Source organism: Streptomyces sp. Act143 (assembly GCF_003143935.1).
Taxonomy (GTDB): Bacteria; Actinomycetota; Actinomycetes; order Streptomycetales; family Streptomycetaceae; genus Streptomyces.
In genome coordinates, this window is sequence record NZ_QFRX01000009.1 from 1 (window position 1) to 56,259 (window position 56,259).

49 protein-coding genes and 3 pseudogenes (1 of these 52 only partly in view) are annotated in these 56,259 nt (G+C 73.0%); 22 read left to right on the forward strand and 30 right to left on the reverse strand.

The features are described from left to right. Positions 1-252: 252 nt before the first annotated feature. The 3 genes and pseudogenes from DI272_RS44840 to DI272_RS43380 form a co-directional block, all read right to left on the reverse strand. Positions 253-468 (reverse strand): hypothetical protein, encoded by a 216-nt coding sequence (locus DI272_RS44840; RefSeq protein ID WP_181387596.1) that lies wholly within the window; start codon positions 466-468, stop codon positions 253-255. A 178-nt stretch (positions 469-646) separates the two neighbouring features. Beyond that, a pseudogene (locus DI272_RS46110) lies at positions 647-712 on the reverse strand (hypothetical protein); the annotation flags it as partial. A gap of 169 nt (positions 713-881) precedes the next feature. Further along, positions 882-1,688 (reverse strand): SDR family NAD(P)-dependent oxidoreductase, encoded by an 807-nt coding sequence (locus DI272_RS43380; RefSeq protein ID WP_109501364.1) that lies wholly within the window; start codon positions 1,686-1,688, stop codon positions 882-884. A 144-nt stretch (positions 1,689-1,832) separates the two neighbouring features. Here DI272_RS43380 and DI272_RS43385 point away from each other — a divergent pair, with 144 nt between their 5' ends. Continuing rightward, positions 1,833-2,438: a TetR/AcrR family transcriptional regulator gene (locus DI272_RS43385; RefSeq protein WP_109501365.1), complete on the forward strand. Its 606-nt coding sequence runs from the start codon at positions 1,833-1,835 to the stop codon at positions 2,436-2,438. Positions 2,439-2,484: 46 nt separating this feature from the next. After that, positions 2,485-3,072 (forward strand): 3'-5' exonuclease, encoded by a 588-nt coding sequence (locus DI272_RS43390; protein WP_109501366.1) that lies wholly within the window; start codon positions 2,485-2,487, stop codon positions 3,070-3,072. 156 nt (positions 3,073-3,228) lie between these two features. On the opposite strand, the gene DI272_RS43395 is transcribed toward DI272_RS43390, so the two are convergent. Next, complete coding sequence (locus DI272_RS43395; protein ID WP_109501367.1) at positions 3,229-3,432, reverse strand: cold-shock protein; 204 nt, start codon at positions 3,430-3,432, stop codon at positions 3,229-3,231. 442 nt (positions 3,433-3,874) lie between these two features. Between DI272_RS43395 and DI272_RS43400 the strand changes: the two genes are divergently transcribed. Then, the gene (locus DI272_RS43400) at positions 3,875-4,414 is read left to right on the forward strand and encodes an ATP-binding protein (protein ID WP_109501368.1); all 540 of its coding nucleotides are present in this window, start codon (positions 3,875-3,877) and stop codon (positions 4,412-4,414) included. A gap of 52 nt (positions 4,415-4,466) precedes the next feature. Here DI272_RS43400 and DI272_RS43405 read toward each other — a convergent pair whose 3' ends face one another. After that, positions 4,467-5,129: a TetR/AcrR family transcriptional regulator gene (locus tag DI272_RS43405; protein ID WP_109501369.1), complete on the reverse strand. Its 663-nt coding sequence runs from the start codon at positions 5,127-5,129 to the stop codon at positions 4,467-4,469. A 74-nt stretch (positions 5,130-5,203) separates the two neighbouring features. Here DI272_RS43405 and DI272_RS43410 point away from each other — a divergent pair, with 74 nt between their 5' ends. Beyond that, on the forward strand, positions 5,204-5,713 hold the full coding sequence (locus DI272_RS43410; protein ID WP_109501370.1) for a quercetin 2,3-dioxygenase: 510 nt from the start codon (positions 5,204-5,206) through the stop codon (positions 5,711-5,713). A gap of 51 nt (positions 5,714-5,764) precedes the next feature. Here the strand turns inward: DI272_RS43410 and DI272_RS43415 are convergent, their stop codons facing one another. Continuing rightward, positions 5,765-7,699 carry an ABC transporter ATP-binding protein gene (locus DI272_RS43415; protein WP_109501371.1) on the reverse strand — a complete coding sequence of 645 codons (1,935 nt, stop codon included), beginning with the start codon at positions 7,697-7,699 and terminating at the stop codon, positions 5,765-5,767. Positions 7,700-7,829: 130 nt separating this feature from the next. Here DI272_RS43415 and DI272_RS43420 point away from each other — a divergent pair, with 130 nt between their 5' ends. Continuing rightward, positions 7,830-8,303 carry a hypothetical protein gene (locus DI272_RS43420; protein WP_109501372.1) on the forward strand — a complete coding sequence of 158 codons (474 nt, stop codon included), beginning with the start codon at positions 7,830-7,832 and terminating at the stop codon, positions 8,301-8,303. A gap of 92 nt (positions 8,304-8,395) precedes the next feature. Here DI272_RS43420 and DI272_RS43425 read toward each other — a convergent pair whose 3' ends face one another. The 5 genes and pseudogenes from DI272_RS43425 to DI272_RS43445 all read right to left on the reverse strand — a co-directional run. Then, positions 8,396-9,085, reverse strand: a complete 690-nt coding sequence (locus tag DI272_RS43425) for an NADPH-dependent F420 reductase (protein ID WP_109501373.1) — start codon at positions 9,083-9,085, stop codon at positions 8,396-8,398. Positions 9,086-9,249: 164 nt separating this feature from the next. Then, positions 9,250-9,495: a DUF5133 domain-containing protein gene (locus DI272_RS43430; RefSeq protein WP_109501374.1), complete on the reverse strand. Its 246-nt coding sequence runs from the start codon at positions 9,493-9,495 to the stop codon at positions 9,250-9,252. 131 nt (positions 9,496-9,626) lie between these two features. Next, positions 9,627-10,328, reverse strand: a complete 702-nt coding sequence (locus DI272_RS43435; protein ID WP_109501375.1) for a hypothetical protein — start codon at positions 10,326-10,328, stop codon at positions 9,627-9,629. 88 nt (positions 10,329-10,416) lie between these two features. Further along, positions 10,417-11,052 carry a response regulator transcription factor gene (locus tag DI272_RS43440; protein ID WP_109501376.1) on the reverse strand — a complete coding sequence of 212 codons (636 nt, stop codon included), beginning with the start codon at positions 11,050-11,052 and terminating at the stop codon, positions 10,417-10,419. 464 nt (positions 11,053-11,516) lie between these two features. Then, a pseudogene (locus tag DI272_RS43445) lies at positions 11,517-12,743 on the reverse strand (sensor histidine kinase); the annotation flags it as partial. 172 nt (positions 12,744-12,915) lie between these two features. Between DI272_RS43445 and DI272_RS43450 the strand changes: the two are divergent. From DI272_RS43450 to DI272_RS43460, 3 genes are all read left to right on the forward strand, one after another. Beyond that, positions 12,916-14,004 (forward strand): ABC transporter permease, encoded by a 1,089-nt coding sequence (locus tag DI272_RS43450; RefSeq protein ID WP_109501422.1) that lies wholly within the window; start codon positions 12,916-12,918, stop codon positions 14,002-14,004. Next, positions 14,001-14,708: an ABC transporter ATP-binding protein gene (locus DI272_RS43455; RefSeq protein WP_109501377.1), complete on the forward strand. Its 708-nt coding sequence runs from the start codon at positions 14,001-14,003 to the stop codon at positions 14,706-14,708. The genes DI272_RS43450 and DI272_RS43455 overlap by 4 nt, the downstream gene beginning before the upstream one ends. A gap of 178 nt (positions 14,709-14,886) precedes the next feature. Next, positions 14,887-15,261 (forward strand): VOC family protein, encoded by a 375-nt coding sequence (locus tag DI272_RS43460; protein ID WP_109501378.1) that lies wholly within the window; start codon positions 14,887-14,889, stop codon positions 15,259-15,261. A 79-nt stretch (positions 15,262-15,340) separates the two neighbouring features. Here the strand turns inward: DI272_RS43460 and DI272_RS44845 are convergent, their stop codons facing one another. Then, positions 15,341-15,487 carry a hypothetical protein gene (locus DI272_RS44845; protein WP_181387594.1) on the reverse strand — a complete coding sequence of 49 codons (147 nt, stop codon included), beginning with the start codon at positions 15,485-15,487 and terminating at the stop codon, positions 15,341-15,343. A gap of 279 nt (positions 15,488-15,766) precedes the next feature. Between DI272_RS44845 and DI272_RS43465 the strand changes: the two genes are divergently transcribed. Beyond that, positions 15,767-17,086 (forward strand): alpha/beta fold hydrolase, encoded by a 1,320-nt coding sequence (locus DI272_RS43465; RefSeq protein WP_109501379.1) that lies wholly within the window; start codon positions 15,767-15,769, stop codon positions 17,084-17,086. A gap of 174 nt (positions 17,087-17,260) precedes the next feature. Here DI272_RS43465 and DI272_RS43470 read toward each other — a convergent pair whose 3' ends face one another. Next, entirely contained in the window at positions 17,261-18,190 is a 930-nt protein-coding gene (locus DI272_RS43470) for an ornithine cyclodeaminase family protein (RefSeq protein ID WP_109501380.1), read from the reverse strand. Beyond that, positions 18,187-18,924 (reverse strand): IclR family transcriptional regulator, encoded by a 738-nt coding sequence (locus DI272_RS43475; protein ID WP_109501381.1) that lies wholly within the window; start codon positions 18,922-18,924, stop codon positions 18,187-18,189. Before DI272_RS43475 ends, DI272_RS43470 begins: the two co-directional genes overlap by 4 nt. Before the next feature lie 210 nt (positions 18,925-19,134). Between DI272_RS43475 and DI272_RS43480 the strand changes: the two genes are divergently transcribed. Together DI272_RS43480 and DI272_RS43485 are read left to right on the forward strand one after the other, a co-directional pair. Then, entirely contained in the window at positions 19,135-20,454 is a 1,320-nt protein-coding gene (locus tag DI272_RS43480) for an amidohydrolase family protein (RefSeq protein ID WP_375138128.1), read from the forward strand. Then, entirely contained in the window at positions 20,451-21,518 is a 1,068-nt protein-coding gene (locus DI272_RS43485) for a dipeptidase (protein WP_109501383.1), read from the forward strand. The genes DI272_RS43480 and DI272_RS43485 overlap by 4 nt, the downstream gene beginning before the upstream one ends. Positions 21,519-21,620: 102 nt before the next feature. On the opposite strand, the gene DI272_RS43490 is transcribed toward DI272_RS43485, so the two are convergent. From DI272_RS43490 to DI272_RS43500, 3 genes are all read right to left on the reverse strand, one after another. After that, complete coding sequence (locus DI272_RS43490) at positions 21,621-22,547, reverse strand: dienelactone hydrolase family protein (RefSeq protein WP_109501384.1); 927 nt, start codon at positions 22,545-22,547, stop codon at positions 21,621-21,623. A 307-nt stretch (positions 22,548-22,854) separates the two neighbouring features. Beyond that, complete coding sequence (locus DI272_RS43495) at positions 22,855-24,354, reverse strand: helix-turn-helix transcriptional regulator (protein ID WP_258314940.1); 1,500 nt, start codon at positions 24,352-24,354, stop codon at positions 22,855-22,857. 186 nt (positions 24,355-24,540) lie between these two features. Beyond that, positions 24,541-25,980, reverse strand: a complete 1,440-nt coding sequence (locus tag DI272_RS43500) for a GH1 family beta-glucosidase (protein WP_109501386.1) — start codon at positions 25,978-25,980, stop codon at positions 24,541-24,543. Positions 25,981-26,111: 131 nt separating this feature from the next. Here DI272_RS43500 and DI272_RS43505 point away from each other — a divergent pair, with 131 nt between their 5' ends. Further along, the gene (locus tag DI272_RS43505; protein WP_109501387.1) at positions 26,112-27,647 is read left to right on the forward strand and encodes a glycoside hydrolase family 43 protein; all 1,536 of its coding nucleotides are present in this window, start codon (positions 26,112-26,114) and stop codon (positions 27,645-27,647) included. 75 nt (positions 27,648-27,722) lie between these two features. On the opposite strand, the gene DI272_RS43510 is transcribed toward DI272_RS43505, so the two are convergent. The 4 genes from DI272_RS43510 to DI272_RS43525 all read right to left on the reverse strand — a co-directional run bounded on the left by DI272_RS43510 (position 27,723) and on the right by DI272_RS43525 (position 31,013). Beyond that, the gene (locus tag DI272_RS43510; protein WP_109501388.1) at positions 27,723-28,739 is read right to left on the reverse strand and encodes a LacI family DNA-binding transcriptional regulator; all 1,017 of its coding nucleotides are present in this window, start codon (positions 28,737-28,739) and stop codon (positions 27,723-27,725) included. A gap of 257 nt (positions 28,740-28,996) precedes the next feature. Beyond that, positions 28,997-29,323 (reverse strand): hypothetical protein, encoded by a 327-nt coding sequence (locus DI272_RS43515; RefSeq protein ID WP_109501389.1) that lies wholly within the window; start codon positions 29,321-29,323, stop codon positions 28,997-28,999. A 132-nt stretch (positions 29,324-29,455) separates the two neighbouring features. Then, the gene (locus tag DI272_RS43520) at positions 29,456-30,481 is read right to left on the reverse strand and encodes a YihY/virulence factor BrkB family protein (RefSeq protein ID WP_109501390.1); all 1,026 of its coding nucleotides are present in this window, start codon (positions 30,479-30,481) and stop codon (positions 29,456-29,458) included. 64 nt (positions 30,482-30,545) lie between these two features. Further along, a complete protein-coding gene (locus DI272_RS43525; protein WP_109501391.1) occupies positions 30,546-31,013 on the reverse strand; it encodes a helix-turn-helix domain-containing protein in 468 nt (155 codons plus the stop codon). Positions 31,014-31,106: 93 nt separating this feature from the next. On the opposite strand from DI272_RS43525, the gene DI272_RS43530 reads away from it, so the two are divergent. Beyond that, on the forward strand, positions 31,107-31,607 hold the full coding sequence (locus DI272_RS43530; RefSeq protein WP_109501392.1) for a PaaI family thioesterase: 501 nt from the start codon (positions 31,107-31,109) through the stop codon (positions 31,605-31,607). Positions 31,608-31,705: 98 nt separating this feature from the next. Then, positions 31,706-32,173 (forward strand): hypothetical protein, encoded by a 468-nt coding sequence (locus DI272_RS43535; RefSeq protein WP_109501393.1) that lies wholly within the window; start codon positions 31,706-31,708, stop codon positions 32,171-32,173. Here the strand turns inward: DI272_RS43535 and DI272_RS43540 are convergent. Next, entirely contained in the window at positions 32,155-33,363 is a 1,209-nt protein-coding gene (locus DI272_RS43540) for an MFS transporter (protein WP_109501394.1), read from the reverse strand. The two genes, DI272_RS43535 and DI272_RS43540, sit on opposite strands and share 19 nt — an antisense overlap. A gap of 442 nt (positions 33,364-33,805) precedes the next feature. Here DI272_RS43540 and DI272_RS43545 point away from each other — a divergent pair, with 442 nt between their 5' ends. After that, on the forward strand, positions 33,806-34,480 hold the full coding sequence (locus DI272_RS43545; protein ID WP_109501395.1) for a hypothetical protein: 675 nt from the start codon (positions 33,806-33,808) through the stop codon (positions 34,478-34,480). A 21-nt stretch (positions 34,481-34,501) separates the two neighbouring features. On the opposite strand, the gene DI272_RS43550 is transcribed toward DI272_RS43545, so the two are convergent. The 6 genes and pseudogenes from DI272_RS43550 to DI272_RS43580 form a co-directional block, all read right to left on the reverse strand. Then, positions 34,502-36,235 (reverse strand): hypothetical protein, encoded by a 1,734-nt coding sequence (locus tag DI272_RS43550; RefSeq protein WP_109501396.1) that lies wholly within the window; start codon positions 36,233-36,235, stop codon positions 34,502-34,504. A 261-nt stretch (positions 36,236-36,496) separates the two neighbouring features. After that, positions 36,497-37,234, reverse strand: coding sequence for a VOC family protein (locus DI272_RS43560; RefSeq protein ID WP_109501397.1), 738 nt, complete (start codon positions 37,232-37,234; stop codon positions 36,497-36,499). Positions 37,235-37,331: 97 nt separating this feature from the next. Beyond that, complete coding sequence (locus DI272_RS43565) at positions 37,332-38,114, reverse strand: DUF899 family protein (protein WP_109501423.1); 783 nt, start codon at positions 38,112-38,114, stop codon at positions 37,332-37,334. A 201-nt stretch (positions 38,115-38,315) separates the two neighbouring features. Further along, positions 38,316-38,586 (reverse strand): annotated as a pseudogene (locus DI272_RS45865) (carbonyl reductase); the annotation flags it as partial. 68 nt (positions 38,587-38,654) lie between these two features. After that, the gene (locus DI272_RS43575; protein WP_109501398.1) at positions 38,655-39,089 is read right to left on the reverse strand and encodes a VOC family protein; all 435 of its coding nucleotides are present in this window, start codon (positions 39,087-39,089) and stop codon (positions 38,655-38,657) included. A gap of 32 nt (positions 39,090-39,121) precedes the next feature. After that, positions 39,122-40,279 carry an aromatic acid exporter family protein gene (locus DI272_RS43580; RefSeq protein WP_109501399.1) on the reverse strand — a complete coding sequence of 386 codons (1,158 nt, stop codon included), beginning with the start codon at positions 40,277-40,279 and terminating at the stop codon, positions 39,122-39,124. Positions 40,280-40,592: 313 nt separating this feature from the next. Here DI272_RS43580 and DI272_RS43585 point away from each other — a divergent pair, with 313 nt between their 5' ends. Further along, complete coding sequence (locus tag DI272_RS43585) at positions 40,593-41,510, forward strand: glycoside hydrolase family 16 protein (RefSeq protein ID WP_109501400.1); 918 nt, start codon at positions 40,593-40,595, stop codon at positions 41,508-41,510. Here DI272_RS43585 and DI272_RS43590 read toward each other — a convergent pair. Beyond that, positions 41,473-42,438, reverse strand: coding sequence for a YafY family protein (locus tag DI272_RS43590; RefSeq protein WP_109501424.1), 966 nt, complete (start codon positions 42,436-42,438; stop codon positions 41,473-41,475). The genes DI272_RS43585 and DI272_RS43590 overlap by 38 nt on opposite strands. 110 nt (positions 42,439-42,548) lie before the next feature. Here DI272_RS43590 and DI272_RS43595 point away from each other — a divergent pair, with 110 nt between their 5' ends. Continuing rightward, positions 42,549-42,980, forward strand: coding sequence for a VOC family protein (locus DI272_RS43595; RefSeq protein ID WP_109501401.1), 432 nt, complete (start codon positions 42,549-42,551; stop codon positions 42,978-42,980). 31 nt (positions 42,981-43,011) lie between these two features. On the opposite strand, the gene DI272_RS43600 is transcribed toward DI272_RS43595, so the two are convergent. Beyond that, on the reverse strand, positions 43,012-43,509 hold the full coding sequence (locus DI272_RS43600) for a DUF5709 domain-containing protein (protein ID WP_109501402.1): 498 nt from the start codon (positions 43,507-43,509) through the stop codon (positions 43,012-43,014). A gap of 357 nt (positions 43,510-43,866) precedes the next feature. On the opposite strand from DI272_RS43600, the gene DI272_RS43605 reads away from it, so the two are divergent. The 5 genes from DI272_RS43605 to DI272_RS43625 form a co-directional block, all read left to right on the forward strand. Then, entirely contained in the window at positions 43,867-45,897 is a 2,031-nt protein-coding gene (locus tag DI272_RS43605; RefSeq protein WP_258314942.1) for a DUF1996 domain-containing protein, read from the forward strand. A gap of 336 nt (positions 45,898-46,233) precedes the next feature. After that, positions 46,234-47,100: a DUF4132 domain-containing protein gene (locus DI272_RS43610; RefSeq protein WP_109501404.1), complete on the forward strand. Its 867-nt coding sequence runs from the start codon at positions 46,234-46,236 to the stop codon at positions 47,098-47,100. Continuing rightward, complete coding sequence (locus tag DI272_RS43615; RefSeq protein WP_181387595.1) at positions 47,097-52,007, forward strand: DNA-binding protein; 4,911 nt, start codon at positions 47,097-47,099, stop codon at positions 52,005-52,007. Before DI272_RS43610 ends, DI272_RS43615 begins: the two co-directional genes overlap by 4 nt. 173 nt (positions 52,008-52,180) lie before the next feature. Beyond that, positions 52,181-53,341 (forward strand): AAA family ATPase, encoded by a 1,161-nt coding sequence (locus DI272_RS43620; RefSeq protein WP_109501406.1) that lies wholly within the window; start codon positions 52,181-52,183, stop codon positions 53,339-53,341. Then, positions 53,338-56,259, forward strand: partial view of a DUF5682 family protein gene (locus tag DI272_RS43625; protein ID WP_109501407.1) — the 5' portion only. The gene runs 1,299 nt beyond the window's last position; 2,922 of the gene's 4,221 nt are visible here — the first part of the coding sequence; its start codon is at positions 53,338-53,340; its stop codon lies off the right edge, out of view. Before DI272_RS43620 ends, DI272_RS43625 begins: the two co-directional genes overlap by 4 nt.

Consider the following 56,259-nt stretch of genomic DNA (forward strand, 5'->3'; position numbering starts at 1 on the left):
GTTGGTCAGCAGATACGCCGTCCGCAGCAGCCGCGGCCAGCGAACAGCCGCGTACGTCTCGAAGTCGCCGGTCGCGTCGCTTCGCAAACCGACGGGTGGAGGGTTGGTGGTCACACGCACCCCGGTTTACCCCGTTTCATTGCACTGCGCGCCGGTCGATGCGCGCGGGAGATCCACCCAGTAACACTCCGCACGCACGGATCGGGTTGCACGCGCGCTGTCCGGGGCGGCCTCAGTCGGCGCCGGAGTCAGTCAGCCGCAGGCACGGGCGGGCGTGTCGTCCGGGGACGTCCGCGCGCGGCGGTGTTTGAGCTTGCAGTGGATCAGGGTCGCCCCGTCGGTGTCGACCTCGATGCCCGGCCCCGTGACCGAGGTGAGGCTCTTTCCCGCCATGGTCACCTCGATGCGCACGGTGTCCTGGGTGATCACGGCCTCGGTGCAGTCGACCGTCACGTCGCACCAGGTCACCGCGGGCTCCGGGCACCACAGCAGTACCCGGCGTCCCGTCCGTTCGACCGCGCCGCTGAGACCTGCTCGATGCCGACGACTTCTTTCGGTGCGGCGGCCTGTGCCGCGGTACGCCCCCGGGTTGCGCGGGTGGCAAGTCGGCGGTGAGGAAGGCTAGTTCAGCGAGAGTGCGGGCCGACAGTGCGGCCTCCACACGCTCGTCCAACTCGTCGGCCGTCAGCAGACCGTCCCCCGGCAGCGACACGCGGGACGTCCACCACGCGGTCCCGGTCCGCGTGTGCGGCTCACGGTTCGGGCGACGAGCCGGAACCGGCGCCCTTTTCCCCGTGGACGAGGAGTGCAGTGGCGTGGCCGAGCCGCGGGCCCCCGCTCGGCCACCGCCAAGGGCCCGACGGCAACGCCATGCACCTCACCTATGCGGCGTGGGGCGGGCTCGACGTGGCGGGTGGCTGTGTCCTGATGACGGCGACCCCTGCGCGGCCCCCGTCGACGTCCACCACGGTGCCGTGCACGAAGGCCGCTTCGTCGCTCGCCAGCCAGACCACGGCCTGCGCGACAGCGTGCGGCGTGCCGACCCGCCCGGCCGGGGTGCCCTCCATCATCACCTCGCCCGCGTGGGGGTCGGAGCCTTCCGGGGCCGGGGGCAGGACGACACCCGGGGACACGGCGTTCACACGGACGCCCTGCGGGCCGAACTCCGCGGCCCAGGCCCGGGTGAGCGTCTCCATCGCGCCCTTGGTGGAGCTGTAGAGCGCGCCGAGCGGAACGCCCAGTCGGGCGATCCACGAGCCCAGGTTGATGATCGCCCCACCGCCCGACTCCGCCATCGCCGGCGCCACGGCGGCCGTGAGGAAGAACGGGGCCTTCACATTCACGCCGTAGACCTGGTCGAAGGTCTTCTCGTCGGTGTCCGTCGTGGCGGGGGCCGGATAGATGCCGGCGTTGTTCACGAGGATGTCGATCCGCCCGCCCAGCGTCTGCCGGGCCCTTTCGGCCAGGCTCCGGGAGCCTCCCGGGCTGCCGTCGAGGTCCGCCGCCAGGAAGTCGGCCCGGCCACCGGACGCGCGGATTCCCTCGACGACCTGTGCTCCGCGTTCCTGGTTGCGTCCGGAAACGACGACATGGGCCCCTTCGGCGGCGAACGCTTCGGCGATCGCCTGCCCGATGTTGCTGGTGGACCCCGTGACCAACGCCGTCCTGTCCCGCAGTCGTCCACTCATGACATGTCCTCCCTCTGCTGCCTGTGCACGCACGCCTGCTGCCCCGCACGACCGCGCGCACCCCCTGTCGTGCGCGGCCCACTGTGCTCCGTGGAAAATGGACCAGCAAGTCCAGAAACTTGGTTCTCGCACACAGGAGGCGACATGCCGGAGGCACTGACCGCCAAGGGGCGCGCCACCCGCGCCCGCATCGTCGAGGGGGCTGCCGAGGTACTCCGTGAGCAGGGTGTCGCCGTCGCGACACTCGACGACATCCGTGGCCGCACCAGTACAAGTAAGAGCCAGCTCTTCCACTACTTCCCCGGCGGAAAGGACCAACTGCTGCTGGCGGTCGCCCAGTTCGAGGCGGACCGGGTGCTGGAGGACCAACAGCCGCACCTGGGACGGCTGGACTCGTGGGAGGCCTGGCTGCGGTGGCGGGACGTGGTGGTGGAGCGTTACGAACTCCAGGGCGACCACTGCCCGTTGGGGGCGCTGTTCCTCCAGGTGGGGCGGTCCCGCCCCGGTGCGCGGGCGATCGTGACGGAGCTGATGCGGCAGTGGCAGGAGCAGCTCGCCCGCGGCATCCGCGCCCTTCAGGCCGAGCGTCTGGTGTCGTCGTCCCTCGATGCGGACCGGACGGCCGCCGCGCTGCTGGCGGGCGTTCAGGGAGGGGTGGCCATCATGATGTCCACGGGCGACTCCACCCACCTCAAGGCCGCGCTCGACACCGGGATCGCGTATCTGCGGGCCGCTTCGACGGCTGTCTGAGGAAATCGAGGTGCCGGAACCGGACGCACGTCCTTACCCTCGGCCCATGCCGCACACATCCGCCCTGCTGAATGTCATCGACGTGGAGGCCACCTGCTGGGACGGACAACCGCCGCCCGGTTCGGTGAGCGAGATCATCGAGATCGGCCTCACCGTCGTGGACGTGTCGGCCCGCCGCCGGATCTCCCGGCACCGTCTTCTGGTCCGCCCCGTCCGGTCGGCGGTCAGCGCCTTCTGCACCGAACTGACCGGCCTGACACAGGCCGAGGTGGAACGGGGCGTCGCCTTCGCCGAGGCATGCCGCATCCTCGTCGAGGAACACCAGGCCCCGGAGCGCCCCTGGGCGAGCTGGGGTGCATACGACCGTCGGCAGTTCGCCCGGCAGAGCCAGGCCGACGGGGTGGCCTACCCGTTCGGCTACCCGACGGAACGCACCCACACCAATGCCAAGGCTGTGTTTTCCGCGGCGTACGGACTGTCCAGGAAGCCCGGCATGGCGCACGCTCTGCAGATCGCCGGGCTGCCGCTCGAGGGGCGTCATCATCGCGGCGAGGACGACGCCTGGAACATCGCGGCACTCGTCCTCGACCTGCTGGGCCGCGGGGCGTGGCCGACCACGGCCACGGCCGGCTAGGGAGGAGGGGGGCGGCGGGCCCGCGCGCCTTCTGCGTACGCCGGAGCGGCAGGGCCACGAGGGCCGGAACCGCACCACCCTGCGCCGCCGCGAGTGCACAACTCGGCGGCGGCGCAGGCGATGACGCGCGGTCCCCCGCGCCCGACCCGGCCCGGATCAGGCGACGGTGATGTTCTCCGCCTGCGGGCCCTTCTGGCCCTGGGTGATGTCGAAGGTGACCGCCTGGCCCTCCTGCAACTCACGGAAGCCGGAGGCGTTGATGTTGGAGTAGTGGGCGAAGACGTCCGGCCCGCCGCCGTCCTGGGCGATGAAGCCGAAACCCTTCTCCGCGTTGAACCACTTCACAGTTCCGCTGGCCATGCTGATGCCCTTCCGTAGACGTCAGGAACCGCACCGCGCGGCCCTGGAGGTGATCGTCCTGGTCCAGCACTGCACAGCAAAACGCCCACGCCAAAGCGCGGGCAGGTACTGCGAACCACGACAGCCGGGACTGACGCTACACGGCGAAACGGATCATCACCAGAGAGCAACAACAGTAAGACTCCACAGCGAGACCCCGTCGAACCGGTCGCCAGAAGGCGTACGACACCGTCGCGGCCCGTACGGTCGGAGTCAGCGAAGCGCGCGGAGCCCTGCGGGAAATCCCGTCCGGCGCAGGTCATTCGGCAGATGTCTCACGTCGCCGCCGGGTGGACGACGAGTGCATGCCGTGAGGCCGCCCGGCGGAAATCCGTTGCGTGCGCGTGGGGAGGTTGCGAGAGCATGCCCGGATGACCTTGCTCTGCCGCTGGGGAGAGGACTGATGGACGCGAGTCACCACCCCAGACTGATCTTGCTGTGCGGGCTTCCCGGTTCAGGGAAGACGACCCTGGCCGGACGACTGGCCGCAGAGATTCCAGCGGTGCGTCTGTGCCCGGACGAATGGCTGGCCGACCTGGGTATCGACCTCTTCGACGAGCCGACGCGCGACCGGCTCGAGAGACGGTTCTGGCAGCACGCCCAGGACCTGCTGAGGCTCGGGCAGACGGTGATCCTGGAGTTCGGGTTCTGGGGGCGCTCCGAGCGGGACGAGAAGCGGGTGGCGGCGCGCGCACTCGGCGTGCCCGTCGAACTGCACTACCTCGCCGTGCCGATGGAGGAACTGCATCGCCGTCTCGAAGTCCGCGCACGGAAGGGTGAGTTCGGGACCGTGCCGGTCGGCCACGAGTTGCTGGAGGGGTACGCGAAGGTCTTCCAGGCACCTGACACCGACGAGGTCCGCCTCTTCGACACCCCCCCTCTGGAACGGCGAGGACGAACGACGGCAAGGATGACCGACGGCAAGGACGACCGGGCCAGTTGACGCGGATCCGGTCCCGGACCGAAGCGCGATGCCGGGGTGCTGTCCGGGGCACTCAGCCAGCACCGAGGGCGTGGTGCATCTGGTCGGTGAGCCAGGTGGTGTACTCCTGCTCGGTCCAGCCGCATCCCCGGACCAGGGACCGATAGTGGGCAGGGTCGTTGAACACCCATACGACGTCCACGGCGCGCTCATGATCGAGGCCGTGTGCCTCGGGTTCGAGTGCCTCGATGAGGTCGACCACCATGGTGGCTCCGGCCCGCCGGTTGCGCTGCATCGTCTCCCACAGGTCGGCCGGCTCCGGACCCTCGTCGGCGGCCCGGCGGACCATCTCGAAGACCTCCGCGGCGCGCCCGCCGATGATGCGGCAGACCTCGGCGTAGGCCGTGAGCACCGCCCGTGGGGTCCGTCCTTCCCGCACCGGCCGGAACCAGGGCCGGTCGGCCACCGGTACGGGCTCGTCGTCGCCCGCCAGCGCCTGGTCCACCACCTCGCGGAGCAACGCGGCCTTGGAGCCGAAGGCGGCGAAGACGGTCGGCCGCGCCACCCCGGCGTCCTTGGCGATGTCGGCGAAGGAGGTGGCCGCGTAGCCGCGGAGGACGAAGAGCCGGTTCGCCGCCGCGACGATCGCCTGCCGGGTCTGCCTGGCCCGTTGGTCGCGCAGCGGCGAGTCGTACCGGCGCCGCCCGCCGTCGGCCGCACTCCTGTTGACGCCCATGAACGGACATACTAGCGTGATATTCACTAGACGTTGGTCTATCCAACTGTGGTCCATCCAACTGGGAGGCCGCCATGCCCTCCGTCAACCGGCCCTACGTCCTCGCCGGCGCCGAGGGACAGGCGCTGTGGTTCCTCGGCAACCTCGTCACCGTCAAGGCCACGGGCGCGCAGACCCGCGGCCGACTGACCGTGGCGGAGTTCCTCAACCCGGCCGGCTTCGCCCCGCCCCTGCACCGGCACCTGGAAGAGGACGAGATGTTCTACGTCCTGTCGGGCAGCGCCCGCTTCCTGTGCGACGGGCAGGAACTCACCGCCGAACCGGGCGACTTCGTGCTGCTGCCGGTGGGACTGCCGCACACCTTCGTGGTCGGCTCCGAGGAACCCCTGCGCTGCCTGCAGATCACCACACCGTCCGGTTTCGAGGACTTCGCCGCGGAGGTCGGCGCCCCGGCCGGTGAGCGCCGGCTCCCCGACCCGGACCCGGGCCCGTTCGATCCCGCGGCCCTCGGCCACGCCGCCGCACGCCACCACATCGAGATCCTCGGCCCACCACCCGGCGCGTCCGGATACGCCCGGCCATGATCAGCAGCTGACGAATCGGCGCCTGCCCCGGGCGGTGCCGGGGCGGGGCGGTCATGCGAAGTGGGTGCCTGTCCGAGCGTGTGGCGGGGTCCCGCGGTCCTCGTCCGGGGGCGGGCCGGCCGGTCCGGGCAGCCCGCTGAGGCCGGCTTCGGAGGCCGGGAGTACGGCGTCCGACGCTCCGGAGTCCGGCTCGGCGCTCTCGCCGAGGAAACCGCCCGACTGGTGCTGCCACAGCTTGGCGTAGGCACCGTTCGTCGCGAGCAGTTCCTCGTGGGTGCCCTGCTCGACCACGGTTCCCCGGTCGAGGACGACGAGGCGGTCCATGCCGGCGACCGTGCTCAGACGGTGGGCGACCACGAGGGCCGTACGTCCCTCCATCAACCGCCACAGGGCGTCCTGGACGAGGATCTCGCTCTCCGAGTCCAGTGCGCTGGTCGCCTCGTCGAGCAGCAGGATCGGGGCGTCACGCAGGATGGCCCGGGCGAGGGCGACACGCTGGCGCTGGCCACCCGAGAGTTTCACGCCCCGCTCCCCCACCAAGGTGCCGAAGCCGTCGGGGAGTTGCTCGGCGAACTCGGTGACGTGCGCCGCCGCGGCCGCGGCGTGGATCTCCTCGTCGGTGGCGCCGGGCCGGGCGAAGGCGATGTTGTCCCGCAGGCTGCGGTGGAACATGGCGGGTTCCTGCGGGACGTAGGCGATCAGTGAGCGCAGGTCGGTCTGACGCAGCCGGCTGATGTCCTGGCCGCCGATCAGGATGCGTCCGTCGTCGATGTCCGACATCCGCAGCAGGAGCCGGGTGAGGGTGGTCTTGCCGCCGCCGGACCTGCCGACCAGACCGATCCGGGCACCTGCGGGCACGTCCAGTTCCAGCCCCCGGAAGATCGGCTGCGCGCCCGCGTGGGCGAAGGTCACCGCCTCGAAGCGGATGCCGGTGCCCCGGGGTGCGAGCGGTTCGGGCTCCGCCGGGTCGAGCACCGTGGGCGGGTCCAACAGCAGCTCCGTGAACTGCGCCGCCTCGGTCATCGAGCTTTCCAGGCGGCGGTAGATCTGGTTGAACTCGAACATGATCTGGGTGGCGTTGGAGTAGTAGGTGAACGCGACGACGACCTCCTCCACTCCCTGGCCCGGACCACCGAAGGCGATCGCGACCAGCAGGCCCAGCACGTTGGTCAGCACGGACATGGGGGCGATCAGGGTGTCGACGCGCAGATTGCCGTAGTCCCACGACCTGAGCGTCAGGCGCCGGGAGTCGGCGACCCGGGTGCGGTGTTCCGCGGCCTCCCGCCGCTCGGCCGCGAACGCCCGGATGGTCTCCATGTTCATGAGGCTGTCGGAGACGTGGCCGGAGACCCGGGCGAGCGCCGCCTCACGGTCGTTCACGAGCCTTTGCCGACGGCGGATCAGCGGGGTCGCGGCCAGGACCGTCAGTCCGATCATCACCAACAGGCCGACGACGAGCATCGGTTCGTAGGTCCACAGCACCACGGCGCCGAAGCCCAGGGGCACGAGACTGCCCACGATCCGGTACGTCATCGTGTCGACGAAGTCCTCGAAGCGCTTGCCGAAGCTCAGCACCCGTTTGGTGAGGGAACCGGCGAAGTTGTCGTGGAAGAACGCCGCGTCCTTGGCGAGCAGTTCGTCCATGCCGCTGACATACAGGTGCTCCATGCCGAGGGCGTCGACGCGGTTCAGGCAGTGCTGCCCGACCCGCCACACGGCCTCGGCGAGCAGCAGGGTCCCGCCGAACCCGACCACGTACGGCAGCGCCGAACCCAGGGTGAGACCGCCCTCGTCGGAGGCCTGTCCTGCCAGTTTGGCGATCAGCAGCGGGGCGATGTAGCGGGTGCCGATGTTGCCCAGGGCCGGTAGCAGCATCGCGGGCAGGGCCAGGCGTCGTAGTCGCAGCAGTTCCCGGCCGTAGCGGCGCAGTGCCAGAACGACCGCGCTCCTGCCCGGAGTCGGTGCTCGCGTGTCTGTTGTCCCCATCACACTCCCGGAGGTTCGGAAGTCGGAAGTTTCCCGTCAGGGGACGTTCCCAGTCCAGGCATTTACCGCGGACCGGCGAGAACCGGACACGGCCGTGCCATGTCGGTGGCGGCCAGTAGCCTCGCGCAGCATGAGCATTCGGATCGATGTGGTGGTGGGTCATCCGGTCGACGACGAGATGGAGAGGGTGCTCGGGCTGGCCGAGGCGGTCGGCGAGCCCGTTGATGTCACCCTTCTGCGGGAGGGGCGCGAGGAGGCCGATCGCGCGGTGCTGGTGCCCGCGGCCGTGCTGGCGCTCTGGGAGCACTGGGCGCCCACGGCGTACCCGAGGGGTGACGTCGAGGCGGTGGGCCAAGCCGTCGGGCGGGAGCCGGAGTTGGCCCACCCCGCGCGGTTCGGCGCGTTCACGCTGTTCCGGCGGCGCGCGGGAGGGCGTACGGCGGTGGCCCGGGGCGGCGTGGTGGTGGCCGAACTCCTGGACCCCGACGAGGCGTACTGGCTCCAGGAGAAGGCCCGCGATGCCCGCCAGGGGTTCATGGACCCCCGGCAGAAGGCCGCGTTCGAGGAGTTCCTCGCCCGGCAGGCGGACATCGACGATCAGTGATGCCGCGTGAGGACGCCGCGGCCCCCGACGCGGAAGGCGATCGGGGGCTGCCCGGTGCGGTGGCGGAAGGGCGAACCTAGCCCTGACGGGTTCTAGCGGGCGCCTTGGATATGGAAGTTGAAGTCGGCATGGCCGAGCGCGCCCATCAGGCGCAGCCACATCGGGAGCAGCATCTCGGTGCCCCGGGCGGTCTCGATGCCGCCGAGGTCGATGACACTGGACTCGGGCCAGCCGAAGGAGGTCAGCATCTCGGTGACCTGCTTCTTGGCGCCGGTGTCCGCACCGGAGACGAACACATTGTGCGCTCCGGCGACGCGCGCGGGTTCGACCATGACCAGGCAGTTCATGGTGTTGAGGGTCTTGACGACCCGCGCGTCGGGGAAGGCCCGCTGGATCTGCTCGCCAAGACTGTCGGTGTTGACGGGGTCGAGCGTGGGCGGCATGCCGGCGGAGAAGTCCAGCGGGTTGGCCACGTCGATGACCACCTTGCCCGCCAGGTTCGCACTGCCCGCCGCGTCCAGGGCCGTGAGGGCGGCGCCACCGGCGGTGGTGTTGATGACTGTCTCCCCGAATGCGGCGGCCTCGGCGAACGGCTTCAGCTGCACGTCCGCGTGGTCGGTGTGCCACGCGGCGAACGGCGGGGTGCCCATGGCGTCGGGCTCGGTGCGGGCGAGGGTGGCCTGCGGGTCACGGGTGCCGATGACCACCTCATGGCCGAGCGACGCGAGCTTGGCGGCGATCGTCCGGCCGACGATGCCGGTGCCGAGAACGGCGTAGCGCATGAGGACGGGTCCTTCCCGAACGTGGCAGGACGACGACGATGCGCCCGCCTTCAGGGGATGAACCTAGACCGAGTCGCCCGGTATTCCAATGTGTTGGACAAATCGCTCGCGACGGACACGCCGCCGACGTCCACTACGGTCACGTCGGCGGCGGCCCGTACCCCTCACGCCGCCAGTGTCTTGTCCTCGTGCGTGGTGCTCCGGCTGTCAGTGCTGTACCGCTGGAGCAGCGCGTCCGCTGCGGCCAGCGCGTTCTCCACGGTACGGGCCCCCGTCAGTACACAGAGCGTGTACGTGGCGTCCTCCAGCGCGCGGCTGCAGGAGCGGCCGGCCGACGCGTCGTGCTCGATACGCGCATCGGCGAACCGCGCCAGCGCGGTACGCAGTTCTCTCTCAGCCGGAAGAATCATCACGAGTCCCTTCAGCCATCACCGGAACACAACCCGCCGCTCGGCCCCGAGTGCCGCCCGGCAGACCCCAAGTGCCCCGCCTGGAAGGATCTACGCCTCGCGCCTCGGCGTCGGCCGTGGTGGAGGCCTGCTTACGCCGGGACCATGACCGTCAGCCATTGCGCGTCGCGGGGGCGGTAGCCGTAACGGTCCATCAGGCCCGAGACGATCGCCGGAACGTGACCGGCCCCGTAGACGACGGCCACTCGGATCGGCTCGTCGGCACGCTCCGCGTAGATCTCTCCGAGCGCGCCGAGCAGTCGTTCGTCGCGCCGGTCCGACATGGCGTGCCCGATCGGGTCGTCGGCCAGCATCTCCGCCCTCGGTGTCGTCGGCAGATCGTCGACCGCCACGTCCTCGTCCAGGAAGGCGCGCGGGCCGCGCACCGCGAACACCAGGCCCATCACGGGAGCCGCGACCATGAGGAGCAGGTACGTCCACCGCGGCAGCGTCTTCAGATCCGCGATCGCCTCCGCCGCGGTCACGTCCGGATTGACGACCGGCACGGAGTCGGGAATCAGCAGGTCATGACGTTGCTCCTGCAAGCCGTTGCGCCGTCGCCGCGGGGCGAACCGGTAGGCGAGGGTGAGGGCGCTCACCCCTGCCGCACGCCCTCTGATGCCCTCCAGCACGATGAGGTCGCACTCTCCGAGTCTGCTGCGCACCTGGGAGTAGAAGGTCGGCGAGGCGACGTGCAGCATCGGGAAGATCACGAATTCGAGCGGCTTGTCCTTCCGCCGCATGGTGATCACGGCGGATCGGACGGCATACCCGGTCACCTCGATGATCTGCATCTCTGCCCCCGTACACCTCGGCCGTTCCCCTGGCACCCGTACCAGGACACGTGGCCGCCCCGGGCCGCGGTTCCCACCGGGAAGCCGGTCAGCGGCGGATGAGGCCGAGGCCGGCGGCGGCCGCGACGGCGGCCGTGCGGGAGTCGACGCCGAGCTTGGCGTAGGCGCGGGCCAGGTGGGACTTCACCGTGCCCTCGGTGAGGTGCAGTCGTCGGCCGATGGCCTGGTTGGACAGCCCCTCGGCGACCAGGGCCAGGACTTCCGTCTCGCGCCGGGTCAGCGTGGTGCCGGGGGTGCGCAACCGGTTCATGAGCCGCTCCGCGACCGCCGGGGCCAGGGTGGTGCGCCCGGCCGCGGCGGTGCGCACGGCGGCGGCCAGGTCCTCGGGCGGGGCGTCCTTCAGGAGGTACCCGGTCGCGCCCGCCTCGATGGCGGGCAGCGTGTCCGCGTCGGAGTCGTAGGTGGTGACGATCAGCACGCGCGGAGCATCCGGCCGCGCGGTGATCCGCGCGGTCGCCTCGGCCCCGTTCATGCCCTTGCCGAACTGCAGGTCCATGAGGACGACGTCGATGTCACCGACGCCGGCCCGCTCTACGGCGTCCTCGGCGGTGGCCGCCTCGGCAGCCACCACCAGGCCGGGTTCGGTCTCCAGCACAGCGCGCAGCCCGGCCCGGACCACGGGGTGGTCGTCGGCCAGCAGGAGGCGGATGGGGGCGTCGGTCATGGGCGGGCGCCGGTCTTGAGTCCGGGCGTGGGTGAGGGCGGGGGCGGGGGTGAGGTCGGGGGCTGAGGGCCGGGCGGGGGCGGGGGCTGAGGGCCGGGCGGGGGTTGAGGTGCGGGCGGGGGTTGAGGTGCGGGCGGGGGTTGAGGCGTCGGCTCAGGCGCGGGCGCGGGCTCAAGAGCCGTCGCGGGCTTGGACACAGACTCGGCAGCGGGCTCAACCTCAGCCGTGGTCTCTGCCTCCGCCTCGGGATCGGGCTCGGGCTCGGGCTGGACCTCGGGCTGAGTCGGCGGAACCACCACGGGCTCCCGCTCGACCACACCCTCCCGCTCAGCCTCAGTCTCTGCCTCTGCCTCTGCCTCTGCCTCTGCCTCTGCCTCTGCCTCTGCCTCTGCCTCTGCCTCTGCCACGGTCCCCGGCGCAACCAGGGACTCCCCCTCGACGCCCTCCCGCTCGACCGCGTTCTCGGGCTCGGCTTCCGGCTGTGACGCCTCGGGCGCGATGGGTGGTGCGAGCGGGAGCCGGGCGGTCAGTGTCGTGCCCTGGTCGGGGGTCGAGTCGATGGTCAGGGTGCCGCCCAGCGCGTGCATGCGGGTGCGCATCGCGGCCAGTCCGAAGCCGCCGCCCTCGGAGTTCGGGCCGGTGAGGCGGCCGGGGTCGAAGCCGGTGCCGTCGTCGACGACGGCGAGGGTGACGTCGCCTGCGCCGTAGGCGAGGGTGATCGAGCTCGTCGTGGCGCGGGCATGACGGACGGTGTTCCCGAGCGCCGACTGGGCGATGCGCAGCAGGGCGACCTCGTGCTCGGTGGGCAGGGGGGCCGGGTCGCCGGTGAGGTGGAAGCGGGTGGTGAGCGGGTGGCGGGCGTCGGTGGTGGCGCACAGCCGTTCCAGGGCCCCGGCCAACGTCGTGCCGTCCAGCGCGGGCGGGGTGAGGGCGGCGACGAAGCGACGGGCCTCGGCGAGGTCGTCCAGGGCCGCCTGGCGGGCCGCCACCACATGGCGGACGGCCAGTTCGGGCCGGTCGGGCAGGGCGCGCTCGGCGGCGTGCAGCAGCAGTTGGATGCTGGACAGTCCCTGGGCGAGGGTGTCGTGGATCTCGCGCGCCAGGCGTTCGCGTTCCGCCAGAACGCCGGCGGTGTGCTGGGCCCGGGCCAGATCGGCACGGGTCGTGGTGAGCTCCTCGATCAGGCGCCTGCGCCGTTCGCTCTCCTGGTACAGGGCCTCGTACCCCCACACCACGGCCACCGCGACGGCGGCCCCGAGAGCCGGTCCGATGGCCATGGCCGGGCTGAAGGAGCCCTGATGCGCCGCGAAGGCGGTGATCGCGGCCAGCGCGGTCGCCGTCACGGCGAGCAGCGCGGGACGTCGCGGCAGCAGGTGGAGCTGGAGGAAGTAGAGCGGGAAGGCGACCCATACGGCGTCGCCGGTCAGGGCCAGCAGCACCAGCCACGCCCCGCCCACCGCGGCCAGCCAGCAGCCTGCCGCCCGCCGCGAGACGCGCACCCGGGGCAGCATCGGCCCCACCGCGTACAGCAGTGCGCACAGCGCCGCCACGGCGACGATCGGTACGGCGCGCGTGCTGCTGTCGGCCACGGCCCGGGCGGCGGCCAGGGCGAGCAGCCCGACGGTCAGCAGGTGCAGGCACCAGGTCAGGGCGCGGGTGGTCGGCGTGGGAGCGGGGGCGGCGGAGTTCACAGTGCTTCCAGGTTAAGGAAGCCGAGGCCGGGTCGGCCTCCATCGAAAGTTACAACCCGGGTGTCGCCTTCCGATCCGCGGAGTGCTCTCCCACGCCAGAGGCGCGCGCTGGGTGCCCTCGGCGACGGTGGAGCTCGTCCGTTTCCACCACCGCAAAGGACAGGCCGGGACCGTGTTCGTCGCCTGGAGAGACCTGAAGTTCGCCAAGGGGCGGTTCGCCCTGATGGGGACCGTCGTCGTGCTCGTCACCCTGCTGGTCGGGCTGTTGTCCGGACTGACCGCCGGGCTGAGCCGGCAGAACATCTCCGCGATCACCGGCCTGCCCGCCGACAGGATCGCCTTCGGCGCCTCCGGGGCCGGGAGCGACCTGTCGTACGCGGGCTCCACGGTGACGGAGCAGCAGTGGCGGCGGTGGGCCGGGACGCCCGGTGTCAGCAGCGCCGAACCCCTCGGCATCACCACCACGCGGGCCACCACCGGTGACCGCAGCGCCGGTGTCAGTGTCTTCGGTGTCACTCCCGGCTCCCGTCTGGCCCCGGACGGCGACAAGCTCGGGAACCGGTCCGCAGTGCTGTCCGTGCCGGCCGCCGACGCCCTCGGGGTACGGCCCGGGGACGAGTTCGTCCTGGCAGGGCAGCGGGTGACGGTGGCCGCCGTACGCGGTGACGCCTCCTTCAGCCATGTCCCGGTCGTGTGGACCGGCCTCGGCCTGTGGCGGAAGGCGGCACCGCCGGCCGGGGCGGGCGGTGGTCCGACGGCGACCGTGATCGCGCTGACCACCGGCTCCGGCACCGACGTGTCGGCCACCGACCGGGCCGTCGGCACCACCACGGTCACCAAGGACGACTCCCTGTCGGCGATCGGCTCCTACACCTCGGAGAACGGCTCGCTCCAGCTCATGCGCGGGTTCCTGTTCGCCATCTCCACCCTGGTCGTCGGAGCGTTCTTCACCGTCTGGACCATTCAGCGCAGTGCCGATGTCGCCGTGCTCAAGGCTCTCGGCGCCTCCACCGGCCATCTGCTGAAGGACGCTCTCGGTCAGGCCGTCGTCCTCCTCGTCGGGGGCACCCTGGCCGGCACCGGCATCGCCGCCGGCGTCGGCGCCCTCGTCGCCGGCTCGACGGTGCCCTTCGTCCTGACCCCAGCCACCGTCCTCGTACCGGCCGCGGTGATGGTCCTGCTCGGCGCGCTCGGGTCGGCCCTGTCCATCCGCCGGATCACCTCCGTCGACCCGCTGACCGCCCTGGGGAGCGCCCGATGAGCCTGCGTCTGACCGACATCACCCTCACCTACCCGGACGGCGACGGCCGTCTGACCGCTCTCGACCGCGTCACCCTGGACGTGCCCAGGGCGAGCCTGACCGCTGTGGTCGGCCCCTCCGGGTCCGGCAAGTCCAGCCTGCTGGCCGTCGCCGCCACGCTCGTCACCCCCGACTCCGGGACGGTCACGATCGACGGGACCACCACCACCGGCATGACCCGCGGCCAACTCACCGACCTGCGCCGCCACAAGATCGGCATCGTGTTCCAGCAGCCCAATCTCCTCCCCTCCCTGACCGCCGCGGAACAGCTCCAGGTCATGGCGCACATCGACGGCCGCTCCCCCAGGAAGGCCCGGGACCGGGCGGAGCGGCTGCTCGACGCGGTGGGCCTCGGCGGCCATGCGCATCGCCGGCCGCACCAGCTCTCGGGCGGTCAGCGGCAGCGCGTCAACATCGCCCGTGCGCTGATGAACGACCCGACCGTCCTTCTGGTCGACGAGCCCACGAGCGCGCTGGACCACGAGAGCGGCGCCGCCGTCGTCGACCTGCTGACCCGCCTCACCCGGCGGGGCGGCACGTCGACGGTCGTGGTCACCCATGACCGCACCCACCTCGGTACCGCCGACCGGGTCGTCGAGGTCCACGACGGGCGCATCACGGGGCAGCACGGGGCACAGGTGGTCCCGGTCGGCCGGATCGACTAAAGTCCTTCGCCGTGAACACCGGAACGGCCTTGCGCCACACACGGATTGGCCACCCGGTGGTGGACTGATCGCACGGCGGGTGCGCAGCAGGCACCCCCTCGGTTCGGCTCGTGGACCTCCCGGCGCTCGTGCGCCGCGAGTCCGCTCTCCATGCCGAACACAGAATGAGGTCGACCGAGTGACAGTCTCCTTCAACCACACCATCATCGCCGCCAAGGACCGCCATGCCTCGGCGCGCTTCTTCCGCGAACTGCTGGAAGTACCCGAAGCGCCGTCCTGGGGTCCGTTCGTCAACATCCAGCTCCCCGACGGCGTGCTGCTGCAGTTCGCCGAGCCGCCGGTGGAGATCCAGATGCAGCATTACGCGTTCCTGATCGACGACGAGCTGTTCGATCGGGCGTACCGGCGGCTCTGCGACCAGGGCGTCGAGCACTGGGCCGATCCGCAGATGCGGCACCCGGGCGAGATCAATCACGAGCACGGCGGTCGCGGGGTGTACTTCAAGGACCCCGCCGGTCACGCGATCGAGTTGCTCACCCGCCCGTACCTGTAGCCGGGGCGGAGCCTGGTCGGGCCCGCGTGCTGCGCTGCCCGGCCGGGCGACCGGCTGAACCCGGTCATGGGTGAGCCCGTCAGCCGTCAGGGATGCCGTGTCCGCCGAGGGCGGGCACGGTCTTCTTCGGGGTGCTTCTTCGGGGTGCTTCTTCGGCGTGCTTCTTCGGCGTGCTTCTTCGGCGTGCTTCTTCGGCGTGCTTCTTCGCCATGCTGATGCAGTTCATGGCCGTTTCCGGGCTCTCCTTCGCCGGTTTGCAGTACCTGCGACCCATCCTGGACCACGGCCCGTCGGCGACCACGGCCGCCATATTACTGAACCGTAACCTTCCGGCGGCTACCCCCGGTAACCCACCCGACGCTACCGTCCTGACACTTCGTCTAAGAGTGGCAGCCGGAACAGCGGTGGGACGACCGCCTCCGCATGCCCGCGCCCCGCCCGACCGGCCCGTCAAGTGACCGAGCCGCACCAGGAGCTCGGCCTCCCCCTTCTCCGGAGGTCCCGCATGCCCGCACCCGTACGCCTCGCCGCCGTGGCCGTCACGGCCGCCGCCTGCCTCAGCGCCTCCACCGTCCCGGCCCTGGCCGCCGACGGCACCGTGGTCTCCCGCGGCGTCACCGTCCCCGCGTTCTACGACCCGCCCGCGACCCTGCCGGCCGCCGACGGCGCACTCGTGCGCAGCGAGCCGCTGCCGCTCGCGCTGAGCCTGCCCGGCCTCGACGGCCCGCTGCCCGGCAGAGCCACCCGCCTGATGTACAAGTCCACCGACTCCAACGGGCGGCCGGTAGCGGTGACGGGCGCGTACATCGAGCCGTCCGCCGACTGGCGGGGCACCGGGCCCCGGCCGCTGGTGGCGCTCGCTCCCGGGACCATGGGACAGGGCGACCAGTGCGCCGCCTCGCTCGGTCTCGAACACCCCCTCCGGCTCAACGGGCAGACCGTCTCGGTCGGTTACGAGGACCTGGCGGTCTACCGGCTGCTCGCGCGGGGCATCGCCGTCGTGGTCACCGACTACGCCGGCCTCGGCACGACGGACCGGCTGCACACCTACGTCAACCGGGTGGACGAGGCCCACGCCGTCCTCGACGCGGTGCGTGCCGCCCGCGCGCTCCCCGGGACCTCGCTCACCGCGGCCTCCCGCGTGGCCCTGTTCGGCTACAGCCAGGGCGGCGGGGCCACCGCGGCGGCCGCCGAGCTCCAGTCCTCCTACGCCCCCGACGTCGTCGTCGCCGGCACCTACTCGGGAGCGCCGCCCGCCGACCTGACCGAGGTCACCAAGGCCATCGACGGCAGCGACCTCGCCGGAGCGCTGGGCTGGTCCGTCAACGGCTTCCTGCAGTCCGACCCCGCGCTGCGGCCGATCGCCGACGCCCATCTCAACGCGGCCGGACATGCGGCGCTCGACGACCTGTCCACCATGTGCGTGGGGGACGCACTGTTGGCGTACAACTCGGCGCGCAGCACCGCCTGGACGACCGACGGAAAGAGCATCAGCGACGTCATCGCGGCCGAGCCCGCGCTCCAGGCCTTCCTCGACGACCAGCGCATCGGCACCACGCGGCCGAGCGGACCCGTCCGCCTGGCCACGGGCACCAGCGACAACCTGGTGCCCCACGCACAGGCACGCAGGCTCGCCGCCGACTGGTGCCGGCTGGGCGGCAACGTCACCTACAAGCCCGTGATCCTGCCCGACGCGGGCCGCTCGCTGATCAACCACTTCGCGCCCCTGCTCACCGACCAGGGCGATGCGATCTCCTGGCTCACCGACCGCCTCAACGGCAAGCCCGTCGCCTCCGCCTGCGGCCTGCTGCCGTGGCAGCCCTGACAGCAGGCCCGCGCCTTCTTCCAGGACGGCCGCCTCGGCTACCCGAACAGCCGGGGCGGTCCGCCGTCTCGGCTATCCGGGCAACCGCGGCCGTCAACCGTCCCGGCTACCCGAACAGCCAAGGCCCTCAACCGTCCCGGCTACCCGAACAGCCAAGGCCGTCAACCGTCCCGGCTATCCGGGCACCCGCCCCGTCACCGCGCTGTGCACGACGTACGCGGCCGCCACGTCCAGCGCGGCATGTCCGGTGGACTTGAACACGGTGAGCTCGTCCGGTGTCCGTCGGCCGGGGGCCGAGCCGTCGAGGACCGCGCCCAGGAGGGTGACGGTGCGGTCCGGCGGCAGCCCTTGCAGCTCGTGGGCGCCGGAAGGCGGCGCGGTGGTGGCCGCGCCGGGCCACTCGGCGAAGAGCGCCGCGTCCTGGACGGTGGTGGCGTCCAGCTCGTGCCCCTGGGAGCCGCCGACCGAGCTCACGTGCGTGCCCGGGGCCAGCCAGGCGCGCCGCAGGACGGGGCTGGTGGCGCCGGTGCAGCAGTAGACGGTGGCTGCCCGGCGGACGGCTTCCTCGATGCCGTCGGCCGCGCGGCCCGCGGGATGCAGGGCGGCGGTCGCGCGCGCCGCCTCCGGGTCGCGTCCCGCCACGGTGACGGGCTCGTCGGGCCGGAGCACGGCGAGCAGGCCGACCTGGGCCCGGGCCTGCGCACCGGTGCCGACGACCACGACGGGACCGGGGCGGCCAAGGGCCAGGGCGCTGTGGGTGGCGGAGGCCGCGGTGCGCCAGGCCGTGATCGGCTCGGCGTCCAGCACCGCCAGCGGGCGGCCGTCCTCCGGGTCGAAGAGGGCGACGATCCCGCGATGGGTGCTGCGCCCGGGGTGTCCGGGCTCGGCGAACACCGTCACCAGTTTCGCGGCGAGGCCCTGTCCAGGAACGTATCCCGGCATGGCGCCCAGCAGCCCGTGCGGGGTGAAGGCGGCCGTGCGCGGTGGCGCCGACGCCCGGTCCTGCGCCACGGCGACGAGCGCGTCGGCCACGGCGGACATCAGGCGGTGCGGGTCGAGGACCGCCAGCGTGGCGGCCTCGTCGAGGACGATCAGCTCGCTCATGCGGGGCCCTCCCCGCCGGCCCGGGACAGCAGGCCGGTCAACGTGTCGACGGCTGAGGCGAGGGCGTCGCGCGAGGCCGGCAGATGCTCGTCGTCGAGCTCGGCGGCGGGCCCGACCAGGGTGAGCGCGCAGACGGGCGCTCCCGGGACGGGCACGACCGCCCGGCTGACGGAAGCGACGAACCGGTCGGCGCGACCGTGCTCGACGGCGTGGCCCGCGGCCTCGGCCCGTGCGATGTCGGCGAGGAGCCCGGCGTCCCCGTCGAGGGGGTGGCCCTGGGCGCGGGCCGCGTCGAGATAGGGGCCGCGTGCCTCGGGTGCGAGGGCGGCGACCAGGGCGAGCGGTCCGGCGAAGCGGTGGGCGGGCAGCCGGTCGCCGAGCAGGGTGCTGATCATCGCGAGGCGGTCCGGTCGGACCACGTCCACCACCCGCGATGCGTCGTGCTCCAGGACCTGGAGGTTGACCATCAGGCCGGTGTGCGCGGAGAGCTTCTCCAGCACCGGACGGGCCAGCGAGGTCAGCGAGTTGTGCGCGGCCCGCGCCGACAGCAGCAGTACGGCCGTGCCGGGCAGGTAGCGGTCGTCGGCGCGCAGGACCCAGCCGCGGCGGACCAGGTCGACGAGGATCCGGTAGGCGGTGGCGCGGTGCAGCCCGACCTCGTCGGCGAGTTCGGTGAGCCGGGGCGGCCGGGGCGCCCGGCCGACCGCCTCGATCAGATCCAGCGCTTTGTCCACGGCCGTACGCGGCGCCCGTGACGCCTCTGCCGCATCCGGTCCTACGGGCGCTTCTGGCATCGAAACCCTTCCGGCAGCTGCGGGTGGAAGTCTCCCGGCGGGGCGTGTCGCCCGCCCGGGCCGGAAGGTAGGGTACCGCTTGTTTCGCTGTACGAGAGAGTTGTTACCTACAGCGCAACAGTCAATCCGTGATCCGAGGGAGTGGTGAGCTTGCCGAGCGACAGAGCCGGAGCACCGACGCCGTACGCGCCGCCCGAGCCGGGAGCGGTCGTCGTCTACCGGGGCGCCACCCTGTTCGACGGGACCGGCAGCCCGGCCCGGCCGGGCACGTCGATCGTCGTCGACGGCTCCCTGATCCGGGCCGTCGTGGACGACTCGGCCGCCGAGGCCGCCGAGGCCGCCGCCGAGGGGGCTGAAGTCGTCGACCTGACGGGGCAGTTCGTCACTCCCGGACTCGTCGACTCGCACCAGCACCTCGCCACCCCGCCGGACCGCCCGGCGGCCGAGGCCGTCCTGCGCCGTCTCGTGCACAGCGGGGTCACCGCCGTACGGGACATGGCCGACGACCTGCGGCAGATCGGCGACCTCGCCCGGGCGGCGCGGGTCGGGGAGATCCCCGCGCCAGACCTCCACTACGCGGCGCTCATGGCGGGCCCCGGCTTCTTCGACGACCCGCGCACCCACCAGGTCACCCAGGGCGCGGTGGCGGGCGAGGTCCCCTGGATGCAGGCCGTCACGGAGGCGAGCGACCTGCCCCTGGCCGTCGCCCTCGCCCGCGGGACCTCCGCGGCCGCCATCAAGGTGTACGCCGACCTGGACGCCTCCCTCGTCGCCGCCATCACCGCCGAAGCGCACCGCCAGGGCGTCCCGGTGTGGGCGCACGCCGCCGTGTTCCCCGCGTCCCCGGGCGATGTCGTCGCGGCCGGCGTCGACAGCGTCTCCCATGTGACCCTGCTCGCCCACGAGGCGGCGACCGGGCCGCTGACGTCGTACCGGGACAAGCCGCCCGTCGACCACCCGAGCCTGGTCACCGGACAGGACGAGCGGCTGGAGAAGCTCTTCGCCCGGATGCGGGAGCAGGGTGTCGTGCTCGACGCGACCGCGGGGCTGTACGCCTCCCGCGAGTTCGCCACCGACGACCCTGAGGCGGCCGAACACGCCGCCCGCAACACCGAGTTGGCGATCGCCTTGACGGCCCAGGCGCACCGCGCGGGCGTGCAGCTGGCGACCGGGACCGACTACGAGACCCCGCCGGACGAGCCCTTCCCGGCCCTGTACGAGGAACTCGCCTTCCTGGTCGGGCGGTGCGGCATCCCGGCGGCGGACGTCCTGCGCTCGGCGACCCTCGTGGGAGCCCGCAGCGCCGGCGTCGGACATCTCACCGGCACGGTGGAACCGGGCAAACTGGCCGACCTCGCGGTGTTCGCGCGCGATCCGCTGGCCGACATCGACCACCTGCGCACCATCACCCTGACCGTGAAGCGGGGGCACCGCTTCCCCCGCGCCGCCCGCACGACGGAGAACCGATGACCGGCACGCCGATGATCATCAACGCGCTCGGCCAGCTCGACAACCCCAACGCCCCGCAGTCGCTGGCCGCGGCGACCGACCTCAACGCCGACGCCGACCACCTCACCGTCGACGCCCGCACGCTGGCCGAGGCACGCGCTTCCGGTCTGACCGCCGTCAACATCACCCTCGGCTATGTGATGGGCGACCTGCCGCCGTACGAACACACCCTGCACGAGATCGACGTGTGGGACCGCGTCGTCGCCCGGCACCCCGAGGACCTGTTGAAGGTGACCTCCGTCGCCGACATACGCACCGCGCACCGCGACGGACGGGTCGGTGTCATCTACGGATTCCAGAACGCCGAGGCCGTCGGGGACGACACCGGCCGCGTCGCCGTCTTCGCCGAACGCGGCGTGCGCGTCGTGCAGTTGACGTACAACCAGGCCAACCGGCTGGGCGGCGGGTCGATGGCGCCCGCCGGCACCCCGCTGACCGGCTTCGGGCGCGAGGTGATCGACGCCCTCAACGACCAGCACCTGATGGTCGACCTCTCGCACAGCGGCGAGCGGACCTGTCTGGACGCCGCCGAGTACTCCTCCGTGCCGGTGTCGATCAACCACACCGGGTGCCGGGCGCTGACCGACCTGCCGCGCAACAAGACGGACGACGAACTGCGCCTGGTCGCCTCCCGGGGCGGATTCGTCGGCATCTACTTCATGCCGTTCCTCGCCCCCACCGGCCACGCGCGCGCCGCCGACGTGGTCGAGCACCTGGTGCACGCCGTGAACGTGTGCGGGGAGGACCATGTCGGTATCGGCACCGACGGGCCGGTCACCGCCATCGACGACCTCGACGGCTACCGGGCCCGGCTCGCCGAGCACGTGGCACGGCGGCAGGAAGCAGGTGTGTCGGCGGCCGGGGAGCGGGCGGACACCTTCCCCTTCGTGGTCGACCTGCGGGGGGTGGAGCAGTTCCGTGAGCTGATCCGTCTGCTGGAGCGGCGCGGCTGGTCCGCGACACGTGTCGAGAAGGTCATGGGCCGCAACTTCCTGGCGTACGCGGAACGTGTGTGGCGGGCCTGAGGCCCGGTCGACGCCCCCGGCGGTCAACACCCCCGGCGGACGGCGGTGCGCCGCACGGCGGAGAAGAGCCGTGCGGCGCACCCACGGGTGAGCGGGCGAAGGTCAGGAGGTGTGCGGGCAGTTGCCGCGGGACTCCGCGATCGTGAGGCTCACCGCGGGCAGCGGGCACAGGAACTGCTCGTAGCGGGTGTCGTTGTCGATGAACCGCTTCAGCCAGGAAATGCTGTACTTCGCGATCGTCGTGTTGGACGTGTTCGGGGTGAAGTGGGTCGCGCCGCGCAGTTCGAGGTAGGCGCGGTCGGTGGTGGCCGGAAGGGTCTGGTAGAAGGGCTCGGAGTGCGTCGCCACGGGCGCGATGGTGTCGCCGTCGGCGCCGAAGACGAGGGTGGGCGTGGTGATCTCCGGCCAGGTCTTGTCCAGGTTCCAGCCGGTCAGCGGGATGGCGGCCTGGAGCGACGGGCGGGACTTGGCCGCTTCGAGGGTTCCGCCGCCGCCCATGGAGTGGCCCATCACACCGAGGCGGCCGGCGTCGATGCGGTCCCGGACGGAGCTGCGCTGCACCAGGTAGTCGAGCGCGGCGAGCAACTGGTCACCCCGGCTGTCCGGTTGGTCGAGGGTGGTGAGGGTGTCGATGGTGAAGACGACGAAGCCCTGCGACGCGAGGCGGGGGCCGAGCCAGGCGATCGAGGACTGGTAGGCGGTGTACCCGGGCGACACCGCGACCGCTCCGAACGTGCCGTCGGCGGTGCTCGTCGGGTAGTAGACGGTGCCGCCGCCGAAACCGCTCACCGCCAGCCGCGACACGCTGATCTCCGAGACGGCGTAGGGGCCGCGGGCGGCTTCGATGCTCGCGGTGGTGGGCGCCGGCCCCCGCTCGTACGGGTTGTCGGCGGCCTGGGCCGCGCCGGTCTGCGAGGTCAGCAGGCCGGCCAGGGCGGCGGCCGTGGCGATGCAGGAGGCGAGACGCCCGAGGCGTCCGCGCCGGTGGCGTGGGCGAGGGGAACGGGATGTGCGCGGCTCGACATTCATGGGGGGCTCCTTCGAGGAAGAGGTGTCCGGCGCGTCACGCCGTCCGGCGACCTCCGCGGGAGGGGAACTGCGGCCCGCCGTACGACACGGGTCGTCCGGCGGTCAACAACGTAGGAGCCGACGGGCAGTCAGCCACCGGTGGAATCACCAGTCACGCCCCGGGACCCGCCGCACACCCCCCCGGCAGCGCACGCTTCGCCCGATACCGCAGACCTCGTCCGACATCGCACCCAGCACCCGACACCGCACGCAGAACCCGACACCGCACGCAGCCCCCGACACCGCGCGCTTCGGCCGACGCAGCGCGTCAGCGGTCCGCGTTCGCGAGCAGATGCGCGAGCCCGGTGCGCGACCTGACGCCCAGCTGCGCGAACACATTGCGCAGGTGGTACTCGACGGTGCGGATGCTGATCGACAGCTCCGCGGCGATCTCCCTGTTCGTCGCCCCGCTCGCCACATCCCGCGCGATGCGCACCTGTTGCGGTGTGAGCGACGACAACACCCCTGACTCACCGGCCCCGGTCGTCTCGCCGGCGGCCCGCAGTTCGGCGCCGGCGCGCGCCGCCCACATGGCGGCGCCGCAGCGCTCGAAGCCCATGAACGCGTCGCGCAGTTGGGTGCGCGCCTCGGTGGGGCGCCGCCGTCGGCGCAGCCACATGCCGAAGGCCAGGTGGGTGCGGGCGTGTTCGAACGGCCCCGGCGCCCCCTCGTGGTGGGCGAGCGCGGCACGGTACAGGCCCTCGCTGCGCTCGGCGGGCGCGACGAGCGCGCGGCACCGCGCCAACTGGGCCGGCGCCTGCGGGTCGGCGCCGAGTTCCGCCCAGACGGCGAACAGGTCGATCATCTCCGTCGCGTCGACGGCCCGGTCGGAGAGCACGCAGGCCTCCACGAAACACGGCACGGCGAGGAACCACAGCCCGAAATGGCCCTGCCGGGCGCCGGGTTGGACCAGCGGAGCCAGCCGGGCGGCCGCCCGCGCCACCTGCCCCGAGCCGAGCTCCGCACGCGCCTGGGCCCACTGGGCGAGAAACGCGGCCTGAGCCAGCCCGTGCGCCTGCGCCACGGCCATGACCTCGTCGGCCTGTTCCCGTACGGCGGACAGATCACCCGCGATCGACACGACGAGCGCGCGTACGGCCGACAGTTCGGCGACGGCGTTGCGCTGGCCCAGCCTCCGGGCGAGCGCGATCCCTTCCTCGGCGTGGGCACGGGCCTGGTGGTGGCGGCCTTCCCGCAGTTCCGCGTAGGCGAGGTGCGCGAGGATGTCCGGCAGCTCGACCTGCGTTCGCGTGGAACGCGCCGAGGCGAGGGCGAGGCCCAGCACCCGGCGCGCGGTGGGGAGTCGGCCGAGGAGCAGGGCGACACCGCCGGCGTCGCGGAGTTCGTGCGCCTGCGCCCGGGGCGTGATCCGGTGCAGCCGGGGTCCGAGCAGTGCCGCGGCGCGCCGGAAGTCCGCGTCCATCACCGCTTGCATGCCGATGCAGCGCGCCCGCCAGTCGGCGTCGGGGCATCCGCCGGCACCGCACGTCCGCCCGGAGGCGGCCCCGCAGACCGGGCACGGGCCGGGCTCGAGGATGCGGCGGTAGCCCTCACGGTCCCCGGCCGCCCAGGCCGCCGAGGCCGCTGCCACGAGGGCGCCGCGCGCCGACGGCGGATCGCTGTCGCGCAGCTCGGCGGCGGCCGTGAGCAAGGCGGCACAGGCATCGGCGACCGGGCCGTCGCGCAGCAGTTCACTGCCGTGCGTGAGGGCGGTACGGGCGGGGTCGGCGGTGCGGGCCGAGGAGGCGCCACGAGGCTCGTCGTTCACACGCATCACCACTTCCTGGTCGTCAGCCGGAAGTGCCCCGGGGCGGGCGGCGGGCCGGACGGGAACATCCGCCCCCGGAGGCACTTGAGGCGCCGTTGTTGAAAGAATGTCCAACAACGGCCCGGCCGTCGACCGTGGTGACGCCGCACTGTGCGCAGGCACATCGCGTGCGGATCGGCCCCGCCGTCAGTCCTCCTGTGCGCCCTTCTGTCCGCGGGCGTTGTGCTCGCGCACCAGGTCCCGGTACCACAGCGCGCTGTCCTTGAGCGTGCGGCGCTGCGTCTCGTAGTCGACGTGGACGATGCCGAAGCGCTTGGAGTAGCCGTAGCCCCACTCGAAGTTGTCCATCAGCGACCACACGAAGTACCCGCGCAGATCGACGCCGGCGGCGAGGGCCCGCTGCGCGGCGGCCAGGTGACGGCGGATGTAGTCGACGCGTTCGGGATCGTGCACGGCGTGGCTGCCGTCGGCCCGTACGGTCACGTGGTCCTCGAAGGCCGCGCCGTTCTCGGTGATGACCAGCGGCTGGCCGGGGAAGCGCGCGTGCAGGTCGAGGAGGAGTTCCTCCAGGCCGTCGGGGTCGATGTTCCAGCCCATGGCGGTGTGCGGGCCGTCCGTCGCGTGGAACTCGACCTGCGGCGAGCCGGGCCAGGGTGAGCCGCCCACGTCCTTGTGCCCGTCGTTGTTCTGACGGGGCGCCCGACCGTCCCAGAGGCCGACCGTGGTGGTGGCGTAGTAGTTGACGCCGAGCAGGTCGAGGGGCTGGTGGATCCGGGCCAGGTCGCCGTCCTCGACGAAGGACCAGTCCGTGATGCCGGCGGTGTCCTCCATGAGGTCCTGCGGGTAGTGGCCGCGCAGCAGGGGCTCGGTGAAGGCCCGGTTGGCGAGGGCGTCGATGCGGCGTACGGCCTCCTCGGCGCCCTCGCCCCTGCCGCGCAGGACATGGAAGTTGAGGGTGATCGAGTACTGCGGGTCGTTGGTGGTGACCGCCCTGAGCTGCTCGACCGCCAGGCCGTGGGCGAGGTTGAGGTGGTGCACGGCGGTCAGCGCGGCGGCGCCGTCGGTGCGGCCGGGGGCGTGCGCGCCGGAGCCGTAGCCGAGGTAGGCGGAGCACCAGGGTTCGTTGAGGGTCGTCCAGACCGCGACCCGGTCACCGAGGGCCTCCCCGACGATGCGGGCGTAGTCGGCGAAGGCGAACGCGGTCGCGCGGTTGGTCCAGCCGCCCTCGTCCTCCAGGGCCTGGGGCAGGTCCCAGTGGTAGAGGGTCGCGACCGGGGTGATGTCCCGGGCCAGCAGGCCGTCGACGAGGCGGCTGTAGAAGTCCAGGCCCTTGGGGTTGGCCGGGCCGCGGCCCGTGGGCTGTATGCGCGGCCAGGCCAGGGAGAACCGGTAGGCCCGCAGGCCCAGGGACGCCATGAGGTCGAGGTCCGCCTCGAGGCGGTGGTAGTGGTCGGCGGCGACGTCCCCGGTGTCGCCGTTCCAGGTCTTGCCCGGGGTGTGGGAGAAGGTGTCCCAGATCGAGGGACCGCGCCCGTCCTCGTCGGCGGCGCCCTCGATCTGGTAGGCGGCGGTCGCGGAGCCGAGGAGGAAGTGCGCGGGGAAGGACAGGGGTCGGGCTGTCGGCATGCGGGTTTCTCTCTGCTGGGTGTCGGCCGGGAACCTAGGCGATGTTAACGTTAACAAGCCGTGGAAGTCTTCCCCCCGGCAACGCCCGATCCCGCCCCGGCCCCACCCCCTTCCGCTGCGGAGTGCGCCCCGTGCCGACCTTCTCCAACCCCGTCCTCGCCGGCAGTCACCCCGACCCCTCGATCTGCCGGGTCGGCGAGGACCACTACCTGGTCACGTCGTCCTTCGCGTACTACCCCGGCCTCCCGGTGTTCCACAGCCGCGACCTGGTGGACTGGCGTCCCCTCGGGCATGTCGTGGACCGCCCCTCGCAGGTGCCGCTGACCGGCCTCGACGTCTCGGACGGCCTCTGGGCCGCGACGATCCGCCATCACGAGGGCACTTTCTACGTGGTCGTGGCGGCGGCACGGGCCCGTCAGGGCAGCGCCACATACCTCTTCACGGCCACCGACCCCGCCGGCCCCTGGTCGGAACCGGTCGTGCTGGAGGCGGAGGGCATCGATCCGTCCCTGTTCTTCGACGACGACGGCCGCTGCTGGTTCACCGCGTGCCGCGACGCCGCCGAACCGGCGGTGACGGGCCCCGGCGAGCTGTGGATGCGCGAACTCGACCTGGAAACCCTGGCGTTGACGGGCCCGGCCCATGCGCTGTGGTACGGCGCGATGCGCGGCGCCTGGGTGGAGGCGCCGCACCTGTACAAGCGGGACGGCGTCTACTGGCTGATCGCCGCGGAAGGCGGCACCGAACACCACCACGCCGTGTCGGCGGCCCGCGCCGACACCGTCACCGGGCCCTACGCCACCGACCCCAGGAGCCCGCTCCTCACCCACCGCCACCGCGGCGCGGCGGAGCCGGTCCACAACGTCGGCCATGTCGACCTCGTGGAGACGGCCGCCGGGGAGACCTGGGCCGTGGCGCTGGCGGTGCGGCCGATCGAGGGCACGCACACCCTCGGCCGCGAGGTGTTCCTCGTACCGGTCGAATGGACGCCCAGGGGGCCCGTGTTCGCGCCCGAGGCCGGGCGGGTGCGGCTGTCGGAGCGGCTGCCCGCGGGCGCCACCGCGGCTCCGCGCCGGGACACGCCGGTCCGGTACGCGTTCGACGGCCCGGCGCTGGGCCCCGAGTGGCTCAGCCTGCGCGGGCCGGTCGACGACCGCGTCTCCTGCGGGGCCGGGCCGGGCGGCCTGACCGTCCGCCTCTCCCCCGAGCCCCTCACGTCGACCGGCACACCCGCGTTCGTCGCCCGCCGCCAGCAGCATGTGCGCCTGCGCGCCCGCGCCCGGGTCCGCTTCGCGGACGCCACGCCGGCGCGGCAAGCAGGGCTGGCCGTCTTCCAGAACACCGGCCGGCACGCCACGCTCGGTCTCACGGCCGACGCCTCCGGAACCCCGCAGGTCGTCCTCACCGGCGTCGAGGCGGGCGTCGCCACCCGCCTCGGCGCGGTCACGGTGGCGGACAGCGAGGTCGTCCTGACGGTCGACAGCGACGAGGCCGGCTACACCTTCCGCGTCGACGACGGCACCCGGTCGACGCCCCTCGGCAGCATCGAACGGGCTTTCTTCAGCACGGAACGAGCGGGCGGGTTCGTCGGCGTCCACCTCGGCCTGTACGGGGTCGGGGACTCGGGGGAGGCACAGGTGCGCTGGTTCGAGTACACGCCCGCCTGACGGCCCGGCGGGCGCGGATCGACGCGTCGGCGCACCTCGGCCCACGTGCTTCCGGGCGTGCTCCAGCAGGCCCCTTCAGGAGCCCGTGCGAGGAGCGGCGGTGCTGTGGCGCACGACGAGGTGCGGGGCGATCTTCTGGCTCTCGGCGGGCTTGCCGCCCAGCATCCCCACGAGCAGCTCGATGGCACTGCTGCCGAGGTGCGCGAAGTCCTGCCGGACCGTGGTGAGGGCGGGGATCAGGTATCCGGCGCCCTTCATGTCGTCGAAGCCGACGACCGACACGTCCTGCGGCACCTTCAGGCCCCGCTCGGCGAACGCCGCCAGCGCCCCCATCGCCATCTGGTCGTTCCCGGCGAAGACCGCGGTGGGCGGGCCCGCGGCGGCCGCGCAGAGTTCGTGGACGAGACGGAACCCGCTCTCCGCGCTGAAGTCGCCTTCCAGCAGGGCCCCTTCCGCCCCCGCGTCGGCGAGTTCGGCCCGCCAGCCCTCGACGCGGGCCCGGGCGTCGAAGGTGCGCAGCGCACCCGTGAGGTGGGCGATGTCGCGGTGGCCGAGGTCGAGGAGGTGGCGGACCGCGAGCCGGGCGCCGAGTTCCTGGTCGACCGCGACGGAACTCAGATCGGGTTGCGGGACGCCGCCGGACATCACCACCGCGACCGGCACCCCGGCCGAGAGGCGGGTCAGGGTCTCCAGGGCGACCGGCCGGTCGGCGACCACCGCGATCGCCTCCACCGACTGGTCGGTGAGCCGCCGCAAGGTCTCCGTGAGGTCGTCGGTGGTGCTCTCGCCCTGCCGACTGGCCAGGCTCACCCAGTAGCCGGCCTGTCTGGCGGCCGTCTCCACGCCCAGCAGGATGCGCGGCAGCTCGAACAGGTCCGACCCGACGATCACCACACCGATCGTCGAGGAGCGGCGGCTCTTGAGAGCTCGGGCGACGCTGTTGCGGCGGTAGCCCAGCTTCTGGATCGCCGCCTCGACCCGGGTCCGGGTCTCCGGACGGACCGACGGATGGCCGTTGATGACGCGGGAGACGGTGATGTGCGAGACACCGGCCTCCCGGGCCACGTCCATCATGCCTGGCGGCCGGTCCATGTCAGTCGTCCTCTGCCTCGACCTCGGCGGGCGGCGGCCTCGCGCCCACCGCCGATACTGTCACAGGCGGCGGAACGGTCTCTTCGACCCCCGGTACCGCCCGCGGCCGGGATCGGCACGGACGGTGTCTCAGGAGGCCCCGAACGCGCCGATGTCCGGAGCCTGCGCTCGGTACGGCAGGCGGAAGGTCGCGACCTTGTCGATCAGGCTGCTGTGCGCCGCGAGGCGCAGGTGCGGCAGCTCAGGCAGGCGTGCCCTCAGCCCGGCGGGCGGCGCCCCAGCCGGACGTCGGCACGCTGTGGAACTGCGCGTCGGACAAGGTGATGCCCGGGTTCCAGGAGTTGACCGATGCGGACCTCCAGGCCGGCGTCCTTGGCGCGCTCGGCCGGTTGCGCGGTCTCGTCGATGCCGCATTGGCCGTTGGCCAGGTCGCCCGCCGGGTTGCCCCGGGCCGGCAGGCAGACCGCGGTGATGCTGTAGCGCTTGAGGACGGTGAAGAGGCAGGGCGCTCGCCGAGCCCGGCACGCGGTCGCGCTCGGCGGGCGGCGGGCCTGGCCGAGGCCTGGGTGGACGAGTCCCCGCACGCCGAGCGGCCGGTGACCACTCGGCGCAAGCTCGCCACGCGGGCCACGGAGCCGGGCGGGACGCGACGGCCCGGCGGCAGCCGCACGGTGCGGACCTGGGCCACGTCCCCTGACGCGGTGCCCGCCGCCGCCTCAGAGGCCGTCCGCGAGGCGTCGCCGGTCCTCGTCGTCCCACGTCCGGGTGTCGCGGGGGTGGGTGTACGGCTCGGCGTCCGGCGGGAGTCCGCCGGCGACGGCCCGCTGCCGTGCCGTCTCCGCGTCGAACTCCAGGCCCAGCAGCACCGCCAGATTGCTGATCCACAGCCAGATCAGGAACACGATGACGCCGGCCATGGTGCCGTACGTCTTGTTGTACGAGGCGAAGCCGGCGACGTACAGCGCGAAACCGGCGGACGCCGCCAGCCAGATGAGCAGGGCCAGGACGCTCCCCGGAGTGATCCACCGGAATCCCTTGATGCGGGCGTTGGGCGTCGCCCAGTAGAGGATCGCGATCATGATCGTGACCAGGAGGACGAGGACGGGCCATTTGGCGATCGCCCACACCGTCAGCGCCGTGTCCCCCAGCCCCAGGGCGGTCCCGGCCTGGCGGGCCAGGCCGCCGGTGAAGACCACCATCAGCGCGCTGGCCACGGCCAGCACCATCAGCACGACGGTCACCCCGACCCGCAACGGCAGCACCTTCCACACCGGGCGGCCCTCCGGCATGTCGTAGACGGCGTTGGCGGCGCGGATGAAGGCGGCCACATAGCCCGACGCCGACCACACCGCCAGCACCAGGCCCACGACCGCCATGACCGAGCCGGTCCCGGCCTTGTCCTGCAACTGCTGCACGGCCTGCGTGATGATGTCGCGGGCCGAGCCCGGAGTGAGCTGCCTGAGGTTGTCCAGCACGCTGTCCGTGGCCGCCTTGCCCGCCACGCCCAGCAGCGAGACGAGCACCAGCAGGGCCGGGAACAGCGACAGCACGCCGTAGTACGTCAAAGCCGCCGCGCGGTCGGCGAGTTCGTCGTCCCTGAACTCGCGCAGGCTGCCCTTGAAGACCGCCGCCCACGCCCTCGCGGGCAACTTGGCCGGGGTGTCCGGCGCCCGCCGCTCCACCTCGGGAGGCGGCCCGAACCGCTCCTCGTCGTCGTGCGCGCGTTCTTGACGCCTGGTCATGACCGCCGGGTATCCACAACGCCAGGCACCACACCGTGCCGGACGGGCTCCCGTCGTGGTCACCTCAGGTACGCGGTCGCGCTCCCGGCCCCGGCTCGACCGTCACGTCCCCGGGCGTCAGCGCGCCGTGCTCCCCGGTACAGGCGACGACGGCACGGACGGGGCTTCCGCAGTCGGTGTGCCGCATGTCCAGAACGGGCCCGGCGGGGTCCCCGGCGTGGGCCTCGCCCCACTGCCGGAGGGCGACGAGCACCGGCCACAGGTCCCAGCCCTTCCGGGTCAGCCGGTACTCGTTGCGGGACCGGCTCCCAGGCTCCCGGTAGGGGACGGTCCGGAGGATGCCGGCGTCGGTCAGCTTGCGGAGCCGGTCGCTGAGCACCGCCTCCGACAGGCCGATGTGCCGTCGGAAGTCGTCGAAACGACGCACACCGTTGGCCGCGTCACGCACGATCAGCAGCGTCCACTTCTCCCCCACCACGTCGAGGGTGCGCTGCACGGAGCAGTTCTCGGTGCTGAATGCGAGCCAGTCCACCGGGTCATCGTAGCCACCTGACTTCGTCATTGACAGTCAGGTGCGCACGCGGCTAGCTTCGCCGTACGAAGTCAGCCGGGAGGGCACAGGCACATGGGACGCACGCGTACTTACTCATGGGACGACCCGATGGTCACGGCCGGGGCGGTGGGTCGCTCGTCCGGACTGGAGTTCCTGCGTGACGTCCTGGACGCCAGGCTTCCGGCGCCCCCGATCGCGGCCACCCTCGACTTCACGCTCGACGAGGTGGCCGAGGGCCACGCGGTCTTCTCGCTCACCCCGGGCGAGGAGCACTACAACCCGATCGGCAGTGTGCACGGCGGCGTCTACGCCACCCTCCTCGACTCGGCGCTGGGCTGTGCCGTACAGACCACGCTCCCCGCGGGCATGGGCTACACCTCGCTCGACCTGAGCGTGAAGTTCCTCAAGCGGGTCTCGGTGGACACCGGCCGGGTACGGGCCATCGGCACGGTCGTCCACCGCGGCCGGCAGACGGCGCTCGCCGAGGCCACGCTGGTCGACGCCGAGGACCGCGTGCTGGCCCACGCGACCAGCTCGTGCATGCTGTTCCCGCTGCCGTCGGCAGCCGCCTGAGCCGACGGCACGCTGCTCTGTTCGAGTGGTGAGTGCGGGCTGCTGGTCGTAGCGTCGGAAGCGGGACATCCGTCGGCCAACGGCAGCGGGGATCGGCCATGCAGCTACGGGCACTCACCACGACGGCCGCGCTCTTCGGCGTGGCCGTCCTCGCCACCGCCGCGGGCACACCCTCCTCGGTCCGGACCGCACCGGCGCCCGTGACGCAGACCGTCCAGCCGCGCACCGGGCTTCCGGTCCTCGTCGACTGCCTGTGGCACCCACGGGTGCGGCCGGCCGACTTCATGCTCGCCTGCGGTGACGGCAACAGCCGGCTGGCCTCGCTGCGCTGGACCCGATGGGACGCGGGATCGGCCCGGGCCGAGGGGGTGAACTGGGTCAACGACTGCACGCCGTACTGCGCGGCAGGACACTTTCACGCCTACCGGGTGACCGTGACGCTCGACCGCGCCCGCCCCTGGCAGAAGCGGCCGGAGGTGTCGCACTACGCACGGATCACCCTCGCGTACCCGGACACCCGGCCGGAGCGGTTCGCCCCGGTCGTGTCCTATCCCCTCTGGGACTGAGCGGCGGCGACCTGCTCGGGCTGCGCGCCCGTGATCACCGCCGAGCGGCTGCCCCGGTCCATGAGACCGCCCATGAACGCCAGCCCCAGCCCGGCCACCCCGAGCCCGGCGCCGACCAGGGACGGTGACGCCCAGCCCCAGCCCGCCGAGATGGCGAGGCCGCCGAGCCAGGCGCCGCCCGCGTTGGCCAGGTTGAAGGCGGAGTGGTTGGAGGCGGCCGCCATGGTCGGGGCGTCCTTCGCCTTGGCCATCAGCAGCATCTGCACGGGCGTGGTGATGAGGGCGCCCATCGCGCCGATGAACGTGATCGTCACCAGGGCGGGCACCGTGCTGTGGACGGTGAACCAGAACACCACCAGCGCCGAGGACAGCAGGGCGAGGCCCGCGTACAGCGTCGGGCGCAGGGCGCGGTCCGTGAGCGGGCCCGCGACCAGCGTGCCGAGGGTCATGCCGACGCCGTACAGCGCCAGGACCAGCGTGGTCGAGGAGTCGGACAGGCCCGTGAGGTGCGTGAGCATGGGCACGAGGTAGCTGTAGACGGCGAAGAACCCGCCGAAGCCCACGACGGCCGTGGCCAGGCCGATGACCACCTGCCGGTTGCCCATGGCCCGCAGTTCGTGCCGGACGCCGGTCTGCTGACCGCGCGGCTGGTGCGGGACGAACAGGGACAGCGCCACCAGGGCGACGACGCCGATGACACCCACCGCGACATAGGCGGACCGCCACCCCAGCTGCTGGCCGAGGGCCGTCCCGGCCGGGACGCCCACGATGTTGGCGATGGTCAGGCCGAGGAACATCTTCGACACCGCACGCGCGGCCCGGTCGGGCGCGACGAGCCGGGAGGCCACCACCGCACCCACGCCGAACAGCGCTCCGTGGGGCAGTCCGGCGAGGAAGCGCGCGGCGAAGAGCAGGCCGAAGCCGGGGGCGAGCGCGGACGCGACGTTGCCGACGACGAACAGCCCGGACAGGAGCAGCAGCAGCTTCTTGTGCGGGATGCGTGCGCCGATGCCCGTCAGCACCGGAGCGCCGACGACGACACCCAGTGCGTAGGCGGAGACGATGTTGCCCGCCTGCGGGACCGATACGCCGATGCCGTCAGCGATCTGGGGCAGCAGCCCCATCGTGGCGAATTCCGTCGTACCGATGCCGAAAGCGACAACAGCCAGGGCCAGGAGAGCCAGTGGCATGGCGCAGGTGAACCTTTCAGAGGTGGTGCGGGGGAACGAGGGAGTGGACACAGGCCGCGTCGGTACGGCGGCCTTCCTCACCCGGCTTCGTCGCCCGGCGCCCCTCAGGGCATGGTGAGCCCGTAACGAGTGGAGCAGCGAGGCGGAGCCGGACATTCCAAGATCCGGCCCTGCTTTCCATGACTCATGTCACACCCGCCATCGCCTCACGCCACAGGCCCCGTCCCGTCCGTCCGACGGTCCCCTGCTGTCCGACGGTCCCCTGCTGTCCGGCGCTCCCCTGCCGTCCGGAAGGCTCCGTCCTCCGCGCCCCCTGGTGCCTCCGTGCGCCCGGCTCCTCGGCCGGTTCGCGACCGCCGGTCGAGCATTCGTTCGGCCTGCTGGGTATTCCTCCCGCATCGGCGCAAGCAGGTGCGGGAGGCACGCGCAGGGGGCTGACACTGTGGCACGGCCGTCATGGACGTCCGATCCGGTCGAGGAACAGCGCCACCGCAGGCGGGACACCGTGCACCGACTGCGCGCCCAGGGCCGTTACGGGCCCAGGTTCCGCGATGTCCTGCCCTCGTTCGCCGTCCTCGCGGTGCTGCTCTGCGCGGCCGTGGCCGGACTCGTCGTCGGCTTCCGGGCCGTCGGGGCCGTGGTCCCCATCGCCGGCGCCCTGCTGGCGGTGGTCGCCGTCGCCGTCGGGGTCAGGCGGCAGCGCCCGGCCGCGCGACGCCGACGCGGCCGTTACACCCCGCAGGAGTTGCACGAACTCGACGTCCAGGGGCTGGCCCTGGCCGTGGCGCGGATGCTGCGCCGGGATCACTGGAAGGTGCGCCTGCTGCCCGCTCCGGACCGGCCGCGCCTGTGCGCCCGGCACCAGGACGGCCGCCGGCTCGATGTGGCCTTCCGGCCGGTGGCGGAGCCCTTGCCCGACGAGGCCCTGCCCCACCCCCGCACTCACCGGGAGGACCCGGAGTCGTTCATCCACCTGGTGGTGCACCGGGGTGCGTTCCGTGCCCGCGACATCCGGTGGGCACGGCGCGAGGGCCGGACCGTCCTGCTGGACGGCCCGGCCCTGGAGCGCTGGGCCGGTGGAGCACCCCTCGACCGGCTGCTCGCCGGGGAACAGTGACCGCGCCGCCGACCGGGAAGGTCAGCGGGTGACGTAGACCGTCGCCGACGCCGTCGAGGCCTCGTGCAGGTCGTCGCCAGGCCAGCTCACCTTGTAGGTGGTCTCGCGGCGGGTTCGGGGGATGTCGTCGATGGTGAACGTGCCGTCCGCGGCGACCGTCACCGACGACAGCGTGCCGGTGCCGAGCCGGTCGGTGCGCTCGACCTTCAGCACCGCCCGGTCCGGCAGGGTCTTGCCCTGGGCGGTGAAGGTGCCGGTGATCCGCACGCCGGTGCTGAGCGAGGCCTCGGCCGGGGCGGTGAGCGCGATCGAGGTGGGCGCCTTGCCGACGGTCACGGTGTGGGTCACGTCGGTGGCCGGGCGGTGGGTGAGGTCGCCGAGGTAGGAGACGGTGTAGGTGGCGTCCCCGACCAGGCCGGGCTCGTCGAGGACGGTGTAGGAGCCGTCGTCCTTGACGGTGAAGGTGCCCAGGTCGTGGACGCCGTCGGCGTCCGTGCGGGTCGCCCTCACCTTCAGCGGCTCGGCGGGGGCCGGACCGTCGTACTCCAGCCGGCCTCGCACCGACAGCGGCTCGCCCGCGACGGCCTGCGTGGGGCTGTGGGTCAGGGTGGTGTTCAGGCGTACGTCGTACTGGACCGCCGGGGGCTGGATGACGTGCAGCCAGAACTGGTTTCCGGCCGCGTTCGTGGTGACGGTGAACAGCCGGGAGCCGTCGGCGGACCACTCCATGCCGCGCGGCGCCACCCGGTCGCCGTCGAGGCTGCCCTCGAAGGCGAACTCCAGCGGGGCGGTGGAGTCGGCCGGGTCCGCGGGCTGCACCAGCAGGTCCGGGGTCGCGCCGGTGGCTGAGGCGCCGCGCGCGATGTACTTGCCGTCGCCGCTGAAGGCGACCGCACTGGCGGTGGCCCCGGCGGGCAGGGCCGCGTAGCCGGTCTCCGCGTCGGACAGGTCCGTGGTGTTCAACAGCCGCGTACCGGCCGCCGCGTCGGCCACGGCGACCTTGCTGCCGTCCGCCGAGAACGCCATGTCCTTGAGATCGAGGGCGCCTTGGCCGTCGGCGTCGGCGAAGCGCCGGGCGGCGTTGCGGACGAGGGTTCCCTCGCTCGTGTCGTACACCGTCAAGAAGGGGTTGGCCGCCTGCGAGTTGAGCGGCTGGCCCATCAGCATCCGGTCGCCGGGGCCGGATTCGAGCTGGAGCTTGCCGTAGTCCTGCCAGTTGGTGCGCGGCGCGGTGTTGGTGGCGGGGACGTAGGAGTCCAGGTTGGTCAGCGCCGTGTCGCACTGCGCGGTGTAGTACGAGTACGGGGTGGTGAAGTAGACGGTGCCGCCGGAGAAGGCCAGGCTGCGGCCGCAGGTGTCGGTGGCGACGTACAAGCCGTTGGACTGGTAGGTGCTGGTGTCGTAGCGCCAGATCACCTGACGGCCGCCGACGTAGAGCGTGGAGCCGTCGGCGTTCAGTGCCAGGCCGGAGATGTGCTGCTGGGTGCTGATCGTGGTGATCCGCTGGCCCTCGAAGTCGTAGACGGCGATGAGGCCGGGGTAGTCGTAGCTGCCCAGATTGCTGTCGGCGACGTAGACCCGCTGGTGCGCGGAGTCCACCGCCATCGCGGAGTACGAGGTGATCGGCAGCTTGGCCACGGCGTCGGAGGCGGCCGCGTGGGCCGCGGGTGCGGCGGCGACCGTCAGGCCGGTGCCGGCGAGTGCGGCGGCGAGAGCCGTGGCCGCAAGGCGTCTACGACGGTAAGCGCTGTTCAACTGTGCCCCCCACAGGCTTCGTTGGACCTCACCAAGAACGGTGCGGTCCGTGTGTCCCCCATGTAACAGGGGTGAAGATCCTGTGATCAAGGGGGCGCGCCTGCCCGTCCGCCTGTCACACCCGTCGCGGCCTTCGAACCTCCTTACTGCGTGGCCGTGTTCACCACGGTACGGACCCGGGAGCGGACCGGCTGCACCGGGACCGACGCGCGTATGGAGGAGCTGGTGGAGCCGTGGTTCCGTGCGCGCGGAGTCATCGGGCTACGGGGCGAGGACGCAGAACTCGTGGCCCTCCGGGTCGGTCAGGCACGTCCACGGGACGTCGCCCTGGCCGATGTCCAGGTCCATGGCGCCCAGGGCTCGCAGCCGGTCCACCTCCGCCGCCTTGTCGTCACCGGAGTAGGGCAGCAGATCGAGATGGACGCGGTCCGGCACGGTCTTCACGTCCGGCGTACGCAGGAACTCGAGGTACGGGCCGGTGCCCTTGGCGGACCGCAGTGAGGCGTGGTCGTCGGCCAGCTCGTGCAAGGTCCAGTCCGTCGCCCCGGCCCAGAATCCAGCCATGGCCCGCGGATCCGCGCAGTCGACGACCACCGCGGCGAGCGGCCCGGTGTCCCGGTAGATCTCGCCCGGCTCCAGCACGCAGAACTCGTTGCCCTCGGGATCGGCGAGGACCGTCCACGGCACATCGCCCTGCCCCACGTGGGCGGGTGTCGCGCCGAGCGCCCGCAGCCGCTCGACCAACTCGGCCTGGTGCGCGGCCGAGGTGGTGGCGAGGTCGAGGTGCACGCGGTTCTTCGTCGCCGTCTTGGGCTCCGGCACGGGAACGACGTCGACGCCGAGGCCGACCGGGTCCGGCCAGACCAGGCCGCCAGGAGGCCCGACGTAGGTGGTGGCGCCCGCGCTGTACGCACTCCAGCCGAGCGCCTCCGCCCAGAACCGGCCGACCGCCGCAGCGTCGACAGCCTTCACGTTCACCATCACGGGTCTCAACGCCATGCCGACGATCCTATGCAGGTCCGTGGATCTCCGCTCTGCCCGCGTGGCGGCGAAGAGGGCCGCGACGGAACGCCGTTGCACCCTGTGCAGGGCGACGTCAGTGGCAGTGGCCCTGTCGGCCCAGGGTCTGCACGGGAGTCGCGCCGGGGCGGGTCCACTGGGGCACGGGACGGCTGGTCGGGCCCCAGGTGGGGGTGCCGTCCGCGTCCGAGCGCCACGACCAGCACGCGGTGTCGCCCTCCGGCCAGCCCGCGGGCTTGTCCTCCCACGTCTCGCCGCGGCCGTAGGGCGTCATGTCGAGCAGGGCGAGAGACCCGTTGACCGGCTCGTTGCCGCGGCCCGTCGTGGCGTAGGTGAGGAACGTGCGGTCGCCGTCGCGCAGGAAGCAGGTGAGGTGGCCCATGTCGCCGCCGACCGGGGCGGCCACGTCGCGCACCGAGTACCAGGGCTGGGTGTAGCCCATGAAGTCGACATACGGGGCCACCTCGTCCCACTGGCCCGTGGTCAGCACGGCGAACGACACGCCCCGGGCGTTGAGGTACACGGCGTCCTTCAAGTGCCAGGCCGCGGTGGTGCACCCCTCGCACTGCCCTTGATGCGGAGCGCCGTCGTACCACATGTGTTTGTAGACGACGAGTTCGTCGCGGCCCTGGAACAGGTCAAGGAACGGGACCGGGCCGTCGGCGCCGACGACCTCGACCGTCCCGTCGAACTCGACCATCGGCAGCCGACGGCGGTCCGCGGCGAGGGCGTCGCCCTGTCGGGTGTGGGCCTTCTCGCGGACCAGGAGTTCGTCGCGGGCCTTCTGCCAGGTGGCCAGGTCGACGACGGGCGGCCGGCCGGGCCGCGCGGTGGTCGGGTCGTCCGGTGTGTGCGTCATGGAGTCCTCCGTGGGTCCGGTGCGGGGCAGCGCGGCAGCCGCCCTGGGGACGGTCGGCAGAGGAGACTCCCGCTCCGGGCGAAACTCATCGTCGGGGCCCTGGAGGACCGGTCCGCGACCGTCCTCGCGCAGTACGGAGAGGTGCTGCGCCGCACCGACGAGACACTGGCACGACGGCACACCGCCGGTGGAACAGGAGGGCAACGCCGCGCCGAAGCGCACCAGTTCGCCGTAGCGCGGGATCGGCCTTCTCGGCGAGGATCAGATCGAGTACAACCGCGGCGGCCCGGGGCGGCGACTGGGCGTGGCTGTGGTCGGTGAACCAGGGGCCCGAGGTGGCGGTGCCGACCATGCCGGGACACACCGGGGCGATCAACGTGCCGGTGGCCAGGTCGTGTTCACGGCGTTCGGCGGCGACCGCGCGGACCGCGGCGACCTGCGCCACCTTGAAGGGCACGGCGGTGCCGGCCGGGGGCGTCCGAGGACCGCGGTCCGGAGAACGTCGTCACCCGGAACCGCGGCTGGGGACGCTCGCCAGGCTCAGTCGAGGCAGAACTCGTTGCCCTCGACGTCCTGCATCACGATGCAGGACTCGTTGACACCGTCGGCGCGCAGCAGTTGTACGCGCACCGCGCCGAGCGCGATCAGTCGCGCGCACTCGGCTTCGAGCACGGCGAGGCGCTCCTCCCCCACCAGCCCGGTGCCGACCCGCACGTCGAGGTGCACCCGGTTCTTGACGACCTTGCCTTCGGGGACGCGCTGGAAGTACAGGCGCGGGCCGACGCCGGAGGGATCACTGCAGGCGAACCACGCGTCCCGGTCCTCCGGGGCCTGGGCCGCGTTGTACTCGTCCCAGGTGGCGAACCCCTCCGGCGGCGGCGGTGCCACATATCCCAGTACCTCGCACCAGAAGCGGGCGACGCGCTCCGGCTGCGCGCAGTCGAAGGTGACCTGGAATTTCTTGATCGATGACATCGACGCACCTTAGCCGGTGCCCCGGTCCGCCGTCACACCCGTTTCGCCCCGAGGTGGTCGGCCAGGCGGTGCGCCTGCGCGAGCAGCGTTCCGTACGTGACCAGCGCGTCGGGGTCGTCGGGTGCGGCACCCGGGAGCTGTCGGCGCAGGGCGTCGAGCGTGTGCCGCAGCCGCTCGGCGGCTTCGTGCAGCGCCCGCGCGGTGGTCTCGTCCTGACCGTCCGTGGCGAGGCGGTACTCGCCGTACAGGTGCACGGCCCGCGCCGTCTCACGGAGAAAGTCCGCGTAGGCGGTGGTGACGGTGCCGGCCGGCCTGGACGTGGCGCCCTCCGCCGCCTCGCGCACGGTGCGGGTCACGCCCGCCGTGTGGACGGCGACGTAGTCCAGCACGGCCAGCGCGTCGGCGTACGTGGTGCCGGGCGGGACCGCGCCCTGCTTGCGGGGCCGCCTCAGATTGCCCCGGAGGCTCTCCTCGCTCCAGCCGATCGCCGACCTCGCCCGGTCGACGAGGCGGCCCAGCCGCAGGGCGCGCTCGTGTCGTACACCGGCCTCGTGGCCGTCCCACGCGGCGGCGGTCAGCCCGTCGGCCACGTCGTCCAAGATGTCACGGGCCTCGCGGGCCGCCTCCGCGAGCGCGGCGCGCGTGTCCCGCAGGTAGGTCGGGGGCCTGATCAGCGCGTTCACCGCCACCCCGACCAGGGCGCCGAACACCGCCTCCGTCAGGCGTGCCGCCGCCCCGGCGAGCGTGACCTCGCCGCCCGTCAGCACGAACAGCGCCCCGGTGGCGCCGAAGATGCCCTGGCTCCCCAGCCGCCGCCACTGCCCCAGCAGCAGCACCAGCGGCAGCACGACCGCCATGGTGACCATCGCGTCCCCCAGCACCATCGCCGCGGCGGTGGCCACCACCGTGCCCGCCGCGATCGCCGCGAGCTGCTGAAGCCCGTGCGCGACCGACCGGTACACCGTCGACTCCACCAGTGCGACCGCCACCCACGGCGCCACGAACGCCAGCGGCGCCGCCAGCCACCAGCCCGCGACGGCCCACGCGATCCAGGCGGCCAGCGCCGCCTTGCCCGCCTGCGCCACCACGTCCCGCTCCCGACCCGGCCCCGCCCACGCCCGCCGCACCGCACGCATCGCGGTTGCGGCACGCCAGCGGGCCGCCCGAGCCGTCCTGCCGATCCACTCCATGGCACACCAAGTGCCACGCCTGGCACGAGCCGCACCTGTGGCCCGGCAGGGAAAGCGAGTACCTCCTCGGCCGGGCGCTCGGGAGCGGCGCGCGGCCGTGCGGCCGTACGGATCGCGATCGTCCGTTTCCCGGGCGGTTGCGGGGATGGCCCCGCGACGGACTCGCGCGCGAGGATGCTGGTCTCTGCAGCCTTGGAAGACTCGAAGACTCGAAGGCTCGAAGGCTCGAAGGCTCGGAAAGCTCGTAAGGCTCGGAAAGCTCGGAAAGCTCGTAAGGCTTGGCACGCTTGGCAGGTATCGAGGGAGCCTCGGAATGGGTTCACATGCCGCACCGCGCCACCACCGGAAGGCACTTGTGGTCGTCTCCGCGGTCGTGCTGACCGCGGCCGGCCTCCTGGGACTCCCTCGCGCGGACGGCGCGCCCGCCGCGGACGGCGCGGCCGACGCCTGCCGCAGTACGAGCGTCCACCTGCCCCGTGGTGACTGCGGCCCCTTCTGGCAGGTCCTCGCGGAGGACTTCAACGGCGATGTGGTGCCGCTGGGCGCGTTCAGCGACTGCGAGCACGACGTCGACACGTCCGCGGCCCACTGCGGGGGGCTGAGCGGCGCGTACCGCGACAACTGGTGGGCCTATCCGACGGGTTGGCGCGACACCGCCAACAGCCGGGACCGGGACGTGGTCGGTGTCTACCACCCCGAGGACACCGTCAGCGTGGGGCCGGCGGCCGACGGCGACGGACGGATGACCATCCGCATGTGGCGGCCCGCGGACGGCGGTCCGGTGCACGCCGCCGCGGTGGTCCCGCGGGCCGTGATGGAAATGGCGTACGGCAAGTACAGCGCACGCATCAAGGTGACGAAGGCGGCGCCGGGCTACAAGTCCGCCTGGCTGCACTACGGGGGCGGTTGCGAGATGGACCATCCCGAGGGCGAGTGGACCGGCGAGCTGACGGCGTTCCATCATCCGTGCGGGGGCGGCGAGCAGGGCTACTTCCCCGGCAGCGACGACTGGACGCAGTGGCACACCGTGTCCACGGAGTGGACGCCCGGGCACGTCCGTTTCTTCGTCGACGGCCGGCAGATCGGACACGACACCCGCGACGTGCCCGACCAGCCGCTGTCCTGGGTGCTGCAGAACGAGAGCGCGCTGGAGGGCCCCGGGGCGGCGCCGGGAAGCAGCGCTCAGCTCGACATCACCTGGGTCGCGGCGTACGCCTACGACTGGAAGTAGCGGCGCGCGGCGCCGAACCGGCGGCACGCGCGTACCGGGCGGCCAACTCCGCGAACGCCGTCGCCAGTTGAGGCGGGCCGATGACTTCGATGTCGGTGTCGAAGTGACCGAGAGCGGCGGCGAGTCCGGTCCATGACCAGGAGCCGAAGGGCGCGACGTCAGCGGCCGGGAGGTGCAGCACGACCTCGCCCCGGCAGGGCCAGTCGGGGGTGGTGCCGTCGCTGCCGCGGAACCGGCTGGTGACGAAGGCGGCGACATCGCCGCCGGGGAGTTCACGCGGGGCGAAGCGGGGCCCCGTGGGGGTGCGGGGACGGATGCGGTCGACGCGGAAGGTGCGCCAGTCCTCCCGGTCCAGGTCCCAGGCGACGAGGTACCAGCGATCCCGCCAGGTGACCAGGTGGTGGGGCTGCACCCGGCGGGGTTCGTCGGCCGGGACGCCGTGCCCCGGGGTGTGGTCGAGGCGCAGCTCCTCGCGTCCGTGGACGGCGCGGCTCAGCTCCGTCAGCACCTGGGCGTCGATCCGCGGCGCCTCGGGAGCCCCGGGCGAGGGGACAGCCGTCACGCGCACCAGGTCGACCCGGTGCCGCAGGCGGGGCGGCAGGACCTGGCGAAGGGCGGCCAGGGCGCGGGCGGCGTCCTCGGCGACGGCGGTGCCGGTGGCCGCGGTCTGCAGCGCGACGGCCAGGGCCACGGCCTGGTCGTCGTCGAACAGCATGGGCGGCACCTGGGTACCGGCCGCCAGGCGATAGCCGCCGCCCGGCCCTTTGACGGTCGTGATCCGGTAGCCGAGTTCGCGCAGGCGGTCGATGTCGCGGCGCACGGTGCGCGCGGTGATGTCGAGCCGCCCGGCGAGCTCCTCGCCGGCCCAGTCACGGTGCGTCTGCAACAGGGAGAGAAGCGCGAGCAGCCGGGAGGACGTTTTCCGCATGGGATCCATGGTCCCCGGGGTAGCGGACACGTCCTGTCCGCTACCTCCGTCAGGGTGGCGCATGAGCCGTCCGCACGGCCGGCCCTGCACATCCGAGCGAGGAGCAGATCATGTCCGTCACGACCACCACCCACCTGAATTTCCGCGGCACCGCGCGCGAGGCCCTGGACTTCTACCGGTCCGTCTTCGGCGGCCGTGCCGTCATGGTCACGTACAAGGATGCGGGCGCCGTGCGCGACGAGAGCGAGGCGGACTGGGTGGTGTGGGGCGAGGTCACCGGCGACGACGGCTTCCACGTCATGGCTTACGACGTGCCCGCTGACCTGCCCTGGAGCCAGGGCGAGAGCCCCTTCTTCGTCTCCGTGCGCGGTGACGACGCCGAAGAGGTGGCCGCCCTGTGGAGCAGGCTCGCCGCCGACTCGGCGGGCTCGACCGTCGTACGTCCGCCGGCGCCGACGCCGTGGGCACCGCTGTACGGCATGCTCACCGACCGCTTCGGCGTCACCTGGGTCCTGGACGTCGCCGCCCCGTACCCCGCCTGAGCCGGCTGCCGCCACGGTCCACCTGTTCGCTCTACTCGTCCCGTTCGCTCCCTTCGCCGGGCGAGGGCAGCCGGTCCTCCCGGACGACGTGCACCGCGGCCTCCTCGGCGCCCGCCGCGCCGCCGTCGATGCCCTCGTCCTCGGCGACCAGTTCCTTGGTGGTGTCCTCGTGGGCGCCCTCGTCCGGCGCCACCAGCCGGCCGGCGCGATCGGCGCCGACCTCCGGGTCACGTGGTTCGCCCGTGGCCCCGGGGGTGTCCCCGATCCCGTCCCCGGCCGGTTCCGTCACATCGGCGACTTCCTGGCTCAGCCGTTCGTCCAGGGACTCGCCTTCCCGCTGCTCGGCCGCCGTGGTGCCCGTCTTGGTCACGCCCAGCGGCTTCTCGGGCGGCGAGTACCCCTCGTCCAGCATGTCGTCGTAGGTGCGCTCGTCCACGGCGTCCTGAAGATCCAGCGGAGCGGCGTCCTCCTGGTCCTCGTTGCTGCCCGTGGGCTGGTAGACGTCGTCCGCCATGTCCTCACCGCTCATGATCGCCTCCCGGACGTACTGCGGGCTGGTTCTGCGTGTTTTCGTCTGCGGGGAGTACCGAGTACCCAGGACGTGACACCTGTTCCCTGACCGGAGGCGGACGGGCCGGAGGCGCGTACGCGCGCGTGCCGGACCTGGGCGCCGGAAGGGGGCGCTGACCTCCTGCGGAGCCCCGCGGCACGTATGAGGGTGCTGTGAATTTCCGGGGCGGTTGAACACGGGTCTCTCCGCGTCCGTATGGGTCCGGGGGATTTCCATGCCGGGACCGACCACCTACGCAGGAGTATTTCCGTGGGACGCAGTAAGCGCAGACGCCCAACAGGTGCGCGGCGGGCGACCTTTGCCGCCGTGGCTCTCATGCTGGGAGGTGGTGGCCTGGTGGCCGCGAACGTGTACGCCTCCGCGACCGAGGACACCTCTCCGACGACCCTGTCGGCCGACGGTGGTTGGGGAGCGGGCACCATCGACTGCCCCGACGTGGGGGACGCGCTGACCAGCGTGCCCGACGACGCGCGGGCGGACGTCGACAAGGAGCTCGCCCAGCTGGACCAGCAGACGGCCCAGGCCTACCAGATGTTGCAGGACCCGGCGGTGCAGGACCGTGACACCGCCGTGAACCGGGTCGTGAATCCGCTCTCCGAGAACCGGGCGGCGACGATCGAGCGCATCGCCGCCGCCCTCGAAGGGACGGGGGAACGACCCGACGGCCTCGACCAGTTGGCGGCGTGCACGCTCCGCGAGTCCGACGACCAAGCCGACGACCAGGCCGAAGACCAGGCCGGGGAGAACGGGGCTCAGGACGGCCAGCAGGGGCAGGGTGACCAGAACGGCCAGGGCCAGGACGGCCAACAGCAGGGCGGTCAGCAGCAAGGCGGTCAGCAGCAGGGCAACGGCGGCCAGGCCGGCAACGGCCCCGTAGCTGCCGACTACGCCGACATCACCACCGCGCCGCCCGCCGCACCGGCCGCGAACGCCGGGGCCGACGCCTCCAAGGGCACCTTCGCCACCAGTTGCGGCGTGAACGCCAACGGCCTGTTCAACTCGGACAACGTGATCGTGGCCCCGGGAGTCTCGAACGGCGCCCACCACTTCCACGACTACGTCGGCAACCAGTCCAACACCGCCTTCGCGAGCGACGAGGACCTGGCGAACGCCGAGACGACCTGTGTCGACCAGGGCGACAAGTCCACGTACTACTGGCCCGTGGTCCGGCTTCAGAACGGCACACAGGAACAGGACGCCAACTCGCCCGGCGGCGGCGTCGAGGGCAACGCGGGTGAGATCGTCACGCCCAAGGAGGTCACCCTCACCTTCGTCGGCAGCCCGGCCGGCAAGGTCACGGCCATGCCGCGGCTGCTGCGCATCATCACCGGCGACGCCAAGGCGTTCGTCAACGGCACCGCCAACGCCAACGCGTCCTGGAGCTGCACCGGGTTCGAGGACCGCCAGCTGAAGGACAAGTACCCGTTGTGTCCGCAGGGCAGCGACGTGGTGCGCACCTTCAAGTTCCAGAGCTGCTGGGACGGCCGCAACATCGACAGCGCCAACCACCGCACCCACGTGGCGTTCGCCCAGGCCGACGGTGCCTGCCCGGCCGGCTTCAAGGCCATCCCGCAGCTCGTCCAGCGCATCGTCTACGACATCGACGCGCCGAGCCTGCAGGACGGCGGCCGCACCACTCCGCTGTTCGCCGTGGACTCCTTCCCCGAGCAGCTGCACAAGCCCGTCACCGACCACGGCGACTTCATCAACGTCTTCGACGAGGATCTGATGAACGAGATGGTCGGCTGCATCAACGACGGCCGCCAGTGCGGTGCGGGTGCCGGCGGGGGCGGGGCCGAGGAGCCCGGCAACGGCGACAACGGGAACGGCAACGGCGGCAACAACGGAGGCGACGACAACGGCGGTGGCGGCAACGGCTCCGATGACGGCGCCACCCAGGAACCCGGTTCCGGTGCCGACAACACGACGGCTCCTGCGCCCGGTTCCGGTGACGACAACGACAACGGCAACGGCAACGGCAACGGCGCGGACGACAACGGCGGCTCCCAGGACGATCCCCAGGAGCAGCCCACGCCGGCCTCCGAACCGCCGACCGCGGGCGAGAGCACCGCACCCGCCGCCGACGAGCCCAGGACGTACACCTCCCCCTCGGCCACGCAACGACCCGCCACACAGTCCGCCGAGGGCGACAACGCGGCAGGCGCCTCGGAGAGCCCCTCGACGGGTGCGGTGGCGCAGCCTCCGCTCGGTGCCCAGACCGAGCCGCAGGGCGGCGGGGGCAGCCTCGCCGAGACCGGTACCCAGCTGTGGCCGGCCGCGGCCGGAGCGGTGCTGCTGATCTCCGGGTTCGTCCTCCTGCGACGCACCAGGCGCCGTTACGTCTGAGCCGGGCCCGCGCCCGGAACCGAGTGCGGCATGCCCCCGACCGAGGCCGGTCGGGGGCATGCCGCACTCCGCCGACTGTCCGAAAACGCCCGACAACGCAAGCGACCGTCATCACCGCCAGATTGGTGCACAGGCGCCTTGATCGACCTCGGCCGGGGCGCGCGCCGCGCGCTCCCGGCCGCCTCCGCGCTCCACCGCCGAGGCCTTGTCCCCGGCCTCCGGGACCGATTGTCAGTGATCGCCGCTAACGTTCCTCGCATCGTCGCACTGGCGCCGGGATGTCCCCGGCTGAACTGTGCTTTCTTCTTGCTGTGCTGATGCGGAAGGCGGGGACTCGTGGGTTGGCTCTCGGCGGGTGACGGGTATGAAGTCGCCCTGGTGGACGGGCGGGTGGCGGCGCGTGCCACCGCGGGCCGGGCGGCGGGACGGCAGTTGAAGTCGCTGCCGCGTGCGCTGCGCGACCACCCGGAGGTGGACCGGCTGCGACGGTTCGCCGAATGGCTGGATCGGCACGCCACGGCCTGCGTCGCGCAGGTCGACTCCTGGATGGTGTCGTCGCTGCCCGTGCCCACCGGTCTGCTGGCCCGGGTGTGGCCGGACGAGGCCTGGCAGTCCGCGCTGCGCGACATGGCCGTCGTGGGAGACGACCCGGACGAGGTCGGGTTCCTGCGCGGGGCCACCGAGGACGGCGAACTGCGGGTGGTGAACCTGGACGGCGAGACCGTACGGCTGTCCCCGCGCACGGTCACGCTGCCGCACCCGGTGCTGCTGCCGGACCTGGAGGACGTCCGGGAGTTCGCGGCGGAGCTGGGCATCGTCCAGCGCGTCGAGCAGATCCACCGGGCGACCTGGCAGCGGCCCGACGACCTCGATCCGAAGGCCACCGAGATACGGGAGTTCACCGGCGGCTCCTTCCGGTCCCGCTTCGCCCTCGCCGCCCGCGCCGGCTCGCTCGGATACCGGGTCTCCGGGGGCTACTCCACCGCCCGGGTGCGGGACGGCGGGCGGACCGTCGAGGCCTCGGTGTGGATCGGGGAGCCGTACTGGGAGGACACGGTGGAGACCGGCAGCCTCACCTGGCAGGACCAGGAGGGGCGGGCCCTGCCGCTGCGCGAGGTCGGGCCGGTGGCGTGGTCGGAGGGGATGCGGATGGCCGCGGCGCTGTACGCCGGGCGCGTGATCGAAGAGGGCAAGAGCGCATGAGCGGGGGGACGCAGGTGTCGTACGAGGAACTGCTGTCGGCGGGCGCGGTGCTGCCGCCGGACACCGAGGGGGCCGGCGAGCGGGCGGTGCCGCTGACGGCGCGCGCCTACCGCCATCCGGGGCTGGACGACCGTGTGGTGGTGCGGCTGGTCGCCGGTGAACTGGGCGCGGCCGAGGACCTGGCCGCCGGGTTCCTGGGCATGGAACAGGACGCCGAGCCGGCCGTCGTGGGGTTGGGGCTGCGTCAGTCGCTGGGCTTTCCCGAGTGGGTGCTGGTGCACCACCCCGAGGACGGCCATCACGCCCTGGGCGTCGTACCGGACCTGGAGCGGGCGGCCCGGCAGGCGAAGTCCCGTCCCAAGGCGGCGATGGACGCCTATCTGGAACTCGGGAGCCGGCTCGCGGCGTCGGTGCCGCACTTCCTGCCGACGTTCTACGAGCAGGCCGGGCGGGTGTTCCTCGCCGAGGAGAACGCCACCTACGCCGCCCAGTTGTTCACCCGGGCCCGCAAGGCCGAGGCGGAGCACGGGCTGACGGTGGAGGAGGAGCGCCTGGACGCGGTCTTCCTGGAGTTCGCGCTGGCCGGTGCGCTGCCGGTCAAGGTGCTCTCCGCGTACGGCAAGGAGCTGGCCGCGCGCGTGTCGGCCGAGGAGGCGCTGCGCCGCTTCACCCGGCTGTGTCTGCGCCGTACGGCGGGCGGTCTGCCGCCGTCCGCCCAGATGGCCAACGACCTGCGCAGGCTGGCGCGGGCCGCAGGCGAGGACGCCGACCGCGCCGAGCAGGACTACCTGGCCGAGCTGCTGGGACTGCCGGCCACACTGCGGGCCGCGGCCGGCTGGTGGAAGGGGCACCGGACGGCCCTGGTGGCGCTGGCCGAGCGTGAACGGCGGGTGCGGGGCGCCCTGTTGGACACGCTGCCCGCCGGCAGCGACGACGACCTGCCCGTGATGTGGCTCCAGGTGCTGGAGGCGTCCGGCGCCACGGCCGGGCTGTGGGACGGCTCGCTGCCCGCGGAGGAACGGCCGGGTGACGGTACGGCGGGCTGGCTGGAGCGCTTCCTGGTGTTCCGGGAGCGGGCCCGGTCCTGGCGCGGTCCGACCCGGATGCCGGAGCTGTACCCGCTGGTGGAGCGGGCGGCAGCGCGGTTGCGTACCGAACTCGCCGCGTCCGGGCGGGCGTTGAAGGTGCAGCACGACATTGATCTGATCGACCTGCTGCTGTCCCTGGACGTGCCGGTGGCCGCGCCGCACAAGAACGAGGACCTGCCGCTGAAGGCCTGGGCCCTGGGCGAGGGGCAGCGCGACCTGGTGTTCCTGGGCGCCGACCCGCGCTTCCGGGACGCCTTCCTGCGCGGCGCGGACCACTTCCACCACGACGACCAGGCGCTGCGCGCCATCCGTCTGCTGGCGGCCGCTCCCGGTGGCCGACCCTGGCTGGCGGAGTGGGTGAGTTCGGTCGTACGGCGGTTCACCGCAGTAGGCCTGCCCGGTCTGCCGAACGCGCTGGCCCGGCTGGGCTGGCTGCCCGCCGAGGCGCTGGCGCTGGCCGAGGACGACGTGCGCGCGGCGGTCGGCACCGATCTCGCGCCGGTGCTGGCCCGCACCCTGCGCGCCGGGCTCTTCGACGAACTCGGCTGGCCCGCCTGGGAGGAGGCGACCGCCGGCCTCGTGCCCAAGGACCGGGTGGAGGACGTCATCGTCGCCGACGCCTGGCCCCATCTCGTCGTCGCGGGCCAGGCCCAGGCCCGCGTGATCGGCGCCGAGGGCACGCTGCTCACCCACGACCTGCGGCTGCCCGCGAACGACGTGTCGGGCGACCCGGGCTTCCACCACGTGGACGGTGAACTCCTCGTCTACTGGAACTCCCGCAAGGACGGCCTGCGCGGCTACTGGCACTCCCGTGCCGACCGCGTCGAGTCCCTCAAGGGCCCGCACGGCACGCGGGGCACCGAGATGGACTGGTACCGGGGCGACTTCCCCCTCACCCTGCCCCTGCCGGAGGGCGGCCGGACCACCGGTCGCGGTGTCCTGCACGCCGGGGACACCACCCTGCCCGACGAACGGCCGCTGCTCTTCGACGGCTCCTCCCACTGGGTGTGGCACGCGGACTCCGAGGACCGCGAGACGCACGGCTGGTACGAGTACGACCCGGCCACCCAGCAACGCGGCCGCATGAGCAAGCCCGCCTTCCTGGCCGACGCCCTGCGCGACGCGCCCGAGGGCAGCGAGTACGCGGGCGGACGGCTGCTCCCCTCCCCGACCGCCGAAGCCACCCCGGCTTGCCTGCCGGTGAACGGACTGACGGGCCTGCGCGTGGTGCAGCTGCCGGACGGTTCGCTGCGCGCCGAGGACCTCGCCGGACGCACCGTCACCGTGCCCGCGCAGGCGGGCCGTCCGACCGCGATCGTGACGTTCCCCGGCGCCGAGCGGCCCAGCGCCGTCGTGCGCAACAACTGGCAGCTCGAAGTGGTCGACGCCGACGGGGTCGTCACTGCCTGGGGCAAGACCGACCGCACCCCCGGGATCTTCGGCGAGGGCACCCTGCTGCTGCCGCCCGTGCAGTACTGGGAGTGCCTGACGCCGCGTGACCCGGAGGGCTCCAAGGCGCTGCGGGGCATCGACCGCGACACGGCGGCAGCGCTGCTGGCCGCGGCGGCGAGCGACGACAAGAAGGACGCGCTGCCCGACGCGATCCGCGCCCTCCTGCCGGTCACCCACGAAGCGCTCGTGAAGGGCATCGCCGGGGTCGCCCGCCATGCCGCGGCGCAGCAGGCCGTGCTGGACGCGGCGGCGGCCCGGCTCACCCGCGCCCTCGAAGGCGGTCTGGAGGACGAGGGGCCGGCCGGACCGGCGGACCGGCTGCTGACGGACGCGATGAACGGACTCGGGGTGTCCCGCCGGTACTGGTGGAACCGGAACGACGAGGCCGACACCGTCTTCCGCGCCCTGCGGGTCCTGGCCAGGGCCACCGGCCGCACCGAACCCGCCCTCCCCGACCGTCCCGACGTACGCCTGCACCTCGACGGCCACGCCCTGCCGAGCGGCGAGCCGGAGCTGGAGCCCCTGCTCGGACGCGTCACCGCCCTGGCCTACCGGGCGGCCTCCGGCACCACCGGCGAGGAGCACCGCGAGGTCCTGCGCACGCTGCTCGCCGAGTTCGACCGGCTCGGGCTGGCGCCCGCCGCGTCCGCTCACTGGCGCAAGGTGACTCTGCGCGTGGCGGCGGCGCCGCTGCGCGCTCCCGGCGGTGAGTGGCGCGACGGCGCGTGGTACGGCGTGCTCCCGCTCGCCGCCGGTGCCTTCGTCGCCGTGACGGGACGCCGCGCGCTCGGCGACGAAGGCGGCATCTTCACCGGCTGGTTCCACGACCCGGCCGGACGGTTCGAGACGCCGCAGCCCTACGAGGTGCTGTCGTCGGAGCCGCTGGGCGAGGAGTCGGCCGTGGGGCGCCTCGGTGCGTTCCTCGCGGAGCTGGCCCGGCGCGGCCCCGCGCCCTGGTTCCCGGCGGCCGCCGAGGAGTTCGCCCGGCTGACCGGGGTGACCGACACCATGGCGCGGCTGATCGTGGCCGGTCTGCCCGGGATCGACGTCTACGAGCGGAGCTTCCTGAGCGCGGAGGCCCGCACCCTCATCGGGGTGAAGACGGCTCCTGCCGCGGTCGCCAAGGACGAGCTGAGCGAGGTCGACGGGTCCGTCCGGGCCGCCGTCGTGGGCGCCCTGCTGCCCGCCGAGCCCGCCCGCCTGTGGACCGAGGGCCCGGACGTGGCCGCTGCCGCCGCCGTGTGGAACGACGAGGTCGGCAAGCGGGTCGCCGTCCCCGAGGCACTGCTCAGCGACGCGGTCCGCGCCTTCCGGTACTCCGCCTGGCCGGTGCGTCAGGCGCTGCCCGCGCTGCTGGCCCCGTCCGCCTCCCCCCAGCTCAGCCGGGACCTGGAGTGGGCTGTCAGCGGCGACCGGGTGCGGCCCGTCGGCAGCGACACGGACGGCTTCACGGCGGGAACGCTGACCGGCTCGGTCGGCCTCCTCGCCTGGCTCGCCCACCGGCTGCCCGCCGGCGACCCGATCCGGGCCGCACTCCCTCCGGCCCTGACCGCGGTGCGCGAACGGCTGGCGCACCCCGGACTGATGCTCGACCTGGGCCGGTACATCAGCCTCCCCGACTTCCGGAAGACCGCCGGCGCACCCACCGAGACCGGCCCGGGCTTCGAGCGGTACGGCGCCGTCGTCCTGTCCACCCACGACGACCAGCCCGCCCCGGGCCTGCGGGTCGCCCTGCTCGACGAGGCCGGGCAGGACCCCTACCTGCCCGCGGTCCGCGTCGACAACCAGCAGCCCTACGCCGCCGAAGTGGCCCTGCGTCTCGTCCGCGACCAGCGGTTCGCCGCTCTGCTCGCCGACCCCGGCGAGCCGATCGCGGGCGACCGGGACAAGGAGGGCACCTGGTGGCCGCAGGACCCGGGCCGCTCGGTACCCGAGCTGATCACACAGGCGGCCAAGGAGTACGGCCTCGGCGAGGACGCCGCCACGCTCTATCTGATGCTGCTCGCGATGCCCGACCCGACCGACCGCATGACGGCCCGGTGGACGGGCTGGAAGCCGGCCCGGCTCAAGGCCGCCCGCGCCGAGCTGGCCGCGGGCGACCTCGTGGTCGAGGCCACCCGGACCCGGGCCGGACGGTCGCTGTTCCTGCCGGGCGGCTGGGTCGAGCAGTCCGCGCCGCGCGTTCCGCTGGAGCGCTGGAAACTGCCGCTGTTCGGCGAGGCGGCCGACGAGAACGCGCCGTTCGGCGTGATCGTGCCGCTCGAACCGGCCGCGGATCTCTACCGCCGGGCGTGGCAGCGCGTCCAGGACGGCGACGCTCCCCGGTTCGAGGAGCTGAAGAGGGCACGCCGGGGACGCCGCCGCTGACGCGACACAGCCACGGGGCGCCACCGTCCACCGGTGGTGCCCCGCTCACCGGGGGCGCCCCGTTCCCGCCACGTCCCATGCCTCAACATCCCCGCACGCACTTACGCACCGACACACCACGCACCGACGCACCGACGCACCGACGCATACCGATCTACCGAGCAAGGACCTCCATGCCTCCGACCGACACGGTGACGGCCCTCCCGCCCCGGCAGACCCTGCCCGCCGAAGAGCGCTTCGCCACCGAACTCGCCTTCCTCGCCGCCCATGACGACGGCCCCCGTCCCCCCGGCTGGCTGCTGACACCCCGCGCGGTGATCACGTTCGTCTGCGGCAGCGGCGGCGAGGCCCTCAAGCTGCCCGAGACCCAGCCCGGACTGCCGGACGACCTGGTCATCGCCCCGAAGTTCGTGGGCGAGCGCGCCCTGGTGGAGCGGTGCGTGGTCACCCTCGCCGGCGAACGAGGACTGCTCCTCGTGGGCGAGCCCGGCACCGCCAAGTCGATGCTGTCCGAGCTGCTGTCGGCGGCCGTCAGCGGCACCAGCGCACTCACCGTGCAGGGCACCGCGGGCACCACCGAGGACGCCCTGCGCTACGGCTGGAACTACGCCCTGCTCCTCGCCCAGGGGCCGACCCCGCAGGCGTTGGTGGACTCCCCGGTGCTCGCCGCGATGCGCGCCGGGCAGGTCGCCCGGGTCGAGGAGATCACCCGCTGTCTGCCCGAGGTGCAGGACGCGCTGGTGTCGATCCTGTCCGACCGGCGGATGAGCGTGCCCGAGCTGTCCGGCACCGAGGACGCCCAGGTCGCCGCCGCTCCCGGGTTCACGGTCATCGCCACCGCCAACCTCCGTGACCGCGGGGTGTCGGAGATGTCCGCCGCCCTCAAGCGCCGCTTCAACTTCGAGACCGTGCACCCGATCGCCGACGTCGAGGCGGAGACCGCCCTCGTCAAGCGGCAGGCCACGGCGGCCGTCGAGCGGGCGGGCGCGCCCTTCGGTGTCGACGACGCGGTGCTCGACGTCCTGGTCACCGTCTTCCGTGACCTGCGGGCGGGGCGCTCGGCCGAGGGCTGGGACGTGGAGCGTCCCGGCACGGTGATGTCCACCGCCGAGGCGGTCCAGGTCGCCGCGTCCCTGGGGGTGGCCGCCGCCTATCTCCCCGGCGGCGACTCGCTCGACCTGGTGCCCGGCCATCTGCTGGGCGTGGTCCGCAAGGACGACCCGGCCGACCACGCGCGGCTCCTCGGCTACTGGGACGGCCCGGTGCGCCGCCGCGCCGAGGACGGTTCGGCGACCTGGCGCCGCCTCTGGGACCTGCGGGAGAACCTTCGGTGACACTCGTTCAGGAACCGAGGGCGGCGCTCACCGCCCTCGCCGACTCGACGGTGCCGTACCTGCTGGGCGTACGGCACCACAGTCCGGCGCTCGCCGCCGTCGTGCCCGCCCTGCTGGACGCGTCCGGGGCCGAGGTCGTGTGCGTGGAGCTGCCCGCCGACTTCCAGCAGTGGCTGCCCCATCTCGGCGCGCCGGGCACCATCGCCCCGGTCGCGCTGGCCGGGGCCGGTGCGGGCGGGCGGCTCGGCTTCTACCCGTTCGCCGACTTCTCACCTGAACTCGCCGCGATCCGCTGGGCCCGGGAGCACGGGGTGGAGGTCGTGTGCTGCGACTTGCCGATGGCGGATCCGCGGTGGGGCGACACTCCGGACGGGGACCATGGCGACGCGGGCCACGAGCGGGCCGGGGGGCCGCGCGGTGCGGATGCCGGGTCGGCCGGGGGTCCGCGCGGGGCGGATGCCGGGTCCGCCGGGGGTCCGCGCGGGGCGGATGCCGGGTCCGCCGGAGGACCGCGCGGTACTGGTGCAGGGTCCGCCGGAGGGCCGCGCGGTACTGGTGCAGGGTCCGCCGGAGGGCCGCGCGGTGCGGGCTCCGAGCCGGTTGTAGGTCCGCGTGGCTCGGGTGACGAGCCGGCCACGGCCTTCGCGGCTGCGCTCGCCGCGGCCGGAACCGGGCGGGACGGGGACGACATGTGGGACCGCAGCGTGGAGGTGCTCGCGCCGGGGTGCACCCCCGAGGCCGTCCGCCGCGCCGCCCTGGGTGTCGGCTGGGCGCTGCGCCGCGACGCCGAGTCCGCGGGCGGGGTGCCGACGGTGGATCTGGCGCGTGAGGCGTACATGCGCGAGTGCATCAGCCGCGCCGCGGCCGGTGGCCGCCGGGTCGCAGCCGTCGTCGGCGCCTTCCACGCACCGGCGCTGACCGAGGAGACCCCGGCGGGGACCGGCGTGCCCCGCGGCCCGGAACGCCCCGCCCTCCTCCCGACCGACACGCAGCCGCTCGGTGCGGCCCTCGGCGAGCGGGTTGCGGTCGAGCCCCACGCGCGGGGCGAGCTGATGACTGCCGAGGCCCACCCACAGGCCGAGCCGACCATCGCCCGAACACACCCACCGACCGAACCGGCCACCACCCCGCCCCACCCATCAACCGAGGGATCCGATTCACGCGACGCGGTCCCGGACGGTTCGGTCGCCGCCCAGGAGCACGCGGCACGGCAAGCGCCGCCGAGCGCCCCCGGCTCCCCCGGCTCCCCCGGCTCCGCCGACGAGCACCCCGCCGTCGTCACCTCCCTCGTGCCGTACGCCTTCGACCTGCTGGACTCCCGCTCCGGCTATCCCGCCGGAATCCGCGACCCGCGCTGGCAGCAGGCGGTTTTCATGGCCGCCGGCGACCCCGGTCGGCTGCACGAGACCGCCGCCCGTGCCATCACCGACGTGTGCCGTGAGCTGCGCGCGGCCGGGCAGGTGGCCGGTACCGGCGAAGCCCGGGAGACCCTGCGGGTGGCGGCCGACCTGGCCCGGCTGCGCGGGCTCGCCGCGCCCGGCCGCGGTGAGGTGCTGGAGGCACTCACGACCGTGATGGGCCAGGGTGAACCCCTGGGCCGTGGCCGGGCCCTCGCGAAGGCTCTGGAGACGGTGCTGGTCGGCACCGACCGGGGCCGCATCGCCCCGGGCACGCCCCGCTCCGGGCTCGGCCCGTCCGTCGAGGCCGAACTCGCCGCGCTGCGCCTGCCCGGCCCCGACGACCCCGCCGCCCGCGAGCTGCGGCTCGACCCCTTGCGTTCGGCCCTCGACGGCCGACGGGAGATCCTCCTGCAACGGCTCGCCGTCTGCGGCGCGGGGTACGGCCAACCGATCCAGGTGTCCGGTACGGGCGACGCGGCCGCGCTCACCACCCGGTGGCGGCTGTCGTGGACCCCGGCCGTGCCCGTCCGGCTGGACCTGGCGGGCATCCGGGGCGTCACCGCGGCGCGCGCAGCCGAGGGCACCCTGCGGGAGACCTTCCGCAAGGAGTCGGCGGAGGGCGGCCCCACCAGCGCCCTCGTGCTCGCCGGTCTGCGCGATGCCGCCCGCTGCGACCTGCCCGCGCTGGTCGCGGAGCGCCTGGCGGACGCCGCCGAGGTCCTCCCCGCGTGCGCCACCCTCCCCGAACTCCTCGCCGCCCTCGACCTGTTGGAGGCGCTGCGGCGGGCCCATCTGCCCGGCACCACACCCGAGGGACGGCAGACGGCGGCCGAACTCGCCGCCGAACTGCTGGAGTCGGCGGTCCGGTCCCTGCCGGGGCTGGCGGGCAGTGACGACCCCGAGGAGGCGGGCGCCCTGATCGCGCTCGCCTCCCGCGCGGCCGAGCACCGTCTCGGGCTGCGCATGGACGACGCGCTGAACCACCTCGCGCGTACCGGTTCCCCGCTTGTCCAGGGAGCCGCGCTCGCCGCGCGCGTGCTGCTCGACCTCGACGGCACGGACGTCCTCGGCTCCCGTGCCGCGGGCTGGATCGACACCGCCACCGGGCCGGAGCAGCGGCATGCCCTGAGCCGTCGCCTCACCGGACTGCTCGGCGGAGCCGCTCCGCTGCTGCAGTCGGCGCCGACCGCGCTGGACCCGCTGCTGGACCGCATCGACGGGCTCACCGACCAGGGGTTCCTGGACCGGCTGCCCGCCCTGCGCGGTGGGTTCGACACCCTCAGCCCGGCCGGCCGCGACCGGCTCCTGGACACGGTCACCGAGCGTCTGGGTGACCGTCTCGACCTGTCACTCGGCGCCTCGCCACGGATGCTGGCGCTGTGGACGGCCGCCGACGCGGCGGGCCGGGCGGCGGTCACATCACTGCGGCCACCACTCGGCACGATCCTGCCCACGTCCCAGGACGCACCGTCCACGGCGACCACCGGCACATCGACCGCAGCGCCCCGCACTGAGACT

Bases quoted from the DNA above. Each gene is read 5' to 3' on its own strand.
- DI272_RS43400 (WP_109501368.1), top strand. From the start codon at position 3,875: ATGGACGCGAGTCACCACCCCAGACTGATCTTGCTGTGCGGGCTTCCC.
- DI272_RS43395 (WP_109501367.1), bottom strand. From the start codon at position 3,432: ATGGCCAGCGGAACTGTGAAGTGGTTCAACGCGGAGAAGGGTTTCGGC.
- DI272_RS43620 (WP_109501406.1), top strand. From the start codon at position 52,181: ATGCCTCCGACCGACACGGTGACGGCCCTCCCGCCCCGGCAGACCCTG.
- DI272_RS43565 (WP_109501423.1), bottom strand. From the start codon at position 38,114: ATGACGCACACACCGGACGACCCGACCACCGCGCGGCCCGGCCGGCCG.
- DI272_RS43595 (WP_109501401.1), top strand. From the start codon at position 42,549: ATGTCCGTCACGACCACCACCCACCTGAATTTCCGCGGCACCGCGCGC.
- DI272_RS43530 (WP_109501392.1), top strand. From the start codon at position 31,107: ATGGGACGCACGCGTACTTACTCATGGGACGACCCGATGGTCACGGCC.
- DI272_RS43420 (WP_109501372.1), top strand. From the start codon at position 7,830: ATGAGCATTCGGATCGATGTGGTGGTGGGTCATCCGGTCGACGACGAG.
- DI272_RS43410 (WP_109501370.1), top strand. From the start codon at position 5,204: ATGCCCTCCGTCAACCGGCCCTACGTCCTCGCCGGCGCCGAGGGACAG.
- DI272_RS43510 (WP_109501388.1), bottom strand. From the start codon at position 28,739: ATGGACCGGCCGCCAGGCATGATGGACGTGGCCCGGGAGGCCGGTGTC.
- DI272_RS43575 (WP_109501398.1), bottom strand. From the start codon at position 39,089: ATGTCATCGATCAAGAAATTCCAGGTCACCTTCGACTGCGCGCAGCCG.
- DI272_RS43380 (WP_109501364.1), bottom strand. From the start codon at position 1,688: ATGAGTGGACGACTGCGGGACAGGACGGCGTTGGTCACGGGGTCCACC.
- DI272_RS43540 (WP_109501394.1), bottom strand. From the start codon at position 33,363: ATGCCACTGGCTCTCCTGGCCCTGGCTGTTGTCGCTTTCGGCATCGGT.
- DI272_RS43615 (WP_181387595.1), top strand. From the start codon at position 47,097: ATGAGCGGGGGGACGCAGGTGTCGTACGAGGAACTGCTGTCGGCGGGC.
- DI272_RS43405 (WP_109501369.1), bottom strand. From the start codon at position 5,129: ATGGGCGTCAACAGGAGTGCGGCCGACGGCGGGCGGCGCCGGTACGAC.
- DI272_RS43390 (WP_109501366.1), top strand. From the start codon at position 2,485: ATGCCGCACACATCCGCCCTGCTGAATGTCATCGACGTGGAGGCCACC.
- DI272_RS43455 (WP_109501377.1), top strand. From the start codon at position 14,001: ATGAGCCTGCGTCTGACCGACATCACCCTCACCTACCCGGACGGCGAC.
- DI272_RS43580 (WP_109501399.1), bottom strand. From the start codon at position 40,279: ATGGAGTGGATCGGCAGGACGGCTCGGGCGGCCCGCTGGCGTGCCGCA.
- DI272_RS43490 (WP_109501384.1), bottom strand. From the start codon at position 22,547: ATGAATGTCGAGCCGCGCACATCCCGTTCCCCTCGCCCACGCCACCGG.
- DI272_RS43500 (WP_109501386.1), bottom strand. From the start codon at position 25,980: ATGCCGACAGCCCGACCCCTGTCCTTCCCCGCGCACTTCCTCCTCGGC.
- DI272_RS43425 (WP_109501373.1), bottom strand. From the start codon at position 9,085: ATGCGCTACGCCGTTCTCGGCACCGGCATCGTCGGCCGGACGATCGCC.
- DI272_RS43585 (WP_109501400.1), top strand. From the start codon at position 40,593: ATGGGTTCACATGCCGCACCGCGCCACCACCGGAAGGCACTTGTGGTC.
- DI272_RS43605 (WP_258314942.1), top strand. From the start codon at position 43,867: ATGCTGGGAGGTGGTGGCCTGGTGGCCGCGAACGTGTACGCCTCCGCG.
- DI272_RS43560 (WP_109501397.1), bottom strand. From the start codon at position 37,234: ATGGCGTTGAGACCCGTGATGGTGAACGTGAAGGCTGTCGACGCTGCG.
- DI272_RS43430 (WP_109501374.1), bottom strand. From the start codon at position 9,495: ATGATTCTTCCGGCTGAGAGAGAACTGCGTACCGCGCTGGCGCGGTTC.
- DI272_RS43535 (WP_109501393.1), top strand. From the start codon at position 31,706: ATGCAGCTACGGGCACTCACCACGACGGCCGCGCTCTTCGGCGTGGCC.
- DI272_RS43470 (WP_109501380.1), bottom strand. From the start codon at position 18,190: ATGAGCGAGCTGATCGTCCTCGACGAGGCCGCCACGCTGGCGGTCCTC.
- DI272_RS43600 (WP_109501402.1), bottom strand. From the start codon at position 43,509: ATGAGCGGTGAGGACATGGCGGACGACGTCTACCAGCCCACGGGCAGC.
- DI272_RS43415 (WP_109501371.1), bottom strand. From the start codon at position 7,699: ATGGGGACAACAGACACGCGAGCACCGACTCCGGGCAGGAGCGCGGTC.
- DI272_RS44845 (WP_181387594.1), bottom strand. From the start codon at position 15,487: ATGAACTGCATCAGCATGGCGAAGAAGCACGCCGAAGAAGCACGCCGA.
- DI272_RS43435 (WP_109501375.1), bottom strand. From the start codon at position 10,328: ATGCAGATCATCGAGGTGACCGGGTATGCCGTCCGATCCGCCGTGATC.
- DI272_RS43465 (WP_109501379.1), top strand. From the start codon at position 15,767: ATGCCCGCACCCGTACGCCTCGCCGCCGTGGCCGTCACGGCCGCCGCC.
- DI272_RS43590 (WP_109501424.1), bottom strand. From the start codon at position 42,438: ATGCGGAAAACGTCCTCCCGGCTGCTCGCGCTTCTCTCCCTGTTGCAG.
- DI272_RS43485 (WP_109501383.1), top strand. From the start codon at position 20,451: ATGACCGGCACGCCGATGATCATCAACGCGCTCGGCCAGCTCGACAAC.
- DI272_RS43520 (WP_109501390.1), bottom strand. From the start codon at position 30,481: ATGACCAGGCGTCAAGAACGCGCGCACGACGACGAGGAGCGGTTCGGG.
- DI272_RS43440 (WP_109501376.1), bottom strand. From the start codon at position 11,052: ATGACCGACGCCCCCATCCGCCTCCTGCTGGCCGACGACCACCCCGTG.
- DI272_RS43385 (WP_109501365.1), top strand. From the start codon at position 1,833: ATGCCGGAGGCACTGACCGCCAAGGGGCGCGCCACCCGCGCCCGCATC.